The 50,509-nt window shown below is 48.0% G+C and carries 54 protein-coding genes; 47 read left to right on the top strand and 7 right to left on the bottom strand.

What is annotated here, in order from left to right; all coding sequences use genetic code 11:
• Window positions 1-99: 99 nt before the first annotated feature.
• Together KNQ13_RS09380 and ytzI are read right to left on the bottom strand one after the other, a co-directional pair.
• Window positions 100-627 carry a hypothetical protein gene (locus KNQ13_RS09380; RefSeq protein ID WP_026831098.1) on the bottom strand — a complete coding sequence of 176 codons (528 nt, stop codon included), beginning with the start codon at window positions 625-627 and terminating at the stop codon, window positions 100-102.
• Window positions 628-759: 132 nt separating this feature from the next.
• Window positions 760-930, bottom strand: a complete 171-nt coding sequence (gene ytzI / locus KNQ13_RS09375) for a YtzI protein (protein ID WP_150111987.1) — start codon at window positions 928-930, stop codon at window positions 760-762.
• 124 nt (window positions 931-1,054) lie between these two features.
• On the opposite strand from ytzI, the gene KNQ13_RS09370 reads away from it, so the two are divergent.
• The gene (locus KNQ13_RS09370; RefSeq protein ID WP_014969958.1) at window positions 1,055-2,158 is read left to right on the top strand and encodes a PP2C family protein-serine/threonine phosphatase; all 1,104 of its coding nucleotides are present in this window, start codon (window positions 1,055-1,057) and stop codon (window positions 2,156-2,158) included.
• A 110-nt stretch (window positions 2,159-2,268) separates the two neighbouring features.
• Here KNQ13_RS09370 and KNQ13_RS09365 read toward each other — a convergent pair whose 3' ends face one another.
• Complete coding sequence (locus tag KNQ13_RS09365; protein WP_026828838.1) at window positions 2,269-3,204, bottom strand: magnesium transporter CorA family protein; 936 nt, start codon at window positions 3,202-3,204, stop codon at window positions 2,269-2,271.
• Between the two features lie 120 nt (window positions 3,205-3,324).
• Between KNQ13_RS09365 and KNQ13_RS09360 the strand changes: the two genes are divergently transcribed.
• The gene (locus KNQ13_RS09360) at window positions 3,325-3,690 is read left to right on the top strand and encodes an Hpt domain-containing protein (RefSeq protein WP_014969961.1); all 366 of its coding nucleotides are present in this window, start codon (window positions 3,325-3,327) and stop codon (window positions 3,688-3,690) included.
• Window positions 3,691-3,800: 110 nt separating this feature from the next.
• Here KNQ13_RS09360 and KNQ13_RS09355 read toward each other — a convergent pair whose 3' ends face one another.
• Window positions 3,801-4,679: a chemotaxis protein CheV gene (locus KNQ13_RS09355; RefSeq protein ID WP_026831099.1), complete on the bottom strand. Its 879-nt coding sequence runs from the start codon at window positions 4,677-4,679 to the stop codon at window positions 3,801-3,803.
• A 215-nt stretch (window positions 4,680-4,894) separates the two neighbouring features.
• Here KNQ13_RS09355 and KNQ13_RS09350 point away from each other — a divergent pair, with 215 nt between their 5' ends.
• From KNQ13_RS09350 to KNQ13_RS09300, 11 genes are all read left to right on the top strand, one after another.
• Complete coding sequence (locus KNQ13_RS09350; protein WP_026831100.1) at window positions 4,895-6,334, top strand: NADP-dependent glyceraldehyde-3-phosphate dehydrogenase; 1,440 nt, start codon at window positions 4,895-4,897, stop codon at window positions 6,332-6,334.
• A gap of 236 nt (window positions 6,335-6,570) precedes the next feature.
• Window positions 6,571-7,545 (top strand): MBL fold metallo-hydrolase, encoded by a 975-nt coding sequence (locus KNQ13_RS09345; protein ID WP_014969964.1) that lies wholly within the window; start codon window positions 6,571-6,573, stop codon window positions 7,543-7,545.
• Window positions 7,542-8,300, top strand: coding sequence for an SDR family NAD(P)-dependent oxidoreductase (locus KNQ13_RS09340; protein WP_014969965.1), 759 nt, complete (start codon window positions 7,542-7,544; stop codon window positions 8,298-8,300). The genes KNQ13_RS09345 and KNQ13_RS09340 overlap by 4 nt, the downstream gene beginning before the upstream one ends.
• Window positions 8,301-8,315: 15 nt before the next feature.
• The gene (locus tag KNQ13_RS09335; RefSeq protein WP_014969966.1) at window positions 8,316-9,509 is read left to right on the top strand and encodes an ABC transporter substrate-binding protein; all 1,194 of its coding nucleotides are present in this window, start codon (window positions 8,316-8,318) and stop codon (window positions 9,507-9,509) included.
• Window positions 9,496-10,260, top strand: a complete 765-nt coding sequence (locus KNQ13_RS09330) for an ABC transporter permease family protein (RefSeq protein WP_026831101.1) — start codon at window positions 9,496-9,498, stop codon at window positions 10,258-10,260. Before KNQ13_RS09335 ends, KNQ13_RS09330 begins: the two co-directional genes overlap by 14 nt.
• Window positions 10,257-11,003: an ABC transporter permease subunit gene (locus tag KNQ13_RS09325; RefSeq protein WP_026831102.1), complete on the top strand. Its 747-nt coding sequence runs from the start codon at window positions 10,257-10,259 to the stop codon at window positions 11,001-11,003. Before KNQ13_RS09330 ends, KNQ13_RS09325 begins: the two co-directional genes overlap by 4 nt.
• Window positions 10,975-11,865: an ABC transporter ATP-binding protein gene (locus KNQ13_RS09320; RefSeq protein ID WP_026831103.1), complete on the top strand. Its 891-nt coding sequence runs from the start codon at window positions 10,975-10,977 to the stop codon at window positions 11,863-11,865. The genes KNQ13_RS09325 and KNQ13_RS09320 overlap by 29 nt, the downstream gene beginning before the upstream one ends.
• Window position 11,866: 1 nt before the next feature.
• The gene (locus KNQ13_RS09315; RefSeq protein ID WP_014969970.1) at window positions 11,867-12,448 is read left to right on the top strand and encodes a CDP-alcohol phosphatidyltransferase family protein; all 582 of its coding nucleotides are present in this window, start codon (window positions 11,867-11,869) and stop codon (window positions 12,446-12,448) included.
• Entirely contained in the window at window positions 12,445-13,038 is a 594-nt protein-coding gene (locus tag KNQ13_RS09310; protein ID WP_026831104.1) for an NUDIX hydrolase, read from the top strand. The genes KNQ13_RS09315 and KNQ13_RS09310 overlap by 4 nt, the downstream gene beginning before the upstream one ends.
• A 133-nt stretch (window positions 13,039-13,171) precedes the next feature.
• Window positions 13,172-13,708, top strand: a complete 537-nt coding sequence (locus KNQ13_RS09305) for a PadR family transcriptional regulator (RefSeq protein ID WP_014969972.1) — start codon at window positions 13,172-13,174, stop codon at window positions 13,706-13,708.
• 133 nt (window positions 13,709-13,841) lie between these two features.
• Complete coding sequence (locus tag KNQ13_RS09300; RefSeq protein ID WP_014969973.1) at window positions 13,842-14,465, top strand: hypothetical protein; 624 nt, start codon at window positions 13,842-13,844, stop codon at window positions 14,463-14,465.
• Between the two features lie 81 nt (window positions 14,466-14,546).
• Here the strand turns inward: KNQ13_RS09300 and KNQ13_RS09295 are convergent, their stop codons facing one another.
• Together KNQ13_RS09295 and KNQ13_RS09290 are read right to left on the bottom strand one after the other, a co-directional pair.
• Window positions 14,547-15,203 carry a type 1 glutamine amidotransferase domain-containing protein gene (locus tag KNQ13_RS09295; protein WP_026831105.1) on the bottom strand — a complete coding sequence of 219 codons (657 nt, stop codon included), beginning with the start codon at window positions 15,201-15,203 and terminating at the stop codon, window positions 14,547-14,549.
• Between the two features lie 68 nt (window positions 15,204-15,271).
• On the bottom strand, window positions 15,272-16,126 hold the full coding sequence (locus KNQ13_RS09290; protein WP_051590522.1) for an aldo/keto reductase: 855 nt from the start codon (window positions 16,124-16,126) through the stop codon (window positions 15,272-15,274).
• Window positions 16,127-16,311: 185 nt separating this feature from the next.
• On the opposite strand from KNQ13_RS09290, the gene KNQ13_RS09285 reads away from it, so the two are divergent.
• The 10 genes from KNQ13_RS09285 to KNQ13_RS09240 all read left to right on the top strand — a co-directional run bounded on the left by KNQ13_RS09285 (window position 16,312) and on the right by KNQ13_RS09240 (window position 24,803).
• Window positions 16,312-16,848 carry an NUDIX hydrolase gene (locus KNQ13_RS09285; protein WP_026831107.1) on the top strand — a complete coding sequence of 179 codons (537 nt, stop codon included), beginning with the start codon at window positions 16,312-16,314 and terminating at the stop codon, window positions 16,846-16,848.
• A gap of 96 nt (window positions 16,849-16,944) precedes the next feature.
• On the top strand, window positions 16,945-17,427 hold the full coding sequence (fur, locus tag KNQ13_RS09280) for a ferric iron uptake transcriptional regulator (protein ID WP_014969978.1): 483 nt from the start codon (window positions 16,945-16,947) through the stop codon (window positions 17,425-17,427).
• 125 nt (window positions 17,428-17,552) lie between these two features.
• Window positions 17,553-18,437: a site-specific tyrosine recombinase XerD gene (xerD, locus tag KNQ13_RS09275; protein WP_014969979.1), complete on the top strand. Its 885-nt coding sequence runs from the start codon at window positions 17,553-17,555 to the stop codon at window positions 18,435-18,437.
• A gap of 133 nt (window positions 18,438-18,570) precedes the next feature.
• Entirely contained in the window at window positions 18,571-19,743 is a 1,173-nt protein-coding gene (gene deoB, locus KNQ13_RS09270; protein WP_014969980.1) for a phosphopentomutase, read from the top strand.
• 19 nt (window positions 19,744-19,762) lie between these two features.
• Window positions 19,763-20,575, top strand: a complete 813-nt coding sequence (locus KNQ13_RS09265; protein ID WP_026831108.1) for a purine-nucleoside phosphorylase — start codon at window positions 19,763-19,765, stop codon at window positions 20,573-20,575.
• Window positions 20,576-20,605: 30 nt separating this feature from the next.
• Window positions 20,606-21,907 (top strand): pyrimidine-nucleoside phosphorylase, encoded by a 1,302-nt coding sequence (locus KNQ13_RS09260; RefSeq protein ID WP_026831109.1) that lies wholly within the window; start codon window positions 20,606-20,608, stop codon window positions 21,905-21,907.
• Window positions 21,908-21,992: 85 nt separating this feature from the next.
• Window positions 21,993-22,997: a S66 family peptidase gene (locus tag KNQ13_RS09255; RefSeq protein WP_209548320.1), complete on the top strand. Its 1,005-nt coding sequence runs from the start codon at window positions 21,993-21,995 to the stop codon at window positions 22,995-22,997.
• A 107-nt stretch (window positions 22,998-23,104) separates the two neighbouring features.
• Window positions 23,105-23,542 (top strand): peptidylprolyl isomerase, encoded by a 438-nt coding sequence (locus tag KNQ13_RS09250; protein ID WP_014969984.1) that lies wholly within the window; start codon window positions 23,105-23,107, stop codon window positions 23,540-23,542.
• A 97-nt stretch (window positions 23,543-23,639) separates the two neighbouring features.
• Window positions 23,640-24,173: a type 1 glutamine amidotransferase domain-containing protein gene (locus KNQ13_RS09245; protein ID WP_026831110.1), complete on the top strand. Its 534-nt coding sequence runs from the start codon at window positions 23,640-23,642 to the stop codon at window positions 24,171-24,173.
• 282 nt (window positions 24,174-24,455) lie between these two features.
• Entirely contained in the window at window positions 24,456-24,803 is a 348-nt protein-coding gene (locus KNQ13_RS09240) for a GNAT family N-acetyltransferase (RefSeq protein WP_014969986.1), read from the top strand.
• 32 nt (window positions 24,804-24,835) lie between these two features.
• On the opposite strand, the gene KNQ13_RS09235 is transcribed toward KNQ13_RS09240, so the two are convergent.
• Window positions 24,836-25,300, bottom strand: a complete 465-nt coding sequence (locus tag KNQ13_RS09235; protein WP_014969987.1) for a DUF309 domain-containing protein — start codon at window positions 25,298-25,300, stop codon at window positions 24,836-24,838.
• Window positions 25,301-25,394: 94 nt separating this feature from the next.
• Between KNQ13_RS09235 and KNQ13_RS09230 the strand changes: the two genes are divergently transcribed.
• The 24 genes from KNQ13_RS09230 to KNQ13_RS09115 all read left to right on the top strand — a co-directional run bounded on the left by KNQ13_RS09230 (window position 25,395) and on the right by KNQ13_RS09115 (window position 50,311).
• Window positions 25,395-26,150: a segregation/condensation protein A gene (locus KNQ13_RS09230; protein ID WP_014969988.1), complete on the top strand. Its 756-nt coding sequence runs from the start codon at window positions 25,395-25,397 to the stop codon at window positions 26,148-26,150.
• Window positions 26,140-26,712 carry an SMC-Scp complex subunit ScpB gene (gene scpB, locus KNQ13_RS09225; RefSeq protein WP_014969989.1) on the top strand — a complete coding sequence of 191 codons (573 nt, stop codon included), beginning with the start codon at window positions 26,140-26,142 and terminating at the stop codon, window positions 26,710-26,712. Before KNQ13_RS09230 ends, scpB begins: the two co-directional genes overlap by 11 nt.
• Window positions 26,712-27,473: a pseudouridine synthase gene (locus tag KNQ13_RS09220; protein ID WP_026831111.1), complete on the top strand. Its 762-nt coding sequence runs from the start codon at window positions 26,712-26,714 to the stop codon at window positions 27,471-27,473. Before scpB ends, KNQ13_RS09220 begins: the two co-directional genes overlap by 1 nt.
• 126 nt (window positions 27,474-27,599) lie before the next feature.
• Window positions 27,600-28,190 (top strand): redoxin domain-containing protein, encoded by a 591-nt coding sequence (locus KNQ13_RS09215; RefSeq protein WP_014969991.1) that lies wholly within the window; start codon window positions 27,600-27,602, stop codon window positions 28,188-28,190.
• A 21-nt stretch (window positions 28,191-28,211) separates the two neighbouring features.
• A complete protein-coding gene (gene resB / locus KNQ13_RS09210) occupies window positions 28,212-29,753 on the top strand; it encodes a cytochrome c biogenesis protein ResB (protein ID WP_236624418.1) in 1,542 nt (513 codons plus the stop codon).
• Window positions 29,750-30,916 carry a c-type cytochrome biogenesis protein CcsB gene (gene ccsB, locus KNQ13_RS09205; RefSeq protein ID WP_026831112.1) on the top strand — a complete coding sequence of 389 codons (1,167 nt, stop codon included), beginning with the start codon at window positions 29,750-29,752 and terminating at the stop codon, window positions 30,914-30,916. Before resB ends, ccsB begins: the two co-directional genes overlap by 4 nt.
• 185 nt (window positions 30,917-31,101) lie before the next feature.
• A complete protein-coding gene (locus KNQ13_RS09200) occupies window positions 31,102-31,818 on the top strand; it encodes a response regulator transcription factor (protein ID WP_014969994.1) in 717 nt (238 codons plus the stop codon).
• A 2-nt stretch (window positions 31,819-31,820) separates the two neighbouring features.
• Window positions 31,821-33,548: a sensor histidine kinase gene (locus KNQ13_RS09195; RefSeq protein ID WP_014969995.1), complete on the top strand. Its 1,728-nt coding sequence runs from the start codon at window positions 31,821-31,823 to the stop codon at window positions 33,546-33,548.
• Between the two features lie 31 nt (window positions 33,549-33,579).
• Complete coding sequence (locus KNQ13_RS09190; protein ID WP_209548321.1) at window positions 33,580-34,131, top strand: cob(I)yrinic acid a,c-diamide adenosyltransferase; 552 nt, start codon at window positions 33,580-33,582, stop codon at window positions 34,129-34,131.
• Window positions 34,128-35,381 carry an EF-P 5-aminopentanol modification-associated protein YfmF gene (gene yfmF / locus KNQ13_RS09185; protein WP_014969997.1) on the top strand — a complete coding sequence of 418 codons (1,254 nt, stop codon included), beginning with the start codon at window positions 34,128-34,130 and terminating at the stop codon, window positions 35,379-35,381. Before KNQ13_RS09190 ends, yfmF begins: the two co-directional genes overlap by 4 nt.
• On the top strand, window positions 35,381-36,649 hold the full coding sequence (gene yfmH / locus KNQ13_RS09180) for an EF-P 5-aminopentanol modification-associated protein YfmH (RefSeq protein WP_014969998.1): 1,269 nt from the start codon (window positions 35,381-35,383) through the stop codon (window positions 36,647-36,649). Before yfmF ends, yfmH begins: the two co-directional genes overlap by 1 nt.
• A 3-nt stretch (window positions 36,650-36,652) precedes the next feature.
• The gene (gene ymfI / locus KNQ13_RS09175) at window positions 36,653-37,357 is read left to right on the top strand and encodes an elongation factor P 5-aminopentanone reductase (protein WP_026831113.1); all 705 of its coding nucleotides are present in this window, start codon (window positions 36,653-36,655) and stop codon (window positions 37,355-37,357) included.
• A 93-nt stretch (window positions 37,358-37,450) separates the two neighbouring features.
• A complete protein-coding gene (locus KNQ13_RS09170) occupies window positions 37,451-38,233 on the top strand; it encodes a DUF3388 domain-containing protein (RefSeq protein ID WP_014970000.1) in 783 nt (260 codons plus the stop codon).
• 27 nt (window positions 38,234-38,260) lie between these two features.
• Window positions 38,261-39,154 (top strand): helix-turn-helix domain-containing protein, encoded by an 894-nt coding sequence (locus KNQ13_RS09165; protein ID WP_014970001.1) that lies wholly within the window; start codon window positions 38,261-38,263, stop codon window positions 39,152-39,154.
• Between the two features lie 63 nt (window positions 39,155-39,217).
• On the top strand, window positions 39,218-39,796 hold the full coding sequence (gene pgsA / locus KNQ13_RS09160) for a CDP-diacylglycerol--glycerol-3-phosphate 3-phosphatidyltransferase (protein ID WP_014970002.1): 579 nt from the start codon (window positions 39,218-39,220) through the stop codon (window positions 39,794-39,796).
• Between the two features lie 70 nt (window positions 39,797-39,866).
• Window positions 39,867-41,111 carry a competence/damage-inducible protein A gene (locus KNQ13_RS09155; RefSeq protein WP_026831114.1) on the top strand — a complete coding sequence of 415 codons (1,245 nt, stop codon included), beginning with the start codon at window positions 39,867-39,869 and terminating at the stop codon, window positions 41,109-41,111.
• A 101-nt stretch (window positions 41,112-41,212) separates the two neighbouring features.
• Window positions 41,213-42,256 (top strand): recombinase RecA, encoded by a 1,044-nt coding sequence (recA, locus tag KNQ13_RS09150; RefSeq protein ID WP_014970004.1) that lies wholly within the window; start codon window positions 41,213-41,215, stop codon window positions 42,254-42,256.
• Between the two features lie 193 nt (window positions 42,257-42,449).
• Complete coding sequence (gene rny / locus KNQ13_RS09145; protein WP_014970005.1) at window positions 42,450-44,012, top strand: ribonuclease Y; 1,563 nt, start codon at window positions 42,450-42,452, stop codon at window positions 44,010-44,012.
• 50 nt (window positions 44,013-44,062) lie between these two features.
• Window positions 44,063-44,857 carry a TIGR00282 family metallophosphoesterase gene (locus KNQ13_RS09140; protein ID WP_014970006.1) on the top strand — a complete coding sequence of 265 codons (795 nt, stop codon included), beginning with the start codon at window positions 44,063-44,065 and terminating at the stop codon, window positions 44,855-44,857.
• 29 nt (window positions 44,858-44,886) lie between these two features.
• On the top strand, window positions 44,887-45,147 hold the full coding sequence (locus KNQ13_RS09135) for a stage V sporulation protein S (protein WP_012369932.1): 261 nt from the start codon (window positions 44,887-44,889) through the stop codon (window positions 45,145-45,147).
• A 200-nt stretch (window positions 45,148-45,347) separates the two neighbouring features.
• Window positions 45,348-47,099 (top strand): 2-oxoacid:acceptor oxidoreductase subunit alpha, encoded by a 1,752-nt coding sequence (locus KNQ13_RS09130; protein ID WP_014970007.1) that lies wholly within the window; start codon window positions 45,348-45,350, stop codon window positions 47,097-47,099.
• Window positions 47,086-47,952, top strand: a complete 867-nt coding sequence (locus KNQ13_RS09125; protein WP_014970008.1) for a 2-oxoacid:ferredoxin oxidoreductase subunit beta — start codon at window positions 47,086-47,088, stop codon at window positions 47,950-47,952. Before KNQ13_RS09130 ends, KNQ13_RS09125 begins: the two co-directional genes overlap by 14 nt.
• Window positions 47,953-48,047: 95 nt before the next feature.
• Complete coding sequence (tdh, locus tag KNQ13_RS09120) at window positions 48,048-49,139, top strand: L-threonine 3-dehydrogenase (RefSeq protein WP_014970009.1); 1,092 nt, start codon at window positions 48,048-48,050, stop codon at window positions 49,137-49,139.
• Window positions 49,139-50,311: a glycine C-acetyltransferase gene (locus KNQ13_RS09115; protein WP_014970010.1), complete on the top strand. Its 1,173-nt coding sequence runs from the start codon at window positions 49,139-49,141 to the stop codon at window positions 50,309-50,311. The genes tdh and KNQ13_RS09115 overlap by 1 nt, the downstream gene beginning before the upstream one ends.
• Window positions 50,312-50,509: the final 198 nt, after the last annotated feature.

Raw genomic sequence — 50,509 nt, 5'->3', positions numbered from 1 at the left:
ATTAGGCTACCTGACACCTAAAAAATATGGTGTACTGGCAGCCTAATCAAGGTGTTTTATATGTGTCTCATATTGCTAGGTCAGTCTAGTGTCATCTGCTTATTTGTTCTGTTGTGAACCGTTTGATGAATCATTTTTTGGTTGATGTTCAGCAGGTGCTTCTTCATTTCCAAGCGCAACGTCTTTTGCTTCGACAACCTTGTTGGAAATCGAGTTGAGATCACCTTTTGCTTCGTTTACCGTATCTTTTACAGATGAAGCATCGGTTTTTACCGTCTCAAGTTCGGTGTTGACTTTATCGTAGACGTTTTGAACGTCTGATGCGACTTCTTGAATGATACTTGACGCACTTTTGACTTGGTTGATGACTTGTGACGCTTTACCTGACGGATCTTCTTTGATGGTAGAGGCGAGTGTTGAGACAGAATCTTTTGCCCCACGAAGACTTTGTTTCGTATTTTGACGACTAGATGAGCTCAGTAATGTCAGGAGACCGCCTATAGCTGCTCCAAGCAACATTCCTGTAAGTAAGCTGACCTGACGACCAGATGAAGTTTCCTGATCGAACTGGCGATTTGGATGTTCAGCGTGCACGGCATGTGGATCGTTTGGTAAATTTGGTTGCATGAATAGACACTCCCTTAAGATATTATTTGACCATGATATTGATATACCCTTATCTGACAAGTGGAAACATGCATTTTTAATACAACAAAAAGACCATCCGATGATATGATGGTCTGAGACGGTCCAATAGTCTTACGGTCGAGGCTCGTCTTTATGTTTTTCAGTCAGTTTACGGTTGATTTCATCGTAGTCGATTTCGATGTCATCCTTATTGCCTTTATAGCCGTAGCCTTTTGAAATCACGAGAATTGAAGCGACCAAGACGAAAACGATGATTAGAATGGAGATGACATACAGCCACATGATCCATTCCCCCTTTCATTCTTCTTTAGTATGACGGAAAAAGAGCCGTCCGTCTAAACGAAAATGTAAATTATGTGCTAAACTATTTTAAAATGAATATGTTGATGGAACGAGGTGAGACGACATGAGTATATTAGTCGTAGATGACGAATTTACGAATTTGATGATTTTGGAACGGTTGCTTGAAAATGAAGGATATGATGTGGTCAAAGCGATGAGTGGTGAAGAAGCGATGGAGTTAATGGAAGATCCGTTGTTCATCGAAACGCTTGACGTCGTATTACTGGATGTCGAGATGCCGGGAATCAGTGGAATCGATGCGACACGTTTGATTCGTAAGCGGTTTGGGTTAGATGAACTGCCGATTGTCATCGTGTCAGGACGATCGAATGAAGAGGATATTGCCGATGGACTGGACGCTGGGGCATCCGACTATACGACAAAACCGATTCGGAAAACAGAATTGCTTGCACGTGTCCGCAACGCGATGTCGCTCAAACAAGCGATTGATGCGCGGAAACGGTATGAAAAAGTCTTGCAGGAAGACTTTGACTTGGCACAAAAACTACAACAAAGTGTTTTAAGTGCCAATATCGAGGACGAAGACATCCGGATCATGGCAACGTACATTCCCTCTAAGAAATTAGCGGGAGACATGTATGCCTGGTACCGAATCTCACCACAAAAATACGGCATCATCTTGTTTGACGTGATGGGGCATGGTGTGTCGTCTGCCCTAATCACGATGGGAATGAGCTCGATTTTATTTGAACTCGTCCACCGGATTGGTGATCCGGCAAAGGTGCTCGAGGAATTAAATAAACAAATGAGCCGCCTGTTTCCGGGAGATGAAACAGAGATTTATTTTACAGCTGTCTATCTGTATATCGAACTAGACAAGATGAAGCTCAGTTATGCCAATGCCGGACATCCACCAGGATTGTTGCGGATGGGGAATCAAATCATTGCCCTTGAAAATACGGGACTGCCGGTCGGGATGTTTGAAGATTCCGAATACACGAGTCAGACGATTGATCTTGTTTCGCCTGGGTGTGTCTACTTGTATACCGATGGATTCATGGAGTTGTACAGCAAAGGGATTGACGAAGGAATCAATGCGATTCGTGAATTGATTCATGAGCAAGGACCGGGCATTCACCAACTGATTCAACCGGATCAAAGCGATGATGCCGACGACTTATGTCTCGTTACCATTGAAATCAATTGAACAACAAAAAACCACTCACCTTTGCGAGACGTTTAGATTAAAAAAGATGGCACATCTTTTTCCGCTAACGTACGTAAAAGTGAGTGGTTTTTTGTTTTACTGGAGTTTTTCTAGAAAAATCGACGACGCCATAAAATAAAGGCAGCTAGTCCCGAGAAGAAAATCATCATTCCGAAGACAATCCAGAAGCCGATGACTTCCCCTTCCCAGGGGACGTGAACATTCATTCCGAACATCCCGGAAATCATCGTCGGAATCGAGATGACGATCGTGATCGACGCGAGAAACTTCATGACGAAGTTGACATTGTTTGAGATGACAGAACCAAATGTGTCCATCGTCGAACTGATGATATCTTTATAGATTTGGGCCATCTCCATCGCCTGACGGTGTTCGACGAAAACATCCTCGAGCAAGTCTTCATCATCTTCATGTTTTTCGAGACTGGGTGTTTTGATGATGCGGTCGAGAACACCATCGTTCGATTTTAAGGATGTCATGAAATAGACAAGTGATTTTTGTAAGTTCATCAGTTGGAAGATTTCTTGATTTCGCATCGAACGTTGTAATTCTTCTTCGAGTTCATCCATCCGGCGGTCGATTTGCCGCAGGAAACGAAGATAGGACGAACTGACTTTATATAAGATTTGGAAGACGAATCGCGAACGGTAATTCGTCCGGAAAGCGCGGAGCTTTCCGCTTGAGAACAATGTCAATACATCGAGCTGTTGCGAACAGACGGTGATGAAATGTCTCGAAGTTACGATGATACCAAGTGGGATCGTATTGTAACGCCGTCCGGACGATTCTTCTTCAATATAGGGTACATCGACGATCATCAATAACCCTTCATCATCTTTCTCGAAACGAGGTTTTTCCTCGACATCCAGAGGATCATAAATGAAATCCTCAGGAATTTTTGTAGCAGCGATGACTTGGTCAGCTTCGTCTTTTGTCGGATTGACAAGATGAATCCAAGAACCTTTCGTGAATTCTTGAATCTCGTTGACTGCCCCCGTCACATCACTTCGATAAATCGTCAACATTGTCTATCCCTCCTGCTCTTCACTTTTTCATTATAGAAATACTTTAGAGGACGTGTAAATGATTCTCAGATTTTTTTTTGAAACAATTAATGATAAAATACAGATGAGGGAGGGAAGAAGATGCCTTTTTTTAATGAAAAGAAGTTGGATGAACTACGTGTGATTGCCGGTGGCGATGACGTATTTTTACAGAAAATTGGTGAGACGTACATTGCTCAGTTCGACCGGAAGTTTCCGGAACTCAAGGATGCGGTCGAAGCAGAGGATGCGGTACAGACTGAGAAATTAGCTCACTTACTTAAAGGTGCCTCCTATTCCGTAGCGGCGGATGACTTAGCAGATGATTTTGAAATCCTCGAAAAAGAGGCGGAAACGGGTTCGGTCACGAATGCCCCGGAAGTCCTGATTCGGATTGAAGAATGTATGGTCGGTTTCAGAAAAAGTTGGTTAGATGTGTTTCTTGGTAAAAATACGGATTTCGTCTGAGGCGAAAGATTGGATACCGTTGACACGACTTCTGTCGCAATCATGCCTATATTAAAAATATCCGTCTCCTGAAAATCAGGGGACGGATATTTGTGTACGGCAATAACGATTCAGAGCACGTATGTATCGACCGTTTCGATCAATCGACCGATTTCCGGTTTCGTGATTTGAGCGTTGACACCAACGGATTCTCCTTTATGTCGAAGATCGTTAGAGATCAATGAGGAGAAGACGACGATTGGCAAATCGGTATAACGATCATCTTCACGCAGGCGTTTCGTCAAATGCAATCCATCCATTTTCGGCATCTCGATGTCCGTGATCAACAGATCACAATCACTGCCTGCTTCAAAAGCATCAAAGGCATCTTTTCCGTTGATGAACCATTTCAAACTATCGTAACCAGCTTCTTCGAGTGTTTCGATGATAAGTGTCCGTAACATTTCCGAGTCTTCTGCAATCCAAATGGTTTTATTCGACCGGTTCCGTGGCAGGACGCGACGACCTTCTTCCCGGGCGAAGATGTCTTTACGTGAAAGTTCAAGCGCGATTTTTTCATAATCAAGTAAGATGATCATCTTGTCACCGGTCTTGACGACGCCGTTCGTCAAACCTTCGATCCCCCGTGCGAGTTCATTTGGTGTATCGATCTGTTCCCACGAAATACGCCGGATTTCAGTCACGGCATCGACACGTAAGACACTTTTCTCGCCATTGAACTCACAGATGATCAACCGGTCGTCGGTTGTTTCATCGTGGGCAACTCCGATGACAGTCGGTAAATCGATGACGGTCATCACTTCGCCCCGTAGTTCGATTAATCCTTTGACGGCGTCGGGTGTACCGGGTAACGGCGTCATCGGTAAGGGGACGATGATTTCGCGGACTTTCATGACATTGATTCCAAATGTGTAGGGACCACAATGGAAAATGACGATTTCTAATTCGTTTGTTCCAGCTTCTAATAAAATATCGTGTTGATTGTACACGTTATCGAGCTCCTTTCAATCCTACACTGCACTTCTGACTAGTTATCGGCAGAAAGCAGAAAACATTCCATATAAAAAATGATAAAAAAGTTATTGAAATCGCTTTCATTTTATGTTAAGCAAAAAGTTTGGCATTTGTCTGACCAATTGATTACAATAAGCTATGCAGCCACACACTGAAGTGAGAGAGAAAAAATAAATGGAGGTCGAGTGGAATGACTACAGCAACAACATACACATACTTATTAGATGGGCAATGGCATGAAAGCGAATCAAACGAAACGATCGAAATTTCGTCACCTTATAAAGAAGACCTCGTCGGTCGGGTACAAGCGATGACCAAACCGGAAGTCGATCAGGCAATTGCGTCGGCGAAAGTAGCACAAGTGGAATGGGCGAAGGTTCCAGCCAATAAACGGGCGGAATTGCTGCATGCTTGGGCAACGGAGCTCGAGAAGCGTGCGGAAGAAATCGGCGAAGTCATCATGCGCGAAGTCGGTAAGGGACGTGCGGATGGGATTAAGGAAGTCAAACGGACGGCAGAAATCATTCGTTATACAGCGGAAGAGGGTCTTCGGTTTGACGGTCAGATGATGCAAGGGGATTCGTTCCCAGGCGGAAGTGCAAACAAGATTGCCATCATCAAAAAAGCACCACTCGGTGTCGTCCTTGCGATTTCACCGTTTAACTACCCAGTCAATTTAGCGGCAGCGAAACTCGCACCCGCCTTGATGACAGGGAACGCTGTTGTCTTCAAACCGGCGACACAAGGTTCGATCAGCGGCATCTTGATGGTCGAAGCGCTCGTCGCGGCAGGTCTTCCGGCCGGCCTCGTCAATCTTGTGACAGGACGCGGTTCTGTCATCGGGGATTATTTAACGGCACATGCGGGCATTGATATGATCACCTTTACAGGTGGTACAGGAACGGGACAACACTTATCACGTCAATCGGCGATGATTCCACTTGTTTTGGAACTGGGTGGCAAAGACCCGGCGCTCGTCTTAGAAGATGCGAATCTTTCCCTTGCAGCGGATCAGATCATCAGCGGTGCGTTTTCATACTCCGGTCAACGGTGTACGGCCATCAAACGTGTATTCGTTCTTGAACCTCAGGCAGATGCGCTCGTCGCAGAATTGTCTGCTCGAATCGCGAAATTGACAGTCGGTTCACCGGAAGATGAAAGTGTTGTTGTGCCTTTGATCGATGCGAAGTCAGCTGATTTCGTCGAAGGACTGATCACGGATGCGACGGAAAAAGGGGCAACACTCGTCACAGGCGGTAAACGAACAGCCAACTTGATTGAGCCAACGTTGTTTGATCATGTGACACGCGACATGCGGATTGCATGGGAAGAACCGTTCGGACCTGTCCTACCGGTCATTCGTGTCAGCTCGGTCGAAGAGATGATCGCCTATGCGAACGAATCGGAATACGGTCTTCAGGCGAGTGTCTTTACGGAAAACATCGACGCGGCGTTCCATGTCGCGGATGCGCTCGAAACCGGCTCGGTTCAAATCAACGGACGGACGGAACGTGGTCCTGACCACTTCCCATTCATCGGCGTGAAGTCTTCTGGTCTTGGGGTACAAGGTGTCGGACGAAGTCTTGCTTCGATGACTCGCGATAAATTAACAGTGCTCAATTTAAAATAATTTTTTTACGGAAGCGACCTTTCAATCTGCGGAAGGGTCGCTTTTTTTTGCATCCAACGGGCATCCACCGACGTATGCTTCTTATCTAATATAGGAGAGAGTCGTCCCACGTCCAGGCTTAGCGCAGGTGGGGGGGAATTCATTAATTTGTCTTGCGGACGTAGACAAAGTTTGCCGCTGTCGCTTCTTTCTCTCTATAATGAAGGAAACCATCTAGAGAAAAGAGGGGCTTATCGATGCAACGAGAAGATGAAATCTTCACCTTACCGATTCCGACACCATTTCCTGTCGGAGACGTCAACTGTTATGTGTTACGAACGGAAACAGAAACGATCTTGATTGATTGTGGTCCGGATACGGAAGAAGCATGGCAAGCGATGCAGCACGGACTTCTTAATATTGGGCTAACGGTCTCGATGCTCGATAAAGTAATCGTCACCCATCACCACGCGGACCATGCAGGGCTCGCCTACCGGTTTTCTGAGCAGGGCATCCCGGTTTATGGACACGCCCGGCTACGCCCTTACTTAGAACAAGATCAATCCTTTTTGAGTCAAGGCGATGCGTTTTTACAGCGGCTCGCCCTCTCGTTTGGTGTACCGGAAGAAATCCGAGCCCTTTTGCCGAGTTATATATCGGCGTTGAAGTGGCTTGGGAAAGGGCAACTCGACCATCTTTTACAAGAAGGCGATTCGATTTCCGCGTCCGGCCGGTATCGGGTAATCGAACTACCGGGGCATGCGAGCGACCAAATCGGAATTCTTAGCCAGTCGGGTGTTTTATTTGCGGCGGATCATCTGTTAGCGCGAGTCGAACCGAATCCGTTACTGGAACAACCGCAGCCGGGAGATACGTCGGATACGAAACGACCGGTCCTCGCCTATATGCGTTCCCTTCGTAAACTCCAAGGGGAACAGATCCAGATAGCGTATACAGGTCACGGAGAGGCCATTCGTGACGTCCCCTCTTTGATTGAAGAACGACTCTTACAACGAAAAGCACGGGGCGAACAATTATTGAAACACATCACGGGGGAGCAAACGTTGTTTGAACTCGCACAACTGACGTATGGCAACCGCTTAAAAAAATCCTTCCCGCTCGTCATGAGCGAGATGAAGGCACGACTCGATTATCTGGTCGCGAGTGGACAGATCACAGTCATCAAACGTGACAATGTCTTGCGCTATACGAGAAAAGGAGCGTTGACATGAATCTGATCAATAAAACGGTTGTTTTGACTGGTGCGTCAAGTGGTCTTGGAGAAGCGCTTGCCCGAGAATTAAATCGCCATGGTGCGCTCTTGATCTTAGTCGCACGACGGGAAGACCGGTTACGCCAAGTAGCGGAGCACTTACATGCTGAATACCTGGTCTACGACTTAGAACATTCACCGGAGCGTCTAGTAGACCAAATCGAAGAACAATATGGCATGATTGATGTATTAATCAACAATGCGGGGTTCGGAGAGTTTAGTTTTTTGGAAGACACGACGATTGAGACGATTGAATCGATGAACCGGGTTAACGTCCTCAGTCCAATCCGCTTGACGAAAGCCTGTTTACGTCTGCTTCGTCCGCAGGGGATGATCATCAACGTGGCCAGTCAAGCAGGAAAGTTACCGACACCGAAGTCGACAATCTATTGTATGACCAAAGCAGCCTTGTATCAATTTTCGAATGCGTTACGTCTCGAACTGAAGCCAAAAGGCATTCATGTGATGACCGTCAATCCGGGACCAATCGCAACGGAATTCTTCATTCGGGCTGATCTGAGTCGGAAATATGAAAAAAATGTCGCGAACATCGTCTTGTCAAAAGACAAGTTGGCACAAACGATCGTCCGCGCGATCATCAAGGAGAAACGGGAAGTCAATGCGCCGTTTTGGATGGAAGGTTCTGCTAAAGCCTATGCCGTATTTCCGAGAGTGATCGAATGGTTCGGCAAGTCAGGATTTGATAAAAAATAAAGGGGAATTTTACGGATGATGAAACCAATGATTGGACTCGCAGCAATGGGCATGCTCCTTGCAGGATGTGCTTCTCCGGCAGCGCCGGTACAGGAAAAAGTGCTGGGTTCTTCCTACACGTCGATTGAAAAAGAAGCGAACGCGACAACCGTTCGGATGTATATGTGGGGAGGCGACGAGGGCATCAACGCCTATATCGATGAGTATGTGACACCGAAGTTAAAAAAAGAACATCAGATTACGTTGGAACGTGTCCCGATCGAAACGGCGGACCTTATCCAAAAGCTCCGGGCTGAAAAAAAGGCAGGTAAAAAGACCGGTGTCATCGATGTCGTCTGGATCAACGGCGATAATTTCCGGAATGCTAAAAAAGATGGCTTGTTGTATGGCGAGATCACCAAAGTCTTACCGAACATGAAGTATGTGGACCCGCAAGCACAGGGGTCAGACAGCGGGACAGCGACAGACGAGCTGGAAGCCGCGTGGGGGAAAGTCCAGTATACGTTCCACTACGATCAGGGAAGTGTCGCGAATCCACCAAAAGATCTCCAGGCGTTAAAAAGCTGGGTCAAACAAAATCCGGGGAAATTCACTTATCCGGAAGTGACCGACTTCACGGGAAATGCGTTTGTCCGTCACGTCATGTATGGTGTCGAGTCGAAAGAAACGTTAAAGAACCCGAAAGCCGACTTTAAGAAAACATGGGCTTATCTGAATGAATTGAAGCCTTATTTATGGAAAGAAGGCAAGACGTATCCGAAGACATTGGCACAACTCGATCAGTTGTACGCAAAAGGGACCGTCTCGTTTACGATGGGTTTCAACGAGCGTCGGGCAGAACAAGAAGTGAAATCAGGAACGTTCCCGAAAGAGACACGCCCGTTGATTTTAGACGATGGTTCGATCGCATCGACTCATTTTTTATCGATTCCGTTTAATGCCCCGAATCCCAATGGGGCACTCGTCACGATCAATACGTTGTTATCAGCTGAGGCACAGCTGAAGAAATTTGATGCGACCTATTGGGGCGATGGAACAAGTCTCGATCTCGCGACCTTAGGTTCTGACGCGCAAATGGCGTTCGAAAATGTCCCGGCCGCGGATTCGACACCTAAACCAACCGAATTCAAAGGGAAAGTCCGGGCAGAACTCGATCCGGAACTGTTTGATGTCATTCGGAAGGAATGGCCGGAACGTGTGGCGAGGTAACGCCTGGCCCGCCACGTTGTTGATTGCTGGTATGGTCGGCTACGGTCTGTTCGTCAGTCTGTCGATGACGACATGGACCGATTATCGTCAGCTGCTGTCTGACTCCGTGTTTTTAGAAAGTGTCGGACTGAGCTTATATGTCGCCGTCAGCAGTACCGGATTATCGGTAATGATTGGTGCATTGTTGGCCGCATTTTTTGCCAAACAAACGGGTTGGACAGCGCAACTCCTGGCAATTCCTTTATTCATCCCGCACCTCGGTGCTGCCTACTTGTCGTTGCTCTATTTAAGTGACCTGCCCGTCATCGGTCCGCATGAAGGGAATCACTTCAGCATCATCTTGACGTATCTCTATAAAGAAATCCCGTTTGTCTTCTTTTATCTGTTGCCGGTTTACCGGCGTCTTGATCATCGGTATGAAGAACTTGGTTTGATGTTAGGTTTATCCCATCTGCGGCGTTTTTGGCATGGGAAAGGTGTTTTTTTACTGTTTCCCGTCCTGGAAGCGGCGTTCATCGTCTTTGCCTTTACGTTGTTTGCCTATGAGGTTCCTGCGCTACTCGGAGTGACGTATCCGAAGATGATCGGCGTCTACGCGTTTGATTTATATACGCAAGGTGATTTATCAAGCCAACCGACGGCTTTTGCGATCAGTGTCGTCTTGACCGGGATGTTGTTTGTCTTGTTACTGCTATTTACACGATTGATCCGACCGTTGACGGACCGAATCAGTAAGGGGCGATCAGAATGAAGCCGATATTCGTGAAAGGACTAGTAGGTCTTGTTGTCCTCCTTCCTTTGATCGGGCTCCTTCCGTCGACGTCCGCATTTAATCCGCGTCTGCTCGATACGTTGACGACGACGATCACGATGATTGTCGCGGCGACGTTCCTCAATCATCTGATTGGTTATGGAGCGGGTAAAGCGATTGCTTTTAAAACAGGACGAACGACTCGACTGATGGAATTACTGATCAGCTTACCGCTCTTTTTGCCGGTCTTGTTGCTGTCGTTTGGATTGTATCTGACGTGGATCCGGCTAGGACTCGCTGATCAATTCCTCGGCGTCTTGCTTGTGTTGTTATTGCCGACACTGCCGTATACGATCCGGATTTACACAAATGGATTTCAGACATTAGGCGAGCAGATGATGGAACAGATGGTCTTAATTGAGCCGAATCGCTTCAAACGGTTCTTTTTCTTGACGGGACCGATGATGCGTTCGTCTTTACAATCGGTCACGTTACTTGTGACGGTGATTGCCTTGAGCCAGTATGCACTCGTCACCTTGATTGGCGGGGGTGTCGTCCGGATGATCGCGCTCGAAGCGTTTCCGCTGTATAGCGGGAATTCGTTGGCAGCAGCAAAAGAAGCGACGCTCTGGCTGATTGCCTTACCTTTTTTGATTTATTTTGTTCAACTCATTCTTTTTTTTATATGGGTTCAACTAGTTCGGAGGCTGTTAGATGGACGTTACGATCCAGCACGTAAATAAAACATTTGGTCAAAAAAAAGTCTTACATGAGATTGATTTAACGATTCCATCGGGCCGTTGTGTAGCACTCGTCGGTCCTAGTGGGAGCGGGAAAACGACCTTATTACGACTGATTGCCGGATTGGAGAAGGTCTCGAGTGGGGCGATCCATTTCGGAGCGACAGAGATGACACGGGTCGCACCGAACCAGCGGGGGGTGACGATGCTGTTTCAGCGTCCGTTATTGTTTCCGCATCTGACGGTCGGACAAAACGTCCGGCTTGGAATGAAAGCTGGTCACAAGCAGGAGGTAGAGCAGTGGTTGGACCGGGTCGGGTTAAGCGGACGAGCGGACGCCTTTGTCCATGAATTGTCCGGTGGTGAACAGCAACGGGCGAGCTTGGCCCGTGCGTTGGCAAGCCGACCGAATTTTTTATTGCTCGACGAACCGTTCTCAAGTCTCGATTTACCACGGCGACGTGAACTGCGGACATTGATCCGACGTTTGACAGAGGCGCAAGGCGTGACGACCTTGCTCGTGACACATGACCGGGAAGAAGCGATGGCAATGGCGGATTATGTCTACGTCATGGAACAGGGGCATATCATCGATCAGGGAAATCCGGTTCAACTGGCAGAAAAAAGTCCGTTTTTTGGAGACGGTGTTCATTTGAGCGGCGAATGGTATCCCTTGTCGGGAGTAAAGTTAGCCTTAAGACCGACGAATGACTTACAAGAACGTGTTACGATTACGAAAGAGCTGATCCAGTATGGCGTTCGTTTTTATGAAGTCGAACGCGACACGGGAGAACGTCTTGTCGTGCAGACGATGGAGACGTTCCAGGAAACGACGACAGCTTATATCGTCAGGAAGGAGGGGTAGTATGTTAGATACACGGGCCAGAAAATTCGTCCAGCCCCTTTTTGAGCAAATTGCGACATTATTGAAGAAGATGGGACTTTCGGCGAATCAAGTGACCATCATTTCCGGAATCATTGGCGCCTCGACCGGTTTTTTTGTTTATAACGATATGATGGGAATTGCAATCTTACTATTATGGATTTCCGGGATGCTTGACGTCGTGGACGGAACAATGGCACGGCGTGAAAAGACGACACCGATCGGGACGATCCTTGATTTAGTCCTGGATCGTATCGTCGAATTGTCCGTTTTGATTGGGATTGCCCTTCGTTTTCCGGAGACACAGGTCGTCATCTTGTTTTTGATTGCTTCGTTTGTGATCGGTATGACGATGTTTCTTGCCATCGGTGCAGTCAGTGACAATTATGGATTTAAATCGTTCCAGTACCAACCGGGTCTTGTCGAACGGACGGAAGGTTTCCTTTTTCTAACCGCGATGTTATTGTTTCCGAGTGCCATCATTTGGATTGCGATCGTCTTCTTGATTGCTGAACTGTATACGGTCGGAGAACGGTTTTATCAAGCTTCGAAGGTATTACGATGAGTGAATCGGAACAACTGATGGTGGTCGATGTATCCGGTCGTCCGCTTTACCGGGCTACCCGACAAACGGTGCATACGAAAGGGCTGTGGCACGAGACGTTTCACTGTTTTGTCGTTGATCTTGAAAAGGGATATGTTCTTTTACAGCAACGGGCAAAACAGAAAAAAGATTTTCCCGAGTTACTCGATATCACGGCAGCAGGACATCTGCTGGCAGGCGAGACACCGGCAGAGGGGGTCCGAGAACTCGAAGAAGAGATCGGTCTCGTCCGGGCGTTCGAAGACTTGTATCCGATCGGCGTCTTTTTGGAAGAGTTGATTTTCCCTGATTTGCTGGATCGTGAACGGGTTCATTTGTTCATCACGGATTCATCGGAGCCGTTGCATCGTTATGTCTTGCAGTCGACGGAAGTCAGTCGATTGGTAGCTTTTTCTTTTTCTGAATTCGCCCGACTAACAGAAGACGGGACGGACGAATTGGTCACGGTCGGTCAAGAAATCATCCGCCGGGAACAATTTGTGCCCCACCCGGTGCGTTACTGGAGAAAAGTCAACGAAGGGATTCGCGCCTATCGTGCACGAAAAACTTAACATGAGGGCTGCGGCGCAAATCAATGCGGCAGTCCTTTTTTCTTTTTAGAGGCAAAGCTAGGCAGAAAGTAGCATATTGGTCTATTCTTTGAGATAATTAACAATATATATATGATGAAAGAAGGTGCAGCCAGTGGCGTTACGATTTGCATTGCTCGGACTGCTAACTCAAGGAGAAGCGACCGGATATGATTTAAGTACGACGTTCAAAAAACAGATGACTCATTTTTGGACGGCACATCATACACAAATTTACCGAGAATTACTGAAAATGGAAGAAGATCAACTCGTGACGAGTGTCTATATCGTGCAAGAAGACCTACCGGATAAAAAGGTATATTCCATCACAGAAGACGGACAAACGGCACTCGTCGCCTGGCTTCGCGCACCGAGTGAATTCAAACCGAAAATGAAAGATGAAAACTTGATGCGGGTGTCCTTGTTACACCTCTTACCACCGGATGAGGCGATTTTGTACCTAGCCGAGTCCAAACGGCACCATCAGTTTGCCGTCGATATGATGCAAATCTGGCGGAAAGACCATCTGGAAAACGGGGCGACCCTGGGTGAAACGTTGACGAGTGAATACGGGTTACGGATGATGTTGAATTATCTCGATTGGTGTGACTGGGCGATGGAAGAAATCAAAAAAAGTCAGACGAATGTCTAAGCAATGTATCGATTGGATCAATCCTTCTGTTAGAACAGGGGATTGATTTTTTTGCGTCGTCAACATCGCATTCGAAGGAGACGTTGTGGTACAGTAAATGAATTGTATTGGCATTAGAGGAGGCATACAGAACGTGAGTGTATTTACAGATTATGAAGAGTGGTTGGATGAAGTGACGGACGAGATGATTGAACATCAAGTGCATTATGCCGTCGCGGAATTAAAATTAGGTGGAGAAATCAGTGACTATTATGAAGAGTCCGGACTGATTGACCGGTTCGTCACGCAACAGATGGTCTGGTTATCGTTTGAAGAAATGGAGCAGATCTTAGACGAAGCAGGAGATCTTGATCTTGAGATCGTAGCGGACGAAGCGGAATCAGATGTGCAACGGTCACAAGTCAAACAAATTCTGAAGCAGTCGATCAAACAGCAGCTGGTGCTGAAGTCGCAACCGTTCGTCGCGATTCGTCTCGAACAATTGCGTCAGGAGCATCCGTCTGTCAAAGATCAGTTTGAAGAAGTCCAGGCGGCGTATGAGCAAGTCGACCATCTCTTGAAGTCGGGTCCGGAACCGACGATTATTCCGAAACGGTGGTACCGGCGGGAAAGGGTTGTTCCCCGTGCCTTTACCCCGGCAGAACAAACGAGTTTGGAGCAGCAACATCTCCACCTGACACCGCACTATGAAACACAAAAACAGAAGTTAGAGGAACTGAGTCGTGAAATCGCAGCGTATGAGCGGGTTTTGTCGTAAATCGGACCTTTCAGCATGACAACACAAAAATCCCCTTTTCGATGTGGACATCGGAAAGGGGATTTGGTTTCTGGTATTTGTTTAGACAGTTGCAAGTTTAGCAAGAACGAGTTTAGCGACAGCTTCGCTTGAAGCAGGGTTTTGACCCGTGATGACATTGCCGTCGATGACAGCAAATTCTTTTCCGGCATCTGACGTCAGGAAGGTTGCGCCTTCACCACGTAATGTCGTTTCAAGCAAGAACGGGACTTTGTCTTCAAGACCTGTTGATTTTTCTTCTTCGTCTGTGAAGCCGTTGATTTGGCGACCTGAGACGAATGGTTTGCCGTCAATCGTGACATGCGCAAAAGCAGCTGGCCCGTGACAAACTGAAGCCACGATGCCGTCTTTTTTGACCATCGCTTCGATTGCACCAGCGACAAGCGGATTGTTCGGGAAATCGACGACCGCTCCGTGACCACCTGGGAAGTAGACGGCATCAAACGACGCCGGATCAACTTCAGAAAGGGGTGTCGTATCATGAAGGGCACGGCGTGCATCTTGGAATTTCGGTAAGATTTCTTTGACCATCGAAGCTTTATCGATCGGCACGTCGCCACCTTTGACCGAAACGACCGTCACGTCATGACCTGCTTCGTGGAACAAGTTAAACGGGGCAGCAAACTCCTCGAACCATAATCCAGTTTTGTGACCATTCATTTCGTCAGCACTTGTTGAAACGATTAAAATTTTTGACATGATAAAAACTCCTCCTCTGTAATAACGTTACAAAGAAGAAGTTTCCCTTGTCTGAAAAAATTCAAACCTTAGCGATGGTCCGTGTAGGTGTGGACGGGAAGGAGAGACAGGACGTGAGTAATCTGTTCTGCGGTCAACGGTTCCCGCATGGCTTGAAGGTTGGATTGTAATTGGGACACGCTGGAGGCGCCGGGCAAGACGATTTCTGCTTGCTGATCAATTGCTTGAAGAGCCATCGCCGGAAGCGGATAATCCTGTAGTGTCGCGAGAATCTGTTCAAGCTGCTCCTTGTCATACTGTTCGAAACGTTCGACCGACTGCAGACGAGACATACTTTCCGTCGTCAAGAGACCTTTCGCGAGTGGTCCCCGGGCGACAAGTTTAATGTTGCGCTCTTGAAGACGAGGCAATAATTCTTCGATCCGGCGATCGAGTAAAGAGTAAGGTGTCATCAAATAACTAAAGTCACTGTTGTCGAGCCAGTAGTTGATGACGTTCGGACGAAGGGAGGATAATCCGTATTCCTTGATCCGTCCTTCCTGCTGAAGATCCTTCATCGCGCGGATCGAGGCATCGAGATCGTCGTCCATCGTTCCGCCGTGGACGTAATACAAATCGAGATACGGTGTCTCGAGTCGGTTCAGGCTTTCGAAACAAGCTTGCTTCAAGTAGTCGTAACTTGGATCCCATGTCCACCCGGTTCCCGTGTCATTCATCCGGTTACCGCCTTTTGAAGCGAGAAACAGCCGGCTTCGATCTTCAGGCGAAAACGTTTGCCCGATCAGTGATTCGACGGCACCATTCGCATAGACATCCGCCGTGTCGAAATGAATGATTCCTTCGTCGAGCGCAGTCCGGAGAATTTCAGTGGCTTCCTCTTGACCCCGCTTTAAAATCGTCATCGTACCTAATCCAAGTGTCATATCAATCCCTCTTTTCTTTCAACTAATGCTACTGTGTATCAGTTTAGCATATTTGTGTATGGATGTTCCGGAGTGGATTTGCACGAACCGGTCATCTTCTGGCAAAATGAAACAGACTTGCATCAAGAATCCGAAAACAGGCATACTGAGAAAAAGACGAAATTTGATTAGAAGAGGTGTCTATGATGGAAGAAAAAACAGTAGAGCGGGAAATCATTTACGAGGGAAAAGTATTTAACGTCGAAAAACATGTCGTCAGTTTACCAAACGGCAACACATCGATTCGGGAACTGGTCTATCATAACGGGGCCGTCGCCATCATCGCCTTTGATGAAAAAGGTGATTTGTTGGTTGTCGAGCAGTACCGGAAAGCTTTTGAACAATTATCGATTGAAATTCCGGCAGGGAAACTTGAAAAAGACGAAGATCCGATTGCTTGCGCAGGACGGGAATTAAAGGAAGAAACGGGTTATACAGCGAATGAATTGACACATGTCTTTGATTTTTATGGTGCCCCCGGCTTTTGCAGTGAACGGGTACATATTTATGAAGCAACCGGTTTGACGGCAGGACAACGTCAGCTGGATGCCGATGAGTTTTTAGAGAACCGGACATTGACGCTCGAACAAGCAATTGAATTAGTGGAGAATGGGACGATTGTCGATGCCAAAACCATCATGGCGATTCAGCATTGGCACATCCGTACATTAAAATCATTCTAAATTAAATGATTTTCAGTTGATAATCATTTTAATTTGAAAAAGGACTGATTATCAGCTATGATAAAATCATCAGTTTCGACCAAAGGGGGCGCTATGATGGAAAGTCGTGTGGAACGTATAAAAAAACAGCTGAGCGGTAAAGGATATAAGCTGACTCCCCAACGTGAAGCGACCGTGCGGATCTTACTTGAACATGAGTCGGACCACCTCAGTGCGGAGAATGTCTTTTTATTGGTCAAAGAAAAAAACTCAGACATTGGATTGGCGACGGTTTACCGGACGCTTGAGCTATTGACGGAGCTAGAAGTCGTTGATAAAGTCAATTTCGGAGATGGCGTATCTCGATTTGATTTACGGCAAGAGGGCGCGAGTCATTCGCATCACCATCTCGTCTGTATCGAATGCGGATCCGTCGAAGAGATCTTAGATGATATGTTAGAAGACGTGGAAAAAGAAATCGTCTCCCGTTTCCAGTTTAAGATCAAGGATCACCGGTTGACGTTTCATGGTGTGTGCCGGGTCTGCCAAGAGCGTCACGCACGGGAAGCACTAGAACAATCGCAAACGCAAACCGTCTGACTGTCCTCGAAAAATTGAGGACGGTTTTTCTTTTTGAAAAATATAGGTCAGACCTCTTCACAACGGTTTACACCTTTGATATGATGGGAAAGTAAGCGATTTCTTAATGATAGAGGATGAGTTCAGTGAGGGAACAACTGGAGACATTTATCGACTATTTAGTGATTGAACGGCAGATGTCGGCGAATACGGCAGCTGCGTATCGAAATGATTTGAACCAGTACTTGACGACATTGGAGCGGGAAGGGATTTCTTCTGCGGAAGACGTCACGCGACACCATATCGTCCTTCACATCGAATCTCTGTTAGACGCACAAAAGTCGCGCTCGACCGTTCGACGATCAACGAGTTCGATTCGGTCGTTTCATCAGTTTTTAGTGGAACGGCAAATCGTCCGCCACGATCCGTCGCGGCATTTAGATTTACCGAAACCGGATAAAAAACTGCCGGTCGTCTGGAGTCAAACGGATATCGTTCGTCTGCTCGATTCAGTCGTCGGAAATGATCCACTCGTCCGGCGCGATGCAGCGATGCTTGAGTTGTTGTACGGCACAGGCATGCGTGTCAGTGAACTGTTACAACTGACGCTGAATGACTTGCAGCTCGAACTGGGTTATTTATCTTGTCTTGGAAAAGGAAATAAAACACGGATTATCCCGATTAGTCAGACGGCAATTGACAGTGTCTCGACCTATCTCGAGTTAGCACGGAATAGTTTAGGGGGACAACAGACCGACTATGTCTTCCTGAACAGCCGGGGCAATCGTTTATCGCGGCAAGGCTTTTGGAAGATGATTAAACGTCGTGCCAAAGAAGCAGGGATTGAAAAAGAAATCACCCCCCATGTCTTGCGGCACTCGTTTGCGACCCACCTTCTTGAGAACGGAGCCGATTTACGGGTCGTCCAGGAAATGTTGGGTCACGCGGATTTGTCGACGACCCAAATGTATACGCATGTCAACAAGGCAAGACTTCACGATGTCTATAAGAACCATCATCCACGTGCGTGATGGTTCTGCATTAAAAAGGTCTGACTTCAGACAAATAGAGGGTTTGGTCTAGCCTGTTTGCGGGAAAAATCGTAACGGGATTTGTCTTGTATTTGTATTTAGTAAGAATTATGTATTTAGGAGGAATTTTAACATGGCTCAATCATTTAAACGGATTTTTTTAGTCGTCATGGATTCAGTGGGAATCGGCGAAGCGCCGGATGCAGAACAATTTGGTGATGTAGGTGCACATACGCTTGGTCACATCGCACAAGAGCGTAATGGACTCAATATGCCACATCTGGCAAAACTGGGCCTGTCGCATATCGAACCGGTTCAAGGTGTATCAGCAGAACTTGCACCGCTTGCTTCCTATGGAAAGATGGAGGAAGTGTCTGCCGGAAAAGATACGATGACGGGACACTGGGAAATCATGGGCTTACGGATTGATACGCCATTCCGCGTCTTCGAAAAATTCCCGGAAGATTTGATTGGTCGTCTTGAAACGTTTTCTGGTCGCAAAATCATTGGGAACAAACCGGCTTCTGGTACGGAGATTTTGGACGAGCTCGGTCAAGAACATGTTGAGACAGGCGCCTTGATCGTCTATACGTCTGCCGATTCCGTGCTTCAAATCGCGGCACACGAAGAAGTCGTACCGCTCGAAGAATTGTACCGGATTTGCGAATATGCGCGTGACATCACTCGTGATGATCCATACATGCTCGGTCGAATCATTGCCCGCCCGTTTCTCGGCGAACAAGGGGCTTGGGTCCGGACGTCGAATCGTCACGACTATGCCTTGAAGCCGTTTGACCGGACTGTCATGAACGAACTCGAAACAGCAGGACTCGACGTCATTTCGCTTGGGAAAATCGCGGATATCTTTGACGGTGAAGGCGTGACGGATGCCATCCGGACAAAGTCGAACATGGATGGAATGGATCAGCTCGTCAACCAACTGGATCGTGATTTTACAGGACTCTGCTTCTTGAACCTCGTCGATTTTGATGCCTTGTTCGGTCACCGTCGTGATCCACAAGGATACGGTCAGGCGCTCGAAGAATTTGATGCCCGTCTGCCGGAAGTTTTTGATCGTCTTCAGGAAGATGATTTGTTGATCATCACAGCCGATCATGGAAATGATCCGGTTCACCCGGGAACGGACCACACACGTGAGTATGTGCCACTCCTTGCCTACCGGAAAAATGGTGTCGCAAATGATTTAGGTATTCGTTCGACGTTCGCGGATCTTGGTGCGACGGTTGCTGATAACTTCAACGTGAAGATGCCGGCACACGGTAAGAGTTTCTTAACAGAACTTTAATTTTAAGGGAGCGATTCAGATGACAGTCAATTGGAATGAAACACGTTCGTATTTAGAAAGCAAGATGCAAGCGAAACCGGAAATCGGTTTGATTCTCGGGTCAGGACTCGGTGTCCTTGCGGATGACATCGAAAATCCGATTGCGATTCCTTACAGCGATATCCCGAACTTCCCGGTGTCGACGGTCGAAGGCCATGCCGGGCAACTCGTCTTCGGGACACTCGAAGGCAAACAAGTCGTCGCGATGCAAGGACGTTTCCACTTCTACGAAGGCTACTCGATGGAAATGGTCACATTCCCGGTCCGTGTCATGAAAGCGATTGGTGTCGAAACACTGATCGTCACGAATGCAGCCGGTGCCTGTAACGAAGCATTCGAACCGGGCGATTTGATGTTGATCACAGATCATATCAACTTCTTCGGCACAAACCCGTTGATCGGCAAAAACGTCGATGAGATGGGACCACGTTTCCCGGACATGTCAAAACCGTATGATGCAGAGTTGTTGCGTCTTGCGCAAGACACGGCAGATGAACTGGGCATTACAGTCCGTCAAGGTGTCTACTTCGGGAATACAGGACCGACATATGAAACACCGGCTGAAGTCAAACTCGCCCGGTTACTCGGCGGAGATGTCGTCGGGATGTCGACGGTTCCGGAAGTCATCGTCGCCCGTCACGCGGATATGCGTGTCCTTGGAATTTCATGTGTCTCGAACATGGCAGCAGGGATTCTCGATCAACCACTCCATCATGATGAAGTCATGGAAACAACAGAACGTGTCCGAGCCCATTTCTTGTCGCTCGTCCGTGGTTCAATTAAAAAAATGTAAGCACGAATTATTCTAGAGGAGGAACTTATTATGCGTATGGTAGATTTGATTGCAACAAAACGAGACGGCGGCGAGTTATCAACAGCCGATATTAAAGCGATGGTCGAAGGATTCACGAATGGTGACATTCCTGACTATCAAATGTCAGCGATGTCGATGGCGATTTTTTATCAAGGGATGTCGGATCGTGAAATCGCGGATTTGACGATGGCGATGGTCGAATCAGGTGACGTGATTGATTTATCACGGATCCACGGTAAAAAAGTCGACAAACACTCAACAGGCGGCGTTGGCGATAAAATCAGTCTGATCGTCGCACCACTTGTCGCGTCAATCGGGATTCCGGTTGCGAAGATGAGCGGACGTGGTCTTGGTCACACCGGCGGAACAATCGACAAACTCGAAGCATTCCCAGGATTTGATGTTGAATTGTCGGAAGAAGCATTCGTTTCGCAAGTCAACGACATCAAAATGGCGATCATCGGTCAAACCGGTAACCTGACACCGGCCGATAAAAAATTGTATGCCTTACGTGACGTGACGGCGACGGTCAACTCGATTCCATTGATCGCAAGCTCAATCATGTCGAAAAAAATCGCAGCTGGTGCCGACAGTATCGTCCTCGACGTCAAAACGGGTTCTGGTGCCTTCATGAAATCGTTAGACGATGCCAAAGCCCTCGCAACAGAGATGGTCTCGATCGGGAAAAGCGTCAACCGGAAGACGATTGCCGTCATCACGGACATGGATCAGCCGCTTGGAAACGAAATCGGAAATGCGAACGAAGTCAAGGAAGCGATCGAAGTCCTTCAAGGGAAAGATGTTCGTGATTTGAAAGTCATCGCCTTGACGATTGCTTCACATATGGCAGTTCTCGGTGAGTTCTACCCGACGTTTGACGAAGCGTATGCGGATCTCGAGACACGTCTTGCGAACGGAGCAGCGCTCGACGTCTTCAAGAAATTCATCGCAGCGCAAGGCGGCGACGCGTCGCTCGTCGACGATATGTCGAAAGCACTCGAAACGAAATTCGAAAAAGATTTCGTCGCGTCTAAAGCAGGATACGTCTCGGAAATCATCGCGGATGAAGTCGGTGTCGCAGCCATGATTCTTGGTGCCGGTCGTGCAACGAAGACTGATGTCATCGACCATGCAGCAAGCGTCACTTTGTTCAAGAAAGTCGGAGACTATGTTGAAGTCGGTGATGTCATCGCTACACTCCGTTCGAACAAAGAAACACTCGATCAAGCCATCGAAAAAATGGATCATGCGTACCATATCAGTGAGACGAAGCCAGAAGCACGTCCACTCGTTCACGCGGTCATCCAATAAGTCGTTTTTTGACAACCGTCTGGGTTTCTTTCCCAGTCGGTTGTTTTTTGTTATAGTAAAATGAATGACGTAAGGGGGAATACAGATGAAACCAAAAAAACTAACTGTCGGCGATACGATTGCAATCCTCTCACCGGCATCCGCGGTCGCAGCATACGTACCCCGTCGTCTGCAACGGGGAATCGAGACGCTCGAACGGATGGGCTTTCAAGTCCTCGTGATGCCAAATACGACGGCTGTCCACAGCCACACGGCAGGGACAATCGGCGAGCGGATCCAGGATTTACATATGGCATTTGCTGACCCATCGATCAAGGCGATCATTACGACGATTGGCGGCTTCAACTCGCATCAACTGCTCGATGAATTGGATTATGATCTGATTCGGAACAATCCAAAAATCTTCATGGGCTATAGCGACATCACGGCGCTTCATGCCGGTATCTATGCGAAGACCGGTTTGACGACGTTCATCGGACCGGCGATTTTACCGCAGTTCGGTCAGCTGCAAGGACTCGACGAGTATACGCAAAAGTGGTTTGAAAAAACGCTGATGCAGACCGGACCGATTGGTCAAATCGAAGCGTCAGACGAGTGGACGGATGAAGTCTTACGCTGGGACGTCGCGGACGACCGGAAACGGACACATGTCGTCAATGACGGATACATCGTCGCCCGGGAAGGAAAGGGAACGGGTCCGATCCTCGCGGGTAACCTCGGAACACTGTTATTGCTTGCTGGTACACCGTACATGCCGTCATTCGACGGTGTCGTCCTGATGCTTGAAGACGATGAAATTGAGACGCCGGAAACGATCGACCGGTACTTCACACAACTGCGGCATCTCGGGGCCTATGACAAGATTTCGGCGCTCGTCGTCGGACGATTTTCCCGCAAAGTCGATTTTGATCCGGACTTCCCGCTGAAGGACATCATCTTACGGGCAACACGCGGCTATGACTTCCCGGTCGTGCTCGACGCAGACTTCGGGCACACCGATCCGGTCCTGACGTTACCGAACGGGATTCGGGCGACCGTCGAGGCAAATGAAACGGTTATACTCGAAATTCTTGAATCTGCGGTCGAGTGAGTAAAAAACCTGCGTTTTGAGTAAAGGTTTGATACACTAGATAACGGAGCCATGATAGATGTCGTGGCGAACACCATTAGCTGAAAAGCGCGAAAGGTTGGTATACGATGCAAAAAACTGGATATATCTTATTAGAAGACGGAAATAAAATTGAGTTTGAATTGTTTAATGACGACGCACCGATCACAACAGAAAACTTCGAGAACCTTGCAAACTCGAACTTCTACGATGGATTGAACTTCCACCGTGTCATCCCGGGCTTTGTCTCACAAGGCGGTTGCCCGATCGGAAACGGAACGGGTGGTTCTGGTAAGACGATTCCATGTGAAACGTCAACATCATACCCGCACAAACACAAAGCCGGTTCGCTTTCAATGGCGCACGCAGGCCGTAACACAGGATCAAGCCAATTCTTCGTCGTCCACGAGCCACAGCCGCATCTCGACGGCGTGCATACGGTCTTCGGACAAGTGACATCCGGTCTTGAACATGCTCAAAAAATGAAGCAAGGCGCCGGCATTAAAGAAATTCGCGTCGAAGCGTAAGTCATTCCTCTCCTTCTTTGATGAAAGAAGGGGAGTTTTTTTTCGGTTGATTACGGGAAGTGACAAAAAGAATCCAAAAATGAAGGAGCGATCCATGATGCGTTTAGCAGGAAAAAAAATCATCCAACTTGTCAGTAATGATTTTGAAGATTTAGAGCTGTGGTACCCGGTCCACCGATTACGGGAAGAAGGGGCCGTCGTTGAGATCGTCGGTGAAAAGGCCGATGAAAAATACATCGGAAAATACGGTGTCCCGATTGTGTCAGACAAAACGTTTGACGAGATCAATCCGGCAGATTACGATGCGATTTTAGTACCGGGCGGCTGGTCACCAGATTTATTACGCCGGTTTGATTCCGTCCTTGCCATGGTCCGCCACTTTGATCAAACGAAACAACCGATCGGTCAGATCTGTCATGCCGGTTGGGTCTTGATTTCAGCAGGTGTTTTAGACGGAGTCAACGTCACGAGTACACCGGGGATCAAGGATGATATGACGAATGCCGGGGCGATTTGGCACGATGAAGCCGTTGTCGTCGACGGACATATCGTTTCGAGCCGTCGTCCGCCCGATTTACCAGATTATATGCGTGAATTCATCACGGTGCTTGAGGCTTCGAAAAAAGCGTAAACAGCCGTCGAAGAATACGCAAAAATTGATCTTTAAGCGGAACGTGGGGGCGGATTTCCTAATCCAGCCCCTGTTCTTGTCTAGACACAATCACGCGCCGGCGGAAAAAAATATCTCCTGAGAAAAGCATGGCAAGCGAACGATGATCCACCGGATTTCAACTTGATTTTTGTGTGAATGGACAAAAAAGTGAGGTAATTTGAGTCGAGAAGGTGTAGAATAAACAAGTCTCAGTCGATCATACTCCTGAGAGTTGTTGAAACTAGGAAGGTGTAGAATCAGATGCTAGTAAAATATAAAAAGTTGAATGAACGGACCGCGATGGGGTTAATCGCTTTTTCGTGTGAAGTGAAGGATCCAAAGTATTTGCTTGAAACGGTTCAAACCTATGAACAAGATGAAAATCAACAGTTGTATCTCTATAAACAAGATGAAGACTTTATCGGAATCATCGGGTTTCAATTAGTGGATGGCCACGCTGAATTGAAACATATCGCCTTGTCCCCGTCATTCCGGGGAGAACGGATGTCTTACATGTTGCTTGATGCGGCAGAAAAGATGATCCGAATGGAGATTACGGGGGCAACGGAAGAAACCAGTCGGCTTGTTGAAAAGTGGAAAACCCAATAAAAACCGGTCCATGTATTTTCGGACCGGTTTTTTCATTTCCTTGCCCGTGCAGCTAGAGCAATCTGTCTCGCCGTGATGACATCTTGTCGATCACGCAACACATGTTTATGCAGTAAAAAGGACGGGTCGTGCCGATATTCAATCGGAAGTTGTTGGACACGTCGCGTCAAGTCTTCCGTTAACGGTAACGGCAAGTGCTGATAGTCGGGCTGAGTGAACAGCGGTTGTAACGCGAGTAGACGGTCGACGTCGATGCCGTGACCCGTCAACGAGCCTTTGTGACGTGTGATTTTTTGAAAGGCTTTCGGATAGGTCCGCATGGCACCGGGTAAGTTCCCCCGGCGATGATGGTACCGCGCGACCGCAAGCTGGATCAAGGCGACGAGGGCCTCATCTTGTCGATGACCTGCTTGCCACAGTTCTTCAAGCACTTCGTGGCACTCGAAATAGTCCTGTTGCACATTAAATTCGAAAGCGAATTGTTCGATTGGATGCATCGGTGCACCTCCTTTCCTTTTAATATAGCATAGTCGAAGTAGCGTGATGTGTGGTATACTAAGGCGCAAAAAACGTTGATGGGCAGGGAGAATCATGGAATCATACAGTGTGAAGATGGATGCGTTTGAAGGCCCGTTGGATTTGTTGTTACATTTGATTGGTAAACTAGAGATTGACCTGTATGATATTTCCGTATCGATCGTGACGGATCAATATGTGTCCTATATTCGAGCGATGCAACATCTGGAACTGGATGTTGCAAGTGAATATCTTGTCATGGCAGCAACGCTCTTGCAATTAAAAAGTAAACAACTGTTACCTGTCGAACAGACAGATTTCGAAGAAGTTCCTGATTTTGAGGAGGATCCGACACGAGAAGGGTTGATTCAGCAACTGATTGAATATAAAGCATACAAGGAAGCGGCACTTGTCCTGAAAGAAAAAGAAGAAGCCCGACTTGAACTTTTTTCAAAACAGCCGGAAGACTTGATGGCGTATCTCGATGCGGACTCACAGGATTATAGCGGTAACCTGTCCTTTAGTGACTTGTTGCGTGCTTATGAAAAGATGCGTCAACGTGTCGCCTGGAAGGTACGTCGTTCCAAAACCGTCAAACGGGAAGAACGGACGCTTGAGCAACAGATGGTTCATGTTTCGGAATATGTCTTCGCGAATGACGGGACGACCTTTTTTGGTTTCTTTACGGAGCAACCGACCGTCGAAGAGTTGGTCGTCAGTTTCTTGGCGGTGCTCGAACTCGTAAAACAACGTGTCGTCGCCTGCGAACAGATGAATGACGACATCTTGTTGCGTGCCTTAGTGAAGGAGGAGAATCAGATTGGCGTATGATCGTATCATTGAAAGTTTATTGTTTGTCGTCGGAGACGACGGCATTGATCCACGTGGTCTGAGTCAAGTCCTTGAAATCAGCGAGGCAGCCGCTCGAGAACAGTTGCATGCCCTTCAAGCGACGTTTGAAGCTGACGGACGAGTGTTACAAATCGTCGAATCGGGTGGAGTCTTTAAGATGGTCACTCGAAAAGAGATGTCACCGTATGTGCAGGCGTATGCCGGTTCGCTTGCGGAAGACAGTCTGTCCCGCGCTGCGATGGAGACCCTGGTCATCATCGCGTACAAACAGCCGGTCACACGGGCCGATATCGAAGTCATCCGTGGGGTCAAGACGGAACGTGTCATTCATACGTTGAGTGCAAAAGGATTAATTGATGAAGCCGGGCGGGCTAAAGGCGTCGGGCGTGCAAAATTGTATAAGACGACGGATCATTTTTTGGATCACTTCGGACTGAACAGTATCGAAGAGTTACCACCGCTTGAGTTTGAAGAAACACTGGAAGCGGATGGAGACCTATTTTTCCGGAATGAGTCGTCACTAGAGGAGAGAATAAATTAATGGAACGTCTACAAAAAATTATCGCCCAAGCTGGTGTCGCATCGCGACGTAAAGCAGAAGAACTGATTACAGAAGGTCGTGTCAAAGTCAACGGGAAAATCATTACCGAACTTGGGACGAAAGTCGGAGGCCGTGCGGAAGTAGAGGTCGACGGTGTCAAACTGGAACGTGAAGAACACGTCTACTACATGTTGTACAAACCAACAGGTGTCGTCTCGACGGTAGAAGATGACAAAGGACGTAAGACAGTCGTCGATTTGGTTCCGCCTGGGCACCGTGTGTTCCCGGTCGGTCGTCTCGATTACAATACAAGCGGTTTGTTACTGTTGACGAACGACGGTGAATTTTCAAACCTCTTGCTTCACCCGAAATACAAAGTTCCGAAACGGTATATCGTTAAGATCAAAGGGGTGCCGGATTATTATCATGTCAAAGGTCTTGAAAAAGGTGTCGTCTTACCGGACGGATTCAAGACAGGCAAGGCACGTGTCGAGATGCGTGACGTCGATAAGAAAAAGAACACAGCCATTTTAGAAATGGTCATCTATGAAGGTCATAACCGTCAAGTCCGTCAAATGGTTGAAACACTCGGTGCGGAAGTCATCAAGCTGAAACGTGAACAGTTTGGTTTCTTGACACTGGCTGGATTGACATCAGGCGACTGGCGTGAACTTTCGAAAAAAGAAGTCAATCAATTGCGTGAGCTGGCGGATCCGGTTGCTCCCCCTACGAAAAGACGTAAGAACACAAAAAAACGTTAATTTGTAAAGCGAGAAGCTCAGCCTGCGGGTTGAGTTTTCTTTGTTTGTGACAAAACGATTAACGTATTTCACATTCTGTCAACATTTAAGCGATTTCAAGTACAATATGGGTGGAGGCGGTGCAACATGAAAAAAACGAATCAAAACCCGGATGAGCGGCTAGCAGCCGCGAAGCAAAAGAAGAAAAAACGTTCATTTTGGCGGTTAATGATCATGACGATGGTATTATTCGCCGGTGCGGTCGTCATCATGCAATTTGTCGATCAAGCGACACGAGACAAGGACGGTCGAGTCCTTGCCGGTGATGATGCCCCAGGATTTGCACTTGTTGATCTGTATGGAGAAAAACAGCATACGATGGATGAGTACAAAGGAAAAGGACTGCTGCTTAATTTTTGGGGTACGTTCTGTGAACCATGTAAAAAAGAAATGCCATTGATTAATGACAACTATGACATGATGCAAAAAGCAGGCGTCAATTTCGCTGCGGTCAATGTCGGTGAAACACCGGTCCGTGTCTCAAGTTTCATCAAAGAGATTGGCGGGACGGAGTATCCAATTTTGATGGATACGAACAGCTCGGTCGAAAAAGCCTATGGGATCTACAATTTGCCGGTGACCTTCATCATCAATAAAGAAGGTAAAGTCGTCGAAAAGTATGAAGGTGAAATCGATCAGGCAAAACTGGAAGAAATGATTAAAAAAGCAAACGAGTAACGCATCGAGGGGGAATTTATGATGCAGCAGGAATATAAGCAACTGGATATGCGTTATGAGGAAGCCGAGCTTCGTTCGAAACGGAAAAATCAGTCATGGATTGACCGGACATGGACGTTCTTTTCATCCGTCAAGGTCGGGCTTTGGCTGATCGGCTTAATCATCATCGCAAGTGGGGTCGGAACGATCTTCCCGCAAGAGATGTACATTCCACAAGCGATCCCACCGGAAGAGTTTTACGGTAAAGAATATGGTACGGCCGGCGATATGTATTATGCGTTAGGATTCCACAACCTATTCGAATCATGGTGGTACATCGGACTGATTACACTATTGTTACTTTCGATCATCATCGTGTCGATCGACCGTTTCTTCCCGCTTTATCGCGCGTTGAAGAAACAACCGGTCATCCAGTCCGACCGTTTTATGGGCGGTCAGCGATTTGGCGCTGAAGCGACTGGAACGGTAAACCAGATTGATGCCATCGAACCGTTATTAAAGAAAAAAGGCTACAAGATCCGTCGGCAAGACGGTGCCCTCTTGGCAGAAAAACAACGATTCGGTCGTTGGGGTCCGTATATCAACCATATCGGATTAGTCCTATTTTTTGGTGGCGCGATGTTACGAATCGTTCCTGGCATGCATGAAGATGAACTGTTGTGGATTCGTGAAGGGGAGACGTTACCGGTCGAGGCGACAGATAACGAGTACTACCTCGAGAACAACGCCTTTAACATCGAATTCTACGATCCGGCAAAAGAGGATGAGAAATTCAGTGAGGCTTTAAAACGAGCCGGCGGAAGTGTTCCGAAAAACTATGATACGCAAATGACCCTTTACAAAAAAGACGGGATGACGGATGACTTTAAGCCGAAACTCGAAAAAATCAAGACAGGTGAAACGGCCGTCAACCAACCGTTTGAATTCGGAAATTATCAAGTCTTCCAAGAACAATATGCGGCAGACCCGGAATTCAAGACGATGTCCTTTAACATCGAAAATCAAAAAACGGGCAAAGTTGTCGATACGATCAAAGTCGATTTACGCAACCCACAAGAAACATATCCATTAAAAGATGGGTATGAAGTGGAACTAAAAGACTTCTTACCGGACTTTGTCGTCAAAGACGGAAAACCGACGACGAACTCATCCCGTCCAGTCAATCCAGCATTTGTCTTTACGATTAAATCACCAGAACATCCAGAAGGTGAACGAAGCCTGATCGGCATCAAACTCAATGTCGGGGGTGATGAGAATCAGTACAAGATGGGCTTCGCGGGAACGGAACTCTCGAATATCTCAGGTGTCCGGATCAAAAAAGATTTGACGTTGCCCTTCTTGTTTGCGGGCGGAATGATCTTCATGTTTGGTCTGTTGCTTGGTATGTACTGGCCACACCGGAGATTATGGTTAAAAGAAACGAACGGGCAAATCAACATCGCTGGTTTTACGAACAAAAACGCACTTGGGCTTCAAAAAGAGGCCAATCTCGCACTGACTGAAGTGGGACTTCCATCATTAGAAGACCGGCAGAAGTTGCGAGAAGAGGGGGAATCGAAATGAATCTGCTTAGCTTGAGTAGCAACTTATTGCTCGCATCTTTTATCTTATATCTGATCAGTACCGGTTTCTTTGCCGTTGCGACGAGCGGTAAGAAGGGACCAACACGTTCCGGAAAAATCGCTTTTTCACTCGCGATTCTTGGGTTTGCTGCCCAACTGGGTTACTTCTTTACACGCTGGGCGGGGGCGGGTCACGTTCCGGTCTCGAACTTATATGAATATACGACATTCTTCGGCATGATGATGGTCCTTGGTTTCCTGATCGTGTACGGGATTTATCGCAACAACGTCCTTGGACTTGTCGCGATGCCGGTAGCCTTACTCGTCATCGCCTACGCGTCGATGTTCCCGGATGAAGTGCAACCGTTGATTCCAGCCTTACAAAGTGTTTGGCTGAAAATTCACGTCACGACAGCAGCACTCGGAGAAGGAATTCTTGCCGTCAGTTTTGCGACGGGCTTGTTGTATCTGATCCACGCGACGGACTTTAGTAAAGAATCGAAAACACGGACGTGGCTCGAAGTCGTCATGTTTTCACTTGCATGTGTCGTCGGTTATATCGTCGTTGGTCTATTGTTCAACGCACTTGGCACAAACTCAACGATTGAATATGTCGCGAAAAATGGTGCGACGATGCAACATGAGTACACGATGCCGGTCTTAACGGGTCCTGAAAACGGGAAAATCATCTCCGGTTCAGGTGCTGTCGCTGAATTACCGAACTTCCTCAATGCCAATAAAGTCAATACGGTCTTATGGTCATTGATTGGTGGGGTAGTCTTGTACGCCTTACTCCGGTTCGTCATTTTACGGAAACGTCTCGCAGAGAGCTTAAAGCCGATTGCGCGCAAAATCGATCTTGAGACAGCGGATGAAATCAGTTACCGCGCGATTGCAATCGGATTACCAATCTTCATTCTTGGTGGTTTGATCTTCGCGATGATTTGGGCACAGATGGCATGGAGCCGTTACTGGGGCTGGGATCCAAAAGAAGTATGGGCACTGATTACGATGCTCTTCTACGTCTTTTATCTGCACATGCGCATACAGCGTGGTTGGATTGGCAAAAAATCAGCCTGGTTATGTGTCGGCGGATTCGCGGTCATCATGTTTAACCTCGTCTTCGTCAATCTGGTGGTAGCCGGTCTTCACTCGTACGCTTAATGAGTGAGGAAGAAATAGCAGCATCATCCAGGATGGGTGACGGAAGAACATTTCCGTTTCTCATCCTTTTTGGTGAGGTCAATTGGAATTCCAAGGTCGAAGACGCTATTTCTTTTTGTTTCATAGTATACTAGAAGAGTAGTAGGATAGAGCTAGATAGATTAGTTTATGGGAGGAATCAACTGATGTCAGAAGAAGCGCGTATTTTAGTCGTCGATGACGAGGAACGGATTCGACGTTTATTAAAAATGTATCTCGAACGTGAGAATTTTACGATTGAAGAAGCGGATAACGGAGAAACAGCTCTCGAGATGGCGCTTGAGACAGAATATGATGTGATTCTACTTGATTTGATGATGCCGAAGCTTGATGGGATGCAGGTCTGTGAAGAACTACGGAAGACAAAAGCGACACCAATCGTCATGCTGACGGCAAAAGGGGAAGAGACGAACCGCGTCCACGGCTTTGAGATGGGGGCGGACGATTATATCGTCAAACCGTTCAGTCCACGCGAAGTCGTCTTACGGGTCAAGGCCATCTTGCGTCGTGCGAGTGCGACGAAGTTTTTACACACGGACGCGAAAACAAAAGATGTCATCGTCTTCCCGCATTTGACGATCGACAATGATGCTCACCGTGTCACGGTCGAGTCACAGGAAGTCAACTTGACACCAAAAGAATACGAATTGCTATATTTCCTTGCGAAACAGACGGACAAAGTCTTTTCACGTGAGCAATTGTTAAAAGAAGTTTGGAATTACGAGTTTTTCGGCGACTTACGGACAGTCGATACCCATGTCAAACGGTTACGTGAAAAATTGAACCGCCTGTCACCAAGTGCGGCTCAGATGATTACGACAGTTTGGGGTGTCGGCTATAAGTTCGAGAACCATCCTGCTTGACGATGAAATGGCTACAGAGTGTCGTCATCAAACTATGGGGAACGATTTTATTACTTGTTTCCGTCGTCTTGATTGCCTTGACGATTTTGTTACTCGAATTCTTTAATTCGTTTCATATCGAACAAGAACGGGGTCATCTGGCGAAACTCGGTCAGCAGGTCGAAACCGTTATTCAAGCCCACAGTGGTCTGGAGGAAGGTTCGGCGACCGCAATCGAAATTACCGATATCTATGGCGCGACATTGATTGCGACAACGAAGGAAGATACGGTCGAAACGAACATCTCGGAAGAGAAGGCAACGCGAATCATCAAGGAACTGGAACGGCAAAACTGGAAAGCCGTTGATGGTGAAGAAGGGGAGACGGCGATCGGGAACTATGAGACGTTTGACGGAAAAGCAGCACTGGCTTACCGGGCGCCCTTCATCACCGAAAGTGGCAGCGGAACGATGTATCTGATTGAACAGTTGACGAACATCGAACAGGCAAACGAAGGGGCGCGTCAGATCATTCAACTCTGTGTGTTGCTTGCCATCATCGGCACGACGGTGTTTGCCTTTTTCCTTTCCACCCGCATTACAGCGCCGCTCCGAACGATTCGGCAAGCGGTCGTCGAAGCCGGCGAAGGGAAATTCGATCAGAGTCTGACGCAACGATCCCGTGATGAGATCGGTGATTTGGCGTTAGCCTTCAATGAAATGAGCAGTCAGCTCAATCAATATGTCACGGATCTCGACAAAGAGCGGCATTTGTTATCGTCGATCTTAAAATGTATGGCGGACGGTGTCCTGACCTTCTCTGACTCGGGCGAGTTGCTCGCGACCAACCCACCAGCAGAGGCATTCCTCGCGGGAGCACCGGTTCCGGATGAATTGATTGAACTGTTTCAGACGGTCATGCGTAAAGAAACGGAGATGACGGTTTCTTTCGAACGCGAAGGTCGGTACTACATCATCATCGTCAGTCCGTTGCTTGAGCAGGAAGAACAGATCGGTGCCGTCGCCGTCTTACGGGACATGACGGAAGCGCAGCAACTTGAGAAGATGCGCGCCGATTTTGTCGCCAACGTCAGTCATGAGTTACGGACACCTCTCGTCATGTTACAGGGCTACTCGGAAGCAATCGTCGATGGAATGACAGAAAGTGACGAGGCCACAAAAGAGTTCGCCTCGATCATCTATGACGAATCGCAACGGCTGTCGCGTCTCGTCAACGACCTGCTTGACCTTGCCCGGATGGAAGCCGGATATCAGGAACAACGGGTGGAATTAATCGAAGCTGTTCCATTTGCCAAACGAATGATTAAAAAATTCAAGCAGATGGGTCTGGAAAAACGGGTGTCCTTTGAAGTCGTCGGACCGAATGTCCAATTTGAAGCCGATCCGGATCAAATGGATCAGGTGATGACGAATTTACTTGGAAATGCGTTACGTTATACGGAAGATGGTCAAATCAAGATTGAAATCGTGGAAGATAGGGAAACTATATCTTTATCTGTAATTGATTCGGGAGACGGGATTCCGGAAGAAGATGTCCCGTTTGTGTTTGACCGTTTTTATAAAGCGGATAAAGCACGGACACGTGGCAAAACAGGGACGGGGATTGGTCTTGCGATCGTCGCTAACGTCGTTCGGTCACACGATGGTGAAGTCCAAGTCGAAAGTGAACTTGGAAAAGGCTCTGTGTTCCGAATTCAATTACCAAAAAAACAAAGGAAGCGAACTTTATGATTCGCTTCCTTTCGCTATAGGAGTGAGTCGTTTGAAAATTTATACTAAATCAGGTGATGATGGGGATACATCGCTCGTCGGCGGACGGGTCAAAAAAAATGACGTCCGGATCACATTGATGGGAGAGCTCGACGAATTAAATAGTTTTGTCGGTCTAGCCCGGACGAAAGCAACTTCGATTGAAGTGAAGGAACAACTGACGGTCATTCAGCACGTCTTATTTGATTGTGGCAGTGACCTGATGTACGTCGAACAAAAACCATCTCGTCTCAGCGCAACGGCAACGGATGATCTTGAAAGTTGGATTGACAGCTTGACCGTCTTGTCCCCCCCGCTCGATAAGTTCATTTTACCCGGAGGAACTGAAGCAGCAGCTTGTCTCCATGTCGCACGGACGGTTTGTCGACGGGTCGAGCGAGCGATGATTGACGTCGAACAGGCGCATCATCTGTTACCGTTCATCAATCGGTTAAGTGATTTCTTCTTTACGGCAGCGCGGTATGAAAATGCCGTCAATCAAAAAGCAGACATCGAATACTTGCGAAGCGCAAATGTATTCAAACGAAAGGGTGGAGAAGCATGAGTCAGTCATTTCAAACCTGGAAAAAACAAGGAACGACGTTTCATCTCGTTCCGACCGAAAAATTCAAGACGACGACGGTCCTCGTCACGTTTTCCGCACCACTTGAAGAACAGACCTTGACGAGCCGGGCATTGCTGCCTTATATCATGGAGAAATCGACAGCGGCCTATCCGTCGATGAAAGCCTTACGCGAACCGCTCGAAACATTGTATGATGCCGGGTTATACGCGGATGCCTCGAAGTTTGGAGAAGAACATGTCATCTCCTTCCAACTCGATATCGTACGCGGCGACCTTGTCCGTCATGAGACACTTCTCGAAGAAGCCCTTGATCTACTTGAACAGATGATCTTTTATCCCGACTTGACGGAAGGCGGTTTCCGCGAACAGTTCGTCAAACAGGAAAAACGGTTGCATGCGTTACGGATCAGTTCGTTGTATGACGATAAGATGCGTTTTGCGCAACAGCGTCTACTCGAATTGATGGCACCAGGAGAAGCCGTGTCCCTGCCGTCACTCGGGACGTTAGAAGCACTTGAACAGATCACACCGGCTTCGTTACGCGATACATACCGCTCGATGGTCGAAGAAGACCGAATCGACGTTTTTGTCGTCGGTCATGTCACGCAAGACGAGATGGAAGATGCCTTGTCGTTCTTACCATCACATGCTGAAAAGGTCAGCCATTACATTCCGGCTCAAAAACAAGTCGCGGGTGTCAAACGATCGTCTGAGACCCAACCGATCAAACAGGGGAAATTACACTTAGGCTACCGGGTAGCGGTTGATCCGACGTCAGTTGATTCGATTCGGATGCAAATCGTCAACGGTTTATTTGGTGGATTCCCCCACTCGAAGCTGTTTATGAATGTCCGTGAAAAAGAGAGTTTGGCCTATTATGCGGCGTCGCGGTATGCGGCTCTGAATGGTGCCTTATATGTGTATGCTGGTGTCGAGACGAAACAGGCGGAGCGAGCAGAAACGATCATCGCTGAACAGTTGACGGATTTGAAAGCCGGAGTGTTCACGGATGAAGAGTTGACGCAAACAAAAGCGATGCTGATCAATGCACGTCGTCAGATTCTCGATCAGCCCGGTCAATTGATCGGGTGGTTAAATGGATCAAAAATGCGTGGACTGACACTGGAAGACGAGATTCATATCATTGAGACGGCGACCCGGGAAGATGTCGTCCGGTTGGCAGCGACAATCGAACTGGAAGCCGTTTATCTATTGCGAGGTGAAGAATAATGGAACAGGTAACGTATCACGATACAGACGAAACCGTTTTTTTTGAACAGCTCGATAACGGACTAACCGTTTATCTTCTTCAGAAAAAAGGTTATGAAAAAACATATGCGACGTTCACGACCCGGTACGGATCGATTGATAATCGCTTTAAAAAAGATGGCGATTGGGTCAATGTACCGGACGGGATTGCTCATTTCCTCGAGCACAAGATGTTTGAGTCGGAGCAAGGTGACGTCTTCCAACAGTTTGGCCGGCTCGGTGCTTCGGCCAATGCCTTTACGTCGTTTTCCCGGACCGCCTATCTGTTCTCGGCGACTTCATTGATTGAGCAAAATCTCGAAACGTTGATTGATTTCGTCCAAGATCCGTACTTTACGGCAGAAAGTGTGGAAAAGGAAAAAGGAATCATCACCCAAGAAATTCAGATGTATCAAGATAATCCGGGATGGCGTCTGTTCTTTGGTCTGATTGAATCGATGTACGCCAAACATCCGGTCCGGATCGACATCGCGGGAACACCGGAATCAATCAATCAAATCACGGCGGAAGACCTCTACACGTGTTACCAGACGTTTTACCACCCGTCGAACATGGTTCTGTTCGTCGTCGGAAATATCGACCCGGCAGAAACATTAGATCTGATCAAAGCAAATCAGGCGAAAAAGAATTATGCGGATCGTCCGGCAATCGAACGGGATTACGGCGTTGAACCCAAAGCCGTTGCCCGGAAACGAGTGGAGCTGGAACTCGACGTCAAGACACCTAAAGTGTTGATTGGTTATAAAGATACGTCACTTGGTGGCGAAGAGCAGCTGCGTCGTGAACTGACGAGCGAACTGTTGTTACATCTGTTGTTCGATCAGACGTCTTCGACGTACCTTGCGTTGTACGAAGATGGTTTGATTGACGATACATTCAGCTTCGATTACTCGAGTGAAGAAGAATTCGCCTTTGCGACATTCGGGATGGAAACGGAAGATCCGGATCGTTTCATTACAGCGTATGAAAAATTATTAGCGGCCCGTCCAGCGTTCGAAGAGACGGAAGTCGTTCGCAAACGAAACATGATGCAAGGAAAATTCCTCCGGGCACTTAATTCACCGGAATTCATTGCGAATCAGTTTTCGCGTCATGCGTTAGCCGGGACGAACTTGTTTACGTTACCGACGTTGATCGCATCCATTACAAAAGAAGAAATCGAAGCCCGTTTTGACGAATTGTTTGCGCTTGAAAATCGTGCGATTTCAATCGTCAAACCGTATGCTTGACCGATGCGGATTTTAATTACGGGAGCGAGTGGCGCAATTGGTTGGGCGACCGTCTTACGTTTGGCGGCAGACGGGCATGAGCTGGTCTTGCACACCCACCAACGGCGACACGAACTCGAACAGATGGTAAAGCAATTGCCTGTGACGACAAAAATCGTCGCAGGCGATCTGTCTGACCGGGAAAAATTGACAGCGTTTTGTGAAGCGTTGCCTGCAGTCGACGGATTCGTTCATATCGCCGGGACTAGTTTCAGTGGTCTGCTTGTCGATCAAGCGACACGCTCAATCGAAGCGATGATGACATTACACGTCGAGTCACTGATTCGTATTTCTCAGGCATTGACGAAAAAAAAAGCTTTTTCCGTACCGTTGTCCATCGTCGTCGTCAGCAGTGTGTTAGGTGAGTTTGGTGCTGCCGGAGAAGTCGTCTATTCGACATGTAAGGCGGCACAACTTGGTTTCGTCAAGTCGTATAGTAAAGAGCTTGGCGCGATGAACGGACGTGTGAACGGCGTCACACCAGGGTGGATCGAGACACCGATGAACGCTGTTTTTTCAGAAGAAGACCGTCAACAGGCGATCGCAGAAATCCCGGCCGGTCGTTTCGGACAGGTCGAGGAAGTTGCATCAGCGATTACATATTTAATCCGTCAAGAGTCCGCCTATATGAATGGTGCCGTCCTCAAAATTGACGGTGGTTGGATGTAATCCGCTGAAATTTGGCAGGGGAATGCTTTTCATTTTTCAAAAAATCATTTAACATGAGGGATGGATAACCGATTTTAAAGGGAGGCTTTGCGCGTGAGTGAATTCGAACAGTGGTATCTAGAGTACGAACTGAACGTCAATCGTCCCGGTATTTTAGGGGACATCGCGTCACTCATGGGGATGCTACATATCTCGATTGTCACGATCAATGGTGTCGATCACCAGCGGCGCGGCATGTTGTTGCAAACGAAGCAACCGGATCAGATCCCGCGACTCGCAGCCATCTTGAAGACGATGTCGACCATCGATGTGATCAAATTGCGTAAACCAAAATTACGCGACCGGATTGCGATTCGTCATGGACGTTATATCGATCACAGTAGCGGCGAAATCAAAACGTTCCGATTCGTCCGGGAAGATTTGGGGATTCTCGTCGATTTCATGGCAGAGTTATGCAAACAGGATGGGCATCTGTTGATTGGAGTCCGAGGCATGCCACGGGTAGGGAAAACGGAATCGATTGTTGCCGCCAGTGTCAGTGCCAACAAAAAGTGGTTGTTCCTCTCGTCGACGTTGATCAAACAGACCGTTCGGACGTCACTGTTTGATGATGAACGGACAGGTGATTATGTTTATATCATCGATGCCCTCGTCTCCCAACGACACTTTGATGAACGACATTGGCAAATCTTACGTGAAGTCATGCGGTTACCCGCCACGAAAATCGTCGAACACCCGGACGCTTTTGTTAAATCAAGCGAATATACGTGGGATGATTTTGATTACATCATTGAACTACGCAACACGACCGAAGAAATCATTGTCACCGAACCACCGCGGGCCCATGGAGGGAACGATTGGTTCAATTTCGAATAAGTATTGAAAATGGAAGGTGTGTTACCGATGACCGAGCTCGGAACCTACTTAAAGGAGCAGCGGGAGACATTAGGTATCTCTCTCGAACAAATCCAAAGTACAACTAAAATTCAAAAACGTTACATCACTGCGATTGAAGAAGGCGATTATAAACAATTGCCAGGTGCCTTTTATGCACGGGCATTCATCAAAACGTATGCAGAAGCACTTGGGCTGGATGTCGATGAAGTGTTTGCCACGTATAAACGTGATTTACCGGAACCAGAAACACAGCCGGTCGTCGAATTGTCTCGCCGAGCGACCTATTCGAAATCGACGGCGCCGAAGAAAAGTGTCGCCAAACGCTGGATTCCGAATATCATCATCATTGCCTTGATTTTTGCGATCGGAGTCGCCCTGTACTACGGATTCCAGGCATTCCGTGATGGCGATGATACGACGACGTCTACACCTCCACAAAGTGAAGTCACGATTGATGAAGGGGACGCACCAAGCGAGGAAGCCAACACCCCGGTAGCGGAGGAGCCGAAGGAAGAACCGGCGAAAGAAGAAACCGTGCCTGTCAAAAAAGAAGAGAAAAAACCATTGCCTGTCAAAACGACGGTTGGTCAAGATATCACCTATGAAGTGCCGGCGGATGATACAATGAGTGTAACGATCCGCATCAAAAAAGATGCCTCACCGTCTCCGTTTGTCGGTGTTCGTGATACGTCGCTAGAAGGGGAGGCACTTGCCCCAGACCACATCAATGCGTCCGATCCGAACCCGATTGTCGTCAAAAACGCCAAAACGGATGTGATTCGGATTCGGGTTGGTTCCATCAAAGGGATTGATCGGATTCTCGTTAATGATCAGGAGCTTAAGCTTAACCGCTCCCTCCTCGTTCAGAACATTTATTTAAAGAAAGTAGCCACGCCGTAAGGCGTGTCTTCTTCATGTCAGCAGGATGCTGGCATACATAACTCGAAAAGGAGGGATACGAGAATGAACTTACCCAATCAATTGACGGTCTTACGCGTCTTATTAATTCCCGTGTTCGTAGCTGTCTTAGCAATCAACCCAGACTGGGGACAGTGGGATGTATTAGGGGCGGAACTCCCTGTTGCTCACTTCGTCGCCGCGATGATTTTCTCAGTCGCCGCCATTACCGATTGGCTTGACGGGTATCTGGCACGAAAAAACAAATTGGTCACAAACTTCGGCAAATTCATGGATCCTCTCGCCGACAAGATGCTTGTCGCAGCGGCACTGGTCTACCTCGTCGAGCTGGACTTCGTCGCCGCCTGGGTCGTCGTCATCATCTTATGCCGTGAATTTGCCGTGACAGGTCTACGTCTCGTCGCATCCGATGAAGGAATCGTGCTTGCTGCCGGAAACTCAGGTAAAGCAAAAACGTGGGTTCAGCTCACGTCGATCATCGCCTTTTTATTACACGACATCGGATTTGCTTTACTCAACATCCCGTTTGCGGAAATTACGATGTGGCTTGCGTTAGTCTTGACGATTTATTCAGGTCTTGAGTATTTTTCGAAAAACATCAAGTTAATTACGAAATCGATGTAAGTTATCTCAAACAAGGCTGTTCGCCAAACCGAACAGTCTTTTCTTATAGTTAGGAAAGCGGGGAATCAGGATGAAAGCAGAAATCATTGCCGTTGGAAGTGAGTTATTGTTAGGGGAAATTGCCAACACGAACGCTCAGTATCTATCGGAGTGGCTGGCGACGTGTGGCATTGACGTGTATTACCATACGGTCGTCGGTGATAATCGGGAACGGATGACCGACGTCATCAGACGAGCGCAGGGGCGGGTCGACCTTTTGGTGATCACCGGTGGACTCGGACCAACGGAAGACGATTTGACGAAAGAAGTCGTGGCGGAATTATTAGAACGCTCGTTACAGATCGACCAACCGGCGTATGATCGAATCGAAGCGTTCTTGAAAACACGGGGACGAACGATGACGAACAACGAGAAAAAACAAGCGCTTATCATCGAAGGGGCCGATGTGTTGACGAACAATGCGGGACTTGCACCCGGTATGTCCGTTCATACGTCGGACCATCAGTACATCTTGTTACCGGGTGTACCAAGGGAAATGAAACGGATCATCGCAGATCATTTCGATCATTTGTTAGGTAAAGAAACCATCAAATCAAGAACACTCCGTTTTTTTGGAATCGGAGAATCTGCCTTAAATGACCGGTTGGCGGATTTGATTCGGACGGCGCGTAATCCGTCCGTTGCGCCCTATGCGGAACTGGCGGAAGTCCGTTTACGTTTGACGGCGAAGGCACTTGACGAACAAACAGCCCTCGAGATGCTTGATCGACTCGAACGTCAAATACGTGATGAAGTCGGTACTTATTTTTATGGATATGGTGAGACAAGTTTACCGGAAGTCGTGCTTGATGACTGCCGGAAAGCCGGTTTGACCTTGTCCGCAGCGGAGTCCTTGACAGGTGGTGCTTTTGCGAGCGGGTTGACCGACATCAAGGGGGCGAGTGACGTCTTCCGCGGGAGTGCCGTCGTCTACTCAGACGTCGCAAAAGTCAACGTCTTAGGAGTCGCACAAACGTTACTCGATCAACAAACGGCAGTCAGCCGGGAGGTCGCCATTGCGATGGCGGAAGGAGCGCGAGCACTCTATCAGACGGATCTTGCGATTGCCTTGACAGGGGAAGCTGGACCAACGAGCAATAGTGGTCAAACCGTTGGCACGGTCTATTGTGCCTTGGCGCAAGCGAGTGGGACGGAAGTGCTTGAACTGACATATCCGGCCTTCGACCGTGGTATGATTAGGTTGCGATCGGTTAAGGATGCGTACTTCATGCTGATTAAAAATATCAACCACTCAGACAAACGTATTCAAAAATGAATTTTTTCAAGTATACGAATAAATGTTCGTGAAATGCTTGTTATTCGGTCTCAAAAGAAGTACAATAATCTCAGTAAGATAAATAAAAGGAGGCCTGCTACGTGAGTGATCGTAAAGCAGCACTTGAGATGGCGTTACGTCAGATTGAGAAACAATTTGGTAAAGGTTCAATCATGAGACTTGGTGAGAATGCAGATCAGAGAGTATCCGTTATCTCGTCTGGATCAATCACATTAGATATCGCACTTGGTGCAGGTGGATACCCACGTGGACGGGTAATTGAAGTCTATGGTCCAGAGTCTTCTGGTAAAACGACTGTAGCGCTTCACGCGATTGCAGAAGTACAAAAACAAGGTGGTCAGGCCGCCTTCATCGATGCCGAGCATGCACTCGATCCAGCATATGCAAGTAAACTTGGTGTCAATATTGACGAGTTATTATTATCACAACCAGATACAGGAGAACAGGCACTTGAAATCGCTGAAGCGCTTGTCCGTTCAGGTGCTGTTGATATCTTAGTCGTCGACTCCGTTGCTGCACTTGTACCAAAAGCTGAGATTGAAGGCGAAATGGGTGACTCACATATGGGGCTACAAGCTCGTTTAATGAGTCAAGCTTTACGTAAACTTTCTGGTGCGACAAATAAATCCAAAACGATCGTCATCTTCATCAACCAGATTCGTGAAAAAATTGGTGTCATGTTCGGTAACCCGGAAACGACTCCAGGTGGACGTGCCTTGAAATTCTACTCGTCTGTTCGTCTAGAAGTTCGTCGTGCGGAAGCTCTTAAAAACGGAACAGACATCGTCGGAAACCGGACGAAACTGAAAGTCGTTAAAAATAAGATTGCACCACCATTCAAACAAGCCGAAGTCGATATCATGTATGGTCAAGGTATCTCGAAATTCGGTGAGTTGATTGATCTTGGGACGGATCTTGATATCGTTCAAAAAAGCGGAGCCTGGTATTCATACAATTCGGAACGTCTCGGTCAAGGACGTGAGAATGCGAAACAATATATGATCGAACATCCGGAAGTCGCGGATGAAGTTGAACGGTTGATTCGTGAGCATCACGGTTTGGTTGATCGGAAAGATCCAGTCGATTTCGAAGAAGGTCAAGCGGAAGATATGTTCGCGGAATAAGTTGAAAAAGAGTGGAATCGATTCAGATTCTGCTCTTTTTTAATGGAAAAGAGGAAAAGATAGGAATTCTTTCCCGCCCGTTCGTTGACAATGAACGAGTGCTATCCTTACAATATAGATGTACGTTTTTTAGACAGCTTCGATGAATAACCGAAATGAACTAAGAAACACCTTGCAAAGGGGAGGTGAACCCATGGATACAACAACTTGGATTGTCATACTTCTCCTCACATTACTGATCGCATTCATCGTAGGCTACTTCTTGCGGAAATCGATTGCAGAAGCGAAGATTCAAGGTGCGGAAACAGAGGCGACGAAAATCGTGGAACGTGCACAAGTATCAGCGGAAGCAACGAAAAAAGAAGCATTACTCGAAGCGAAAGATGAAGCTTTCAAACTTCGGACAGAAGTGGAAAAAGAACTTCGTGAACGTCGTCAAGAGCTAACGAAACAAGAAGGACGATTGCTCCAGAAAGAAGAGACACTCGATCGCCGTGTTGATTCCATCGACCGTAAGGAAGAGCAGATCAATACACGTGATGCAGAGATCACGAAACGGAAGCATCAAGCTGAAGAGTTAGAACGAAAAGTAGAGGACCTGTATGAACAGGGACGCCAAGAGCTCGTACGTGTTGCGAATCTTTCGCAGGACGATGCTAGAGCTATCATCATGGATGAGACAAAACAAGCTGCCATGCACGACGCAGCAATTCTTCAAAAAGAAATCGAACAAAAAGCAAAAGAAGAAGCAGACAAAAAAGCACGAAACATTCTTTCACTTGCGATTCAACGGTTCGCCGCTGAACATATCGCAGAGACGACGGTTTCCGTCGTCAACTTACCGAATGACGAGATGAAGGGCCGGATCATCGGTCGTGAAGGGCGAAACATTCGGACGCTTGAAACATTGACGGGTATCGATTTAATCATCGATGATACACCAGAAGCCGTCATTTTATCCGGATTCGATCCGATTCGCCGTGAAGTGGCGAAGATGGCACTTGAAAAGCTTGTTCAAGACGGTCGGATTCACCCGGCTCGGATTGAAGAGATGGTCGACAAGTCACGCCGGGAAGTCGATGAACGAATCCGTGAAATCGGTGAAGAAGCGACGTATGACGTTGGCATTCACGGGATTCATCCGGATCTCGTTAAAATCCTCGGTCGCTTGAAGTACCGGACGAGTTATGGGCAGAACGTTCTTTTCCACTCACTTGAGGTGGCTCACCTTGCCGGCATGATGGCAGCTGAGCTTGGAGAAGATGTGACGCTTGCGAAACGGGCAGGTCTCCTGCACGATATCGGAAAAGCCGTTGACCATGAGGTCGAAGGAAGTCACGTGGAGATCGGGGTTGAACTTGGTACGAAGTACAAAGAACATCCGACCGTCATCAACGCGATTGCTTCTCACCACGGGGACACGGAAGCGACATCTGTCATTTCTGTTCTGGTCGCAGCAGCCGATGCTTTATCTGCAGCACGCCCAGGAGCACGTCAAGAAACACTCGAAAGTTATATCCGACGTCTTGAACGTCTGGAAGAAATCTCAGAATCATTTGACGGTGTCGAGAAGTCCTTCGCGATCCAAGCAGGTCGTGAAGTACGAATCATCGTTCGTCCTGATGTCGTCGACGATGTTCTTGCGCATAAAATGGCAAGTGATATCCGGAAAAAAATCGAAGAAGAACTCGATTATCCGGGTCATATCAAAGTCACGGTCATTCGGGAAACACGGGCAGTCGAATACGCAAAATAAGCAGAGTGGCGGGCGACCGCCACTTTTTTTAATGATTGGAGGAAATTTTTTTGAAAATCTTATTTATTGGTGACGTTGTCGGGGCACCGGGTCGGCATATCCTGCAACAGTTCACAGCACGAATCAAATCGAGGTACAACCCGACGGTCATGCTGGTGAATGGAGAAAACGCGGCACATGGTCGTGGGATCACAAAGGCAATTTATCATCAGTTGCTCGAGCTTGGTTTCCATGGCGTGACGATGGGCAATCATACGTTTGACAATCGAGATATCTTTGATTGGATTGATGATGCGGACCGGATCGTCCGTCCGGCGAACTATCCGGAAGGTACACCGGGACGCGGCATGATGGTCTTAAAAGTCGGCAACAAAAAGATTGCTGTCATCAACGTCCAGGGAACAGTCTTCTTGCCAGCACTCGGTGATCCATTCCGGACCGTCGATCAGTTGATTGCGGAAGTCGAAGGGGAAGTCGATGCGATTTTCGTTGACGTCCATGCAGAAGCAACAAGTGAAAAAATCGCGATGGGCTATCATTTAGCAGGGCGTGTCCAAGCAGTCGTCGGAACACATACCCACGTCCAGACAGCGGATGAACGGATTTTGGAAGGCGGAACGGCTTACATCACGGATGTTGGCATGACGGGTCCTCTTGATGGTGTGCTCGGTATGCGAAAAGAAGATGTTTTACGGAAATTTAAAACACAGCTCCCAACCCGGTTTGAAGTTGCGGAAGGACGGGAACAGTTAAATGGAGTCTTGATTCATATTGATGATGTATCGAAAAAAGCAACGAAGATTGAACGGATTCATTTGACGGATCAATCGATTTTCTTTGATTAAGTGTTGATTTTTGATTGGGAGGTACATGCATGGACGTCCTGAAAGTATCAGCTAAATCGAATCCGAACGCGGTCGCAGGAGCGCTCGCAGGTGTACTTCGAGAGAAAGGTTCTGTCGAAATTCAGGCAATCGGTGCAGGTGCACTCAATCAATCCGTCAAAGCGGTTGCGATCGCGAGAGGATTTGTCGCACCGGCAGGGATGGATCTGATCTGTATTCCGGCATTTACCGACATCATGATTGATGGTGAGGAACGGACGGCAATCAAACTAATCATTGAACCACGATGATGCATCATTGGACATAGGTCCTACGTTAAGCTAGACCATTTACTCGCTGGAGTAGATGGTCTTATTTGTGTACTATCCAGGATATTTTCAATCGATTCGTTTGAGGAGGATTGTACAACTATCCGGAAATCGGTATCATGAGGGAGGACAGTGAAGCAGACAGCTTCAATCATTTCAGGGGATAGAAGGAGCGAACGTCGATGTACAATCAATTGTCATGGAAAGTAGGCGGTCAGCAGGGGGAAGGGATCGAATCAACAGGTGAGATCTTTGCCATTGCCCTGAACCGCTTAGGTTATTACTTATATGGATACCGCCATTTTTCTTCACGGATCAAAGGGGGTCACACGAACAATAAGATTCGTGTCGCAACACACGAAGTCCGGACCGTTGCCGACGATCTGGATATTTTAGTCGCCTTTGACCAAGAAACGATCGACGTCAATTTCCATGAATTGCGTCAAGGGGCGATCATCATCGCCGATGCGAAATTTAATCCGACCAATCCCGATCAGACGCGGGCCGTGCTCTATCCGATTCCCTTTACGGAAATTGCGGCAGGACTTGGGACGTCACTGATGAAGAACATGGTCGCAATCGGAGCATCGAGTGCGATTCTCGGCATCGATCCGGAACGTTTCCAAGCGGTCGTCGAACAGATTTTTGGTCGGAAAGGACCCGAGATGGTCGAAAAGAACTTATCCGCGATCCGAGAAGGCGCAGCTGCGTTTGAAGCGATGGCAGCGACGTCCGAACGCTTTATTTTAGATCCGGCCGATGGACAGCAACGGATGTTCATGATTGGCAACGATGCGATTGCGCTTGGTGCGGTTGCAGGCGGGGCTCGTCTGATGGCAGCGTATCCGATTACCCCATCGTCTGAAATCATGGAGTACTTAATCAAAAAATTACCACAATTCGGCGGGACCGTCGTTCAGACGGAAGACGAACTCGCAGCTGTCACGATGGCGATCGGGGCCAACTATGCCGGCGTCCGTGCCTTGACGGCGTCGGCTGGACCAGGACTGTCCTTGATGGCAGAAGCAATCGGATTGTCCGGGATGACGGAGACACCACTCGTCATCATCGACACACAACGCGGAGGACCATCGACAGGACTACCGACGAAACAGGAACAATCGGATTTGATGGCGATGATTTATAGTACGCACGGGGAGATTCCGAAAGTCGTCCTGGCGCCGTCGACGGTCGAGGAGGCATTTTATGATGCGGCGGAAGCCTTCAACATCGCGGAAGAGTATCAATGCCCGGTCATTCTCTTGACGGACTTGATGTTGTCGCTCGGTAAACAATCCGTCGAACCGCTTGATGTCAATCGGGTCGAAATCCGGCGCGGGAAGTTGATTTCAGGCGAGCTGCCGGAACTTGAAGGCAAAGCCTATTTCAAACGGTATGAAGTGACGGAAGACGGAATCAGTCCGCGCGTCGTACCGGGAACGAAACACGGGATTCATCACGTGACCGGTGTCGAACATAACGAAGAAGGTCGTCCGTCGGAAGCGACGAAAAACCGAGTCGATCAGATGACGAAACGTCTTCGGAAGTTGAATCAGTTCCGCCTGAAGGATGCGGTACTCGTGACCGAGCAACATGCGAAGCCGGATATCCTGTTCGTCGGCTTCAACTCGACACGTGGAACGATCGAGGAAGTGATGCCGCGTCTGGAAGAACAAGGTGTTCATGTCGATCATCTGCATATCCGTCAGATGCATCCGTTCCCAAGTGAACTGGTCCGTCCGCATCTTGAACGGGCCAAACAAGTCGTCGTCGTCGAATATAATGCGACGGGACAACTCGCGAAATTAATCCAGATGAACTGTGGGTTTGCAGAAAAGATCGAACATATTTTAAAATTCAACGGCGATCCGTTCTATCCGGCAGAAGTGGTCGAACAAGTCGTCGCAGGAGGGATTTTCCATGGCAACATTTAAAGACTTCAGAAACGATGTCAAACCAAACTGGTGTCCCGGTTGTGGCGACTTTTCAATTCAGGCGGCGATTCAGCGGGCTGTCGCGAACGTCGGGCTCGAACCGGAGGAACTGGCCTTGATTTCCGGAATCGGCTGTTCTGGACGGATTTCCGGCTACATCAACACATATGGTTTTCATGGTGTTCACGGTCGGTCGTTACCAATCGCCCAAGGAGTCAAGATGGCCAACCGTGAATTGACGGTGATTGCTTCCGGTGGAGATGGAGATGGTTTTGCGATCGGGATGGGACATACGATCCATGCCTTTAAACGAAATGTCGATATGACGTATATCGTGATGGACAACCAAATCTACGGTTTGACGAAGGGGCAGACGTCACCAACGTCTGCACTGGGATTCAAGACGAAATCGACACCAAAAGGATCGATTGAAAAAAGTGTCTCACCGGTCGAGCTTGCTTTGACGGCAGGCGCGACGTTTGTCGCCCAAAGTTTTTCAAATGACTTAAAAGGGCTGACGAGCTTGATCGAACAGGCGACGCAACATAAAGGATTTGCTTTCATCAACGTGTTTAGTCCGTGTGTCACGTTTAATAAAGTCAATACGTACGACTGGTTCAAACAGAATTTGACGAAACTGGATGATCTTGAAAACTATGACGCAACTGATCTCGATCTCGCGAAACGGGTTGTCCATGAGCACAATGGTCTTGTCATGGGACTGATTTACCAGGATGATTCACGTCCAGATTATCAGTCGCAAATCGATGGATACGCGGATCAGGGGCTGACATTTGCCGATCTTGACATGAATGAAGAAACATTTGGTAAACTTGCCGCCGAATTCATGTAAACTAGAGTGGAATGATTGTTTGGTTATTTGGGGATGCTCAATACTTGGTCATTACCGATCAGAGAAACAGGTAAGGCCTACGAAGGAGTCGGGGAATGATGACAAAATTAGTGACAGCTGTAGAGGATACGACGAAGGTGAAAACGATGCGGGCGCTTGTGAAGGAAGAACGTGGGTTTGGCGCCGTCTTAAAAGAAGTCGCCGTCCCAACACCGAACCGGGGCGAAGTGTTGATCCGGGTCGAAGCGACATCAATCTGCGGGACGGATGTCCACATCTACGAATGGGATGCTTGGGCGGCGTCACGCGTCAATCCGCCCTATGTCTTCGGACATGAGTTTTCAGGCGAAGTCGTGGAGCTGGGGGAAGGGACAAAACGTCTGAAACTCGGTGACCGGGTCTCGGCTGAGACGCATATCGTCTGTCATCAATGTAAACAATGTTTACGCGGGCAATACCATATTTGTAAAAACACAAAAATTATCGGCGTCGATACGCAAGGCTGTTTCGCCGAGTACGTCGTCATGCCGGAAGAAAACCTCTGGGTCAATCCGGAAGATATGCCAGCCGGCATCGCGTCGATTCAAGAGCCGATGGGCAATGCCGTCCATACGGTGCTCGCCAGTGACGTCAGTGCCAAGACGGTGGCAATCGTTGGTTGCGGTCCAATCGGGTTGATGGCAGTATCCGTCGCAAAAGCGGCAGGGGCGGCAGAAGTCGTGGCGATTGATGTCAATCCATACCGACTCGAACTTGCGAAGACGATGGGGGCAGATGTCGTCATCGACTCACGTCATGAAGATGTTCTTGAACGCGTCCGGATGATGACCGACGGCGACGGCATTGATGTCGTCTGCGAAATGAGCGGTCATCCGGTCGCCATCGGTCAAGCATTCGAGATGGTGACGGCAGGCGGAGATGTCAATATCTTGAGTCTGCCGGTCAAACCGGTCGAAATCGATTTGACGAACCATGTCGTTTTCAAAGGAGTCCGCGTTCAGGGGATTACCGGACGGAAGATGTATGAGACATGGAGTCAGGTGTCTGCCTTCTTGTCGAGCGGAAAAGTCGATGTGAAGCCGTTGATCACTCATACGTTACCACTCGAACGGTTTGAAGAAGGATTCGAATTGATGCGACAAGGGAAATGTGGAAAGGTCGTACTACAACCAAGGGGGACGAATTGATGGGTTTTGAGCATTTACGGACAGAATTAGAAGAAATGAAACAAGCGGGGACGTTCCGCGAACTCGTGGCGCTTGAAAGTGCCCAGCATAACCGGGTGACGGTAAACGGGAAAGAATTGATTCAATTGTCGTCAAATAACTATCTCGGACTGGCAGCGCATCCGCGTCTCGCTAAGCGGGCTGCCGACGCAGCACTGGAATTTGGTGCCGGTACGGGATCGGTCCGGACGATTGCCGGAACACTCGAGATGCACCAAGCGTTCGAACGGGAGCTTGCGACGTTCAAACATACGGAAGCAGCGCTCGTCTTCCAATCGGGATTCGCGACGAATCTCGGTGTGTTGTCTGCCTTGCTCGGACCGGAGGATGTCGTCATTTCCGACGCCTTGAATCATGCCTCAATCATCGACGGAATCCGTCTGACGAAAGCGAAACGCCGTATCTATAATCATGTGGATCTTGCGGACTTGGAAGCGGCTCTGCAGGAAACACAGGACGCGCGGACACGTCTCGTCGTAACGGACGGTGTCTTCTCGATGGACGGTAACATTGCACCACTCCCGGAAATCGTTGAACTGGCTGAAAAATATGATGCCCTCGTCATGGTCGATGATGCCCATGCATCTGGCGTTCTCGGAAAAAGTGGTCGCGGAACCGTCAATCACTTCGGACTCGACGGACGGGTCGCGTTGCAAGTCGGGACGCTTTCAAAAGCGATTGGTGTTCTCGGCGGATATGTCGCGTGCGAACAGCATGTCAAAGACTATCTGATCCATAAAGGCCGTCCGTTCCTCTTCTCGACGTCCCATCCACCGGCTGTCGTCGAAGCGAACCGCGAAGCACTCCGCGTCATGGAAGAAGAAACGGAACTGTTTGACCGTCTCTGGGAAAACACGGAATTCTTCAAGCACGGATTACGGGAACTCGGTTTTAATATCGGCACATCCACGACGCCGATCACACCGGTCATCGTCGGTGACGAAGCATTATGCCATCAGCTGTCAGACCGTCTGCGTCAACACGGTGTCTTTGCGCAAGGGATTGCCTTCCCGACGGTCGCAAAAGGAAAAGCACGTGTCCGGACAATCGTCACGGCGGAACACACACGCGAGGACTTGGAACAAGCGCTTGAAGCCTTTAAGCAAGTGGGCCAAGAGTTGAAGTTGATTTAACAAAAACGAATCAGGTTTTTACATGTAACGGTACACGAAGAAGGGGCTGACTCAAAAAGGAATCACTCGTTCTTTCACGCACTTTCCTCAGGCGAGACACAAGCCAGCTTTTGAACTGCTCCCCGTCAAGTAGACAGTGTAAATAATTAAAACTCACTCAAGCGGCTTTTGTCCTGAATTCAATAGGACTCAAGCCGT

It is taken from the genome of Exiguobacterium sp. s128 (assembly GCF_018618815.1).
Taxonomy (GTDB): Bacteria; Bacillota; Bacilli; order Exiguobacteriales; family Exiguobacteriaceae; genus Exiguobacterium_A; species Exiguobacterium_A antarcticum.
Note: the sequence above shows the minus strand (reverse complement) of the source record. Positions and strands in the feature narration are given on the sequence as shown.

Bases quoted from the DNA above. Each gene is read 5' to 3' on its own strand.
- KNQ13_RS09155 (WP_026831114.1), top strand. From the start codon at position 39,867: ATGAAAGCAGAAATCATTGCCGTTGGAAGTGAGTTATTGTTAGGGGAA.
- fur (WP_014969978.1), top strand. From the start codon at position 16,945: ATGGAAAGTCGTGTGGAACGTATAAAAAAACAGCTGAGCGGTAAAGGA.
- KNQ13_RS09315 (WP_014969970.1), top strand. From the start codon at position 11,867: ATGTTAGATACACGGGCCAGAAAATTCGTCCAGCCCCTTTTTGAGCAA.
- KNQ13_RS09365 (WP_026828838.1), bottom strand. From the start codon at position 3,204: ATGTTGACGATTTATCGAAGTGATGTGACGGGGGCAGTCAACGAGATT.
- KNQ13_RS09340 (WP_014969965.1), top strand. From the start codon at position 7,542: ATGAATCTGATCAATAAAACGGTTGTTTTGACTGGTGCGTCAAGTGGT.
- KNQ13_RS09265 (WP_026831108.1), top strand. From the start codon at position 19,763: ATGACAGTCAATTGGAATGAAACACGTTCGTATTTAGAAAGCAAGATG.
- KNQ13_RS09295 (WP_026831105.1), bottom strand. From the start codon at position 15,203: ATGTCAAAAATTTTAATCGTTTCAACAAGTGCTGACGAAATGAATGGT.
- ccsB (WP_026831112.1), top strand. From the start codon at position 29,750: ATGAATCTGCTTAGCTTGAGTAGCAACTTATTGCTCGCATCTTTTATC.
- yfmH (WP_014969998.1), top strand. From the start codon at position 35,381: ATGGAACAGGTAACGTATCACGATACAGACGAAACCGTTTTTTTTGAA.
- KNQ13_RS09250 (WP_014969984.1), top strand. From the start codon at position 23,105: ATGCAAAAAACTGGATATATCTTATTAGAAGACGGAAATAAAATTGAG.
- KNQ13_RS09165 (WP_014970001.1), top strand. From the start codon at position 38,261: ATGACCGAGCTCGGAACCTACTTAAAGGAGCAGCGGGAGACATTAGGT.
- KNQ13_RS09220 (WP_026831111.1), top strand. From the start codon at position 26,712: ATGGAACGTCTACAAAAAATTATCGCCCAAGCTGGTGTCGCATCGCGA.
- KNQ13_RS09370 (WP_014969958.1), top strand. From the start codon at position 1,055: ATGAGTATATTAGTCGTAGATGACGAATTTACGAATTTGATGATTTTG.
- resB (WP_236624418.1), top strand. From the start codon at position 28,212: ATGCAGCAGGAATATAAGCAACTGGATATGCGTTATGAGGAAGCCGAG.
- KNQ13_RS09245 (WP_026831110.1), top strand. From the start codon at position 23,640: ATGCGTTTAGCAGGAAAAAAAATCATCCAACTTGTCAGTAATGATTTT.
- ytzI (WP_150111987.1), bottom strand. From the start codon at position 930: ATGTGGCTGTATGTCATCTCCATTCTAATCATCGTTTTCGTCTTGGTC.
- ymfI (WP_026831113.1), top strand. From the start codon at position 36,653: ATGCGGATTTTAATTACGGGAGCGAGTGGCGCAATTGGTTGGGCGACC.
- KNQ13_RS09285 (WP_026831107.1), top strand. From the start codon at position 16,312: ATGGAAGAAAAAACAGTAGAGCGGGAAATCATTTACGAGGGAAAAGTA.
- pgsA (WP_014970002.1), top strand. From the start codon at position 39,218: ATGAACTTACCCAATCAATTGACGGTCTTACGCGTCTTATTAATTCCC.
- KNQ13_RS09260 (WP_026831109.1), top strand. From the start codon at position 20,606: ATGCGTATGGTAGATTTGATTGCAACAAAACGAGACGGCGGCGAGTTA.
- KNQ13_RS09320 (WP_026831103.1), top strand. From the start codon at position 10,975: ATGGACGTTACGATCCAGCACGTAAATAAAACATTTGGTCAAAAAAAA.
- KNQ13_RS09130 (WP_014970007.1), top strand. From the start codon at position 45,348: ATGTACAATCAATTGTCATGGAAAGTAGGCGGTCAGCAGGGGGAAGGG.
- KNQ13_RS09310 (WP_026831104.1), top strand. From the start codon at position 12,445: ATGAGTGAATCGGAACAACTGATGGTGGTCGATGTATCCGGTCGTCCG.
- KNQ13_RS09215 (WP_014969991.1), top strand. From the start codon at position 27,600: ATGAAAAAAACGAATCAAAACCCGGATGAGCGGCTAGCAGCCGCGAAG.
- KNQ13_RS09240 (WP_014969986.1), top strand. From the start codon at position 24,456: ATGCTAGTAAAATATAAAAAGTTGAATGAACGGACCGCGATGGGGTTA.
- KNQ13_RS09360 (WP_014969961.1), top strand. From the start codon at position 3,325: ATGCCTTTTTTTAATGAAAAGAAGTTGGATGAACTACGTGTGATTGCC.
- KNQ13_RS09115 (WP_014970010.1), top strand. From the start codon at position 49,139: ATGGGTTTTGAGCATTTACGGACAGAATTAGAAGAAATGAAACAAGCG.
- KNQ13_RS09350 (WP_026831100.1), top strand. From the start codon at position 4,895: ATGACTACAGCAACAACATACACATACTTATTAGATGGGCAATGGCAT.
- KNQ13_RS09335 (WP_014969966.1), top strand. From the start codon at position 8,316: ATGATGAAACCAATGATTGGACTCGCAGCAATGGGCATGCTCCTTGCA.
- deoB (WP_014969980.1), top strand. From the start codon at position 18,571: ATGGCTCAATCATTTAAACGGATTTTTTTAGTCGTCATGGATTCAGTG.
- KNQ13_RS09200 (WP_014969994.1), top strand. From the start codon at position 31,102: ATGTCAGAAGAAGCGCGTATTTTAGTCGTCGATGACGAGGAACGGATT.
- KNQ13_RS09195 (WP_014969995.1), top strand. From the start codon at position 31,821: ATGAAATGGCTACAGAGTGTCGTCATCAAACTATGGGGAACGATTTTA.
- KNQ13_RS09325 (WP_026831102.1), top strand. From the start codon at position 10,257: ATGAAGCCGATATTCGTGAAAGGACTAGTAGGTCTTGTTGTCCTCCTT.
- KNQ13_RS09345 (WP_014969964.1), top strand. From the start codon at position 6,571: ATGCAACGAGAAGATGAAATCTTCACCTTACCGATTCCGACACCATTT.
- KNQ13_RS09290 (WP_051590522.1), bottom strand. From the start codon at position 16,126: ATGACACTTGGATTAGGTACGATGACGATTTTAAAGCGGGGTCAAGAG.
- tdh (WP_014970009.1), top strand. From the start codon at position 48,048: ATGATGACAAAATTAGTGACAGCTGTAGAGGATACGACGAAGGTGAAA.
- KNQ13_RS09230 (WP_014969988.1), top strand. From the start codon at position 25,395: ATGGAATCATACAGTGTGAAGATGGATGCGTTTGAAGGCCCGTTGGAT.
- KNQ13_RS09125 (WP_014970008.1), top strand. From the start codon at position 47,086: ATGGCAACATTTAAAGACTTCAGAAACGATGTCAAACCAAACTGGTGT.
- KNQ13_RS09235 (WP_014969987.1), bottom strand. From the start codon at position 25,300: ATGCATCCAATCGAACAATTCGCTTTCGAATTTAATGTGCAACAGGAC.
- KNQ13_RS09255 (WP_209548320.1), top strand. From the start codon at position 21,993: ATGAAACCAAAAAAACTAACTGTCGGCGATACGATTGCAATCCTCTCA.
- KNQ13_RS09380 (WP_026831098.1), bottom strand. From the start codon at position 627: ATGCAACCAAATTTACCAAACGATCCACATGCCGTGCACGCTGAACAT.
- rny (WP_014970005.1), top strand. From the start codon at position 42,450: ATGGATACAACAACTTGGATTGTCATACTTCTCCTCACATTACTGATC.
- KNQ13_RS09135 (WP_012369932.1), top strand. From the start codon at position 44,887: ATGGACGTCCTGAAAGTATCAGCTAAATCGAATCCGAACGCGGTCGCA.
- yfmF (WP_014969997.1), top strand. From the start codon at position 34,128: ATGAGTCAGTCATTTCAAACCTGGAAAAAACAAGGAACGACGTTTCAT.